Origin of the sequence: Bacillus sp. SRB_331, assembly GCF_003264175.1 — a bacterium.
Lineage (GTDB): Bacteria > Bacillota > Bacilli > Bacillales > Bacillaceae_G > Bacillus_A > Bacillus_A mycoides.
Window position 1 is genome coordinate 360 of sequence record NZ_NADV01000032.1, and the last position, 57671, is coordinate 58030.

The window sequence follows — 57671 nt, forward strand, 5'->3', positions numbered from 1 at the left end:
CCCGTCATCCTCCACCATATATTTTTAAATGTCGGAGGGGTAGCGAAGTGGCTAAACGCGGCGGACTGTAAATCCGCTCCTTTGGGTTCGGCAGTTCGAATCTGCCCCCCTCCACCATTTTCTTTAAAATAACCTGAGAGGGTTTATTTTTTTGAAAAGATAACCATACTAGTAAATATTAATGGGCTATAGCCAAGCGGTAAGGCAACGGACTTTGACTCCGTCATGCGCTGGTTCGAATCCAGCTAGCCCAGCCATTTACGAGCCATTAGCTCAGTTGGTAGAGCATCTGACTTTTAATCAGAGGTTCGAATCCTTCATGGCTCACCATTTTCGCGGAAGTAGTTCAGTGGTAGAATACAACCTTGCCAAGGTTGGGGTCGCGGGTTCGAATCCCGTCTTCCGCTTAATTACTAAGGGGCCTTAGCTCAGCTGGGAGAGCGCCTGCCTTGCACGCAGGAGGTCAGCGGTTCGATCCCGCTAGGCTCCATATAAATAGGGAAAGCTTACATCAAATGATGTAAGCTTTTTTTGTGTTTAAATTCCACTCAAAAAGGAAATTTTTCCGTATATCGTTTAAAATGAAAAAAAAGGGATTGAATAAGGGGGGATAATTATGAAAGTTGTCATTGCATCGGATTCATATAAAGAAAGCCTGAAAGCTATAGAGGTATGTGAAGCTATTGAAAGGGGCTTTGCAGCAGTTTTTCCTAAAGCAGAGTACGTTAAAGTACCAATTGGAGATGGAGGTGAAGGAACGGTCGAATCTCTTGTTGGTGCTACAATGGGGGAAATTATATCACTTAATGTGACAGGGCCGCTTGGAGAGAGCGTGCAAGCCTATTATGGTATGTCTAAGGATAAGAAGACAGCATTTATTGAAATGGCGGCAGCATCAGGATTACAACACGTTCCAATTGAAAAGAGAAACCCACTTATTACAACGACAAAAGGGACAGGCGAACTGATATTACATGCATTAGATCAAGGAGCTAAACACATTATTTTAGGGCTTGGAGGAAGTGCTACAAATGATGGTGGGGCAGGTATGTTGTCTGCTTTAGGCGTAGAGTTTATTAATAGGAAAGGTGAAGTAATTGAGCCCTCTGGAGGAACATTACATTTGATTACTGCTCTTAACCTTTCTCGTATGGATACACGTTTGAAGGATATAAAGCTAGAAGCAGCATGTGATGTCGACAATCCATTAGTTGGACCAAAGGGAGCGTCTTTTGTATTTGGGAGACAAAAGGGTGCGAATGTAGAGATGATGAAAGAGCTAGACGGGAATTTAAAACATTATGCTAATATACTTAAACAGTATGTATCTTTTGATGTGTCCCTAATACCTGGTGCAGGGGCAGCTGGAGGAATGGGAGCGGCTGTCGTTGCAGTACTAAAGGGACAGCTAAGAAAAGGGATTGAAATTGTATTAGATTATACAAATTTTGATAAGTGTATAGAGGGTGCCGATCTTATTGTAACTGGTGAGGGAAGGATAGATGAACAAACAGCTTATGGAAAAGCTCCTGTTGGTGTCGCGAAGCGGGCGAAATGTCGTCATATTCCTGTAATTGCTATTGGTGGATCTGTATCCTCGAATTATACGACTGTTTACGAAAAGGGAATTGATGCAGTGTTTAGTATTACGGCTAGCCCAATGACATCAGAAGAAGCATATAAAGCCGCAGAAGAGAATATCGAAATGACAGCAAAAAATATTGCAGCAGTGTGGAAACTAGCATCAGAAAAACGCTTCTAAGTGTAGAAGTGTTTTTTAAATTCAGTTATTTGAGGATATTTTGTGTAATTCTAGGTATTGATGGAGAAAGGCACGGATAAAAATATTAGCTGATAGAAAAGTTAGTTGGTTCATTAAGTTAACTTTATACATAGAATAGTTTAAAATCGGGAATCCAACGTAAATATAAGTGAATAAAATGTATATCCATGCAGAAAAATGTCGAGTTGAGTCAGACTATATAAAAGATTTAAAATATTTAGTGAAGGCATAAAAGGGGGATACTATCTATGAAAAAAGAAATCTCAGTTATTGGAGTTCCAATGGATTTAGGACAGATGCGTCGCGGGGTTGATATGGGACCAAGCGCGATCCGTTATGCAGGGGTAGTTGAAAGAATTGAACAAATTGGATATGACGTAAAAGATATGGGAGATATATGTATAGAGAGAGAAAAAGAAGTAGATGAAAATACAAAGTTACGAAACCTTACTCAAGTTGCAACTGTATGTAATGAACTAGCGACTAAGGTTGATCATATTATAGAAGAAGGTCGTTTTCCACTTGTATTAGGCGGTGATCATAGTATTGCTATCGGTACGCTAGCTGGTGTGGCGAAACATTATAAAAATTTAGGTGTTATTTGGTATGATGCACACGGTGATTTAAATACAGAAGAAACATCACCATCTGGAAATATTCACGGTATGTCACTTGCTGCAAGTTTAGGTTATGGACATTCTTCACTTGTAGATTTATACGGGGCATACCCGAAAGTAAAAAAAGAGAACGTTGTAATTATAGGTGCACGTGCATTAGATGAAGGGGAAAAAGACTTTATTCGTAATGAAGGCATTAAAGTATTTTCAATGCATGAAATTGATCGTATGGGTATGACGGCTGTTATGGAAGAAACAATTGCTTACTTATCTCATACTGACGGTGTTCATTTATCATTAGATTTAGATGGTCTTGATCCTCATGATGCACCAGGAGTTGGGACGCCTGTAATTGGTGGTTTATCGTATCGTGAAAGCCACCTAGCGATGGAAATGTTAGCAGAAGCTGATATTGTTACATCTGCTGAATTTGTTGAAGTAAATACGATTTTAGATGAGAGAAATAGAACAGCAACAACAGCGGTTGCTTTAATGGGTTCTTTATTCGGTGAAAAACTAAAATAAATGTAAGAAAAGCAACTGAGAAGTTGCTTTTTTTATTTGAAAATAGGCGTATAATAATGACTTATATTATACTGTAGGATAAGAAAGTTTGACATCTTACCAATTTAAGCTAAAGGGGGGCGTTTGTAATTGTCGTTTGGTTCATGTATGGTATAATTAACTAGTTGTTGGAAATACATACAGATAGAGCATAAAATAATATTTCAATATATGGATAGAATTGCTCGTAAGTAGGAGGAAGGGTTAGCATGCCTTTTGAAGATACGACCATTTTGAAATATCTTAGTACGGCATTAGATATTGCTGTTGTATGGTTTATTATATATAAGCTAATTCTTATAATTCGGGGCACGAAAGCGGTGCAACTTTTAAAAGGTATTACAGTTATTATTGTCGTCCGGATGATTAGTATTTTACTTGAATTGCATACGCTATATTGGCTAACGGAACAAGTATTAACGTGGGGATTTTTAGCCGTTATTATTATTTTTCAGCCAGAATTGAGAAGAGCACTTGAGCAGCTAGGACGGGGTAGCTTATTTTCGCGTGTGGGAAATCAGGGGGAAGATGAACCTGAAATTGTTGCAACAGCGATAGCTAAAGCAACGGAATATATGGGAAAACGTAGAATTGGTGCACTAATTACTTTGTCAAAAGAGACTGGGATGGATGATTATGTAGAAACGGGTATTCCGCTAAATGCAAATGTATCATCGGAATTACTCATTAATATTTTTATCCCTAATACCCCTCTTCATGATGGAGCAGTAATTATGCAGGGAAGTACAATTAAAGCAGCAGCATGTTACCTTCCTTTATCAGAAAGCCCATTTATTTCTAAGGAGTTAGGAACTAGGCATCGCGCTGCAATGGGAGTTAGTGAAGTCACCGATAGTATTACAGTAGTTGTGTCGGAAGAAACAGGCCAAATTTCTTTAACGAAAAACGGTGAGTTACATCGTGATTTGAAGACAGAACAGCTAAAGGATATGTTGTTAGCTGAATTTAGTGGGAACGAAAAAACGACTTCTTCGTCTTTATGGAATTGGAGGAGAAAGCGTCATGGATAAGTTAATGGAGAATCATTGGTTTTTAAAAGGAATCTCATTACTATTGGCGTGTATGCTTTTTATGTCAGCAACTTTAACTGAAAAAAATACGACAGCGAATATACTACCTTTCGTAAATGAAGCGAAAGAAACATTAACTAATTATGGTATTAACCTTAAGTATGATGAAGAGAAGTATATTGTAAGTGGTATTCCATCAGAGGGAGTTAAGGTGAAGTTAGAAGGCCCAAAAGCAGCGGTTGCTGCAACAAAAAACAAAAGACAATTTGATATACCAGTTGATTTGGAAGGTCAACCAAAAGGAACGTATGAAGTTTCTTTAAAAGCGAACGGGCTTCCAGATGATGTGAAGGGGACAGTTCAGCCAGCAACAATTAAAGTCACTCTTCATGAAAAAGCGAAAAAGTATGTTCATGTAGATTTAAAATTATCAAATGAGGACCAGATGCCAGCAGGTGCTACCATTGAGAAATCAAGTATTAAGCCTGACACTGTTGAAGTAGTTGGAACAAAAGAAGAAATAGAAAGTATTGCATCTGCTAAGGCATATATAGATTTAAAAGGTGTTAATAAAACAGTTACAAAAACAGCAGACGTTACATTATACAATAAAGAAGGAAAACGTTTAAATGTAAAAACGAGTCCATCTAAAATAAGTGTAACGGTGAATGTAGCGACACAAGCTACAGCAAATAACGTTGAAAAAACAGTTCCTTTAACATATTCGAAAAAAGGGAATCTACCAGAAGGTTTAGCTGTTACAAATATTAGTGTTGAACCAAAAGAAGTAACGATAGCAGGTCCAAAAGACATTTTGGATAATATACAATCTATAGAGGGGGTCGAGGTAGATCTTAGTCAATTGACGGATTCTACAACATTCGATGCCTCTGTTTTATTGCCAAAAGGTGTAACAAATGCAAAACCAAATCAAGTGAAGGTTTCCATAGGGGTACAAAAGGTAAAACAAACGAAAAGTAAAACTATTGATGGTATCCCGATTCAAAAAAGTGGAATTCCGAATGATGTTACTGCGCAGCTACTTTCGCCACAAGATGGAAAGATAAGCGTTGATATTTCAGGAGAAGCAAGTATAGTAGATAAAATAACAGCTGCTCAAATAACAGCGGCGATTAATCTGCAAAATGTATCTCCGGGGACGAAAGATGTTTCTATTCAAGTGAGTGGTCCTGGTAATATTTCGATAGAAGCAAAACAAAAAAGTGCTAAAGTCACAATTGTGAAGAAAGAAAAGCCGGATAAAGAAGTACAGGGTAATATTGAACAACCAGATTCAAAAAACAATCAAGAAAATCAAACTGAAAAACCAAAAAATCCTGAACCAGATCCAGAAAAGGATCAGGAAAAAGATAAAGAAAAAGAAAAAGAAAAAGAAAAAGACAAAGAAAAAGAAAAAGAAAAAGAAAAAGAAAATGGCCAAGAAACGAGCCAAGAACCAACAGTAGATAATCAAAAAGAGCACGAAAAAGGAGCGAATAATAATGGGTAAATATTTTGGTACAGACGGAGTGCGTGGGGTTGCAAATAAGGAATTAACACCTGAATTAGCTTTTAAAATAGGACGTTTTGGCGGCTATGTATTAACAAAAGATACAGATCGTCCAAAAGTAATTATTGGCCGTGATACACGTGTATCTGGACATATGCTAGAAGGAGCTTTAGTAGCAGGCCTATTATCAACTGGAGCGGAAGTAATGCGCCTTGGTGTTATTTCTACACCAGGTGTGGCTTATTTAACAAAAGCTTTAGGGGCGCAAGCAGGTGTTATGATCTCTGCATCTCATAACCCAGTACAAGATAATGGAATTAAGTTCTTCGGTTCAGATGGATTTAAATTAACAGATGAGCAAGAAGCAGAAATTGAAGCGTTATTAGACAAAGAAGTTGATGAGCTACCACGTCCAACAGGTACTAACCTTGGACAAGTGAGTGATTACTTTGAAGGTGGACAAAAATATTTACAATACATTAAACAAACTGTAGAGGAAGATTTCTCTGGTTTACATATTGCTTTAGATTGTGCACATGGTGCTACATCTTCTTTAGCTCCATATTTATTTGCAGATTTAGAAGCTGATATTTCAACAATGGGAACTTCACCGAACGGTATGAATATTAACGCTGGAGTAGGTTCTACGCATCCAGAAGTGTTAGCTGAATTAGTAAAAGAAAAAGGTGCTGACATTGGTCTTGCTTTTGATGGTGACGGAGACCGTTTAATCGCAGTAGACGAAAAAGGAAACATCGTTGATGGCGATCAAATTATGTTTATTTGCGCGAAGTATATGAAAGAAACTGGTCAATTGAAACATAATACAGTTGTTTCAACAGTTATGAGTAACTTAGGTTTCTACAAAGCGCTTGAAGCAAACGGTATTACAAGTGATAAAACAGCAGTTGGTGATCGCTACGTAATGGAAGAGATGAAACGTGGTGGATATAACCTGGGCGGAGAACAATCAGGTCATATTATCTTACTTGATTACATTACAACTGGTGATGGAATGTTAAGTGCACTTCAACTTGTAAACATCATGAAAATGACGAAAAAGCCATTATCTGAGCTTGCAGGTGAGATGACAAAATTCCCACAATTACTAGTAAACGTTCGTGTAACAGATAAAAAACTAGCATTAGAAAATGAGAAAATTAAAGAAATTATTCGTGTTGTAGAGGAAGAAATGAATGGAGACGGTCGTATTCTTGTTCGTCCATCTGGAACAGAACCACTTATTCGTGTAATGGCAGAAGCACCGACACAAGAAATTTGTGATGGGTATGTACATCGTATTGTAGAAGTTGTGAAAGCTGAAGTTGGCGTTGAATAATTAGCTGGTTTTATTTAAAAGGAGCACAAAAAGTGCTCCTTTTTCATATGTTTTATAGACAATGAAAAAAATTTCATTGACGATTTATATTGTTTGTTATACGATGGTCTTGTTCTTTTTCTCAAAGGAAATATTGTAATTTATAAAAGCGCCAGAACTACAAGTAGTGTAGTTGACGAGGTGGAGTTTATCGAGATTTCGGCGGATGACTCCCGGTTGTTCATCACAACCGCAATCTTTTACTTAAAACATTAAGGTGACTTAGTGGACAAAGGTGAAAGTGTGATGAGAGAAAAGGAACGGATGAATACTAGCTGTATAAGTATATACGGACTTTAACCCAATCGAGAGGAAGGTGAAAGCCGTTACAAGCTTACAGGGCTAGCAATATGTAATCCGTTTTTTTAATATAAATAAATGGTATCGGACTATGTCGTTACATGTTCGCAAAGCAGTGTAAGCATTTGTAACGGCGACTAAACATGTGTGGAATCGTAGGATTTATTGGAGAGCAAGATGCAAAGGAAATTTTATTAAAAGGTTTAGAAAAGTTAGAATATCGCGGATATGATTCAGCAGGTATTGCAGTACAAGCAGAGAACGGTGTTATTGTATACAAAGAAAAAGGCCGTATTGCAAAACTTCGCGAAGTCGTAGAAGAGAACGTAGCAGCAAGCGTGGGAATCGGTCACACACGCTGGGCTACACACGGTGTTCCAAGCAAACTAAACGCGCATCCGCATCAAAGTACATCAAAACGCTTTACACTAGTTCATAACGGTGTAATTGAAAACTATGAGTTAGTGAAAAAGGAATATTTACAAGATGTAACGTTCGTAAGTGAAACAGATACAGAAATTATCGTGCAACTTATGGAACAACAAGTAAGTACAGGACTAAGTGTAGAAGACGCGTTCCGTCAAACGTTATCTCTTTTACATGGTTCTTATGCAATCGGACTACTTGATGCTGAAAATCCAAACATGATTTATGTTGCTAAAAACAAAAGCCCGCTATTAGTAGGTGCTGGTGATAACTTTAATGTTATTGCAAGCGACGCTATGGCGATGTTACAAGTTACAGATCAATTTATCGAGTTAATGGATAAAGAAATGGTAATCGTAACAAAAGAAAGCATTACAATTAAAAACTTACAAGGTGAAACGATTGAACGTGCACCGTTTACAGCGGAATTAGACGCAAGTGATATTGAAAAAGGAACGTATCCTCATTTCATGCTAAAAGAAATCGACGAGCAACCACTTGTAATCCGTAATATTATTCAAAAGTACCAAGATGAAAATGGCGAAATTGAATTAGATCAAGATATCCGTAACGCAATTTTAGATAGCGATCGCATTTACATCATTGCATGTGGAACAAGTTATCATGCAGGTCTTGTTGGAAAGCAATTCATTGAGAAATTTGCGAAAGTACCAGTTGAAGTACATGTAGCAAGTGAATTCTCTTACAACATGCCATTATTAACAGAAAGACCATTCTTCATTTACATTTCACAAAGTGGTGAAACAGCTGATAGCCGTGCAGTACTTGTGCAAACAAATGAAATGGGTCATAAAGCATTAACAATTACAAACGTACCTGGTTCTACGCTTTCTCGTGAAGCTGATTATACACTTCCTTTATATGCAGGACCAGAAATCGCAGTTGCATCGACGAAAGCATACACAGCACAGCTTGCAGTACTTTCAATCTTAGCGGCTGACATTGCAAAAGCGAAAGGTGAAGTTCTTGATTTCGATTTAACACACGAATTAGGACTTGTAGCAAATGCAATGGTAGTACTTTGTGATCAAAAAGAAGAGATGGACGCATTAGCAAAACAATTTTTAGCAACAACGCGTAACTGCTTCTTCATCGGACGTAGCGTAGACTTCTTCGTAGGTTTAGAAGGTGCGTTAAAACTAAAAGAAATCTCTTACATCCAAGCAGAAGGATTTGCTGGAGGAGAATTAAAACACGGTACAATTGCCTTAATCGAAAACGGTACACCAGTTATCGCACTTGCTACACAAGAGCACGTAAACCTTGGAATTCGTGGTAACGTGAAAGAAGTAGTAGCGCGCGGAGCTAACCCATGTATCATCTCAATGAAAGGCTTAGAAATGGAAGGTGACAGCTTCGTATTACCAGCTGTACACGAAGCACTAGCACCGCTAGTAGCAGTTATTCCATTCCAACTTATCTCATACTACGCAGCGCTTCACCGCGAGTGTGACGTTGATAAGCCACGTAACTTAGCTAAGTCTGTTACTGTTGAGTAGGAGATTGGTAGGTTAATAAATATAGTTGTGGATTTGAAATAAATTTACGAATTTGTACCCCTTTAGATATGTTATCTAAAGGGGTATTTTTGTATTGAAAAAGAACATCTAAAATTGGTAAGTAGACAGATCCCTTACTAATGAAAGTTTTACTTTATTGGAGTTGGAATAGAACTACTTTCATTTATCTGAATTTTCAGCTATCATTTTAAGTATGCGTGAACAATTTTCTTTATTATGACGAGATGCGACGATAGATTCATGGACATTATAAGGGGGGGCTTATTATATGAAAGTGAAAGCAAAAACATATTTAAGTATAGAAGAGATTATTTCATTACCGATCTTATCAAGTACAAACGTAAGTAATGATGGCAAAAACGTAGCATTTGTAAAGAAGACTGCTAACTGGGAAGACAATACGTATAGAAATCATGTATGGATATATGAGAAAGATAAAGGGAAGAGTTACCCACTAACAAGTGGGGATATAGATAGTACACATCCATTATGGTCTCCAGATTCTAAGACTATTGCATACCTTAGCCCAGGGGGTCACGGAGCTAATAAAAATCAGATCTTTGTTAAGTCAATAGACGGTTGTAATGAGGTTCAAATTACTGATGAGAAAGAAGGGGTCAGTAATTTTAAATGGGAGCCTACTGGCAAGGGTTTTTATTATGTTGCACAGTCAAAAGAATGTGAGGAAATAAAGAAACGTAAGGAACTATATGGAGATTTCCACCATGTAGGTAAGGAACATCAGAATAATTGTTTATATTACATTGAAATAGAAAAAGGGATACAAAATGATAAAGAGGAACGTGAGATTAGCGGTCTTTATCAATTAACGGAGGGTAAGGATTTTTATATACATAACTTTGATATTTCAAATGATGGGACAAAGGTTGTATTTATGGCTACACCAAGCCTAAACGATCATATGTATGGTGATCTATACATATTAGATGTTGAAGCTGAGGAACTACAAAAGATGAATGTAGATAAGTTGTTGGGTGGGAGCGTTTGCTTTTCTCCTGAGGGCAGCAAAATATGTTACTCAGCAAGCATAAGGGAGAAGGAGTACTATAAGACTCATATACAAGACAGTACATTAGAGATATATGATATGAATAATGGAGAGCTAATTCGACCTTTACTAGATTTTGATAGTACGGTTATGCCATTACAGTGGACAGATAAGGGGATTTTAATTAGATGGCAGGATAAAACTAATTATCTCATTGAGTTGCTATGTGAGGATGGCACCGTGGAAATGTTAAGTGAAAAAGTAGATGGCTTTATAATGGATGCTTCTATAACAAGGGATGGAAATCATATATCCTATAGTAAGGCTATAACAAATGAAACCTTTGAAATCTATTTAGACGATAAAAAAATAACGGATGAAAATAGCTTTTTTAAAGGGAAGCTGAAAAGTAACAGGGAAATAATCTCATGGAAAAGTAGTGATGGTCTTGAAATAGAGGGTGTTTTATCAACCCCAGTAGATTTTGATGCCAACAAAAAATATCCCTTATTAGTAGTAATCCATGGTGGTCCGGCTTGGGCATCTTTTCCGATATTCTCAGACTGTTTTAATGAGAAATATCCGATTGAGCAGTTTATCGAAAAAGGCTTTATAGTTTTAGAGCCAAACTATAGAGGAAGTTCTGGCTATGGTAATGAGTTCTTAAAAGCCAACTATAGAAAACAGGGAATTGCTGACTACGATGATGTTATATCTGGAGTGGATAAACTAGTTGAGCAAGGGATTACAGATAAAGATAGAGTAGGGGTTATGGGATGGAGCAACGGGGGATATATATCAGCTTTCTGTTCTACATTTAGTAATAGATTTAAAGCTATTTCAGTTGGAGGTGGAATTACTAACTGGAGTACCCATTATGTGAATACAGATATACCTTACTTTATTAGAATGCATTTAGGAAATACTCCATGGAATGATCCAGAGATATATACGAAAACATCACCAATGACGTATATTAAATCAGCCTGTACGCCTACCTTAATCCAACATGGCGAAAAGGATGCAAGGATTCCAACTTCCAATGCATATGAGCTATATCAAGGGTTAAGGGATATGGAAGTTGATACAGAATTAATTATATTTAAAGGAATGGCATATAGTCCTGACCAGCCAGGAATTAATGTGGCCATTATGAAGCAGAATTTGATGTGGTTTTCACACTATATTCTTGGAGAAAGTATGAAAGGTTTTAGGGTTTTATAATGGCTTGTTTTAGTCTTTAAGCTTTTTAGGTGCTTGAAATAAAGTCGTACACATTTATCCGGTTATATATGATTGAGTTTAACATTTCGGATAAGGCAAACTGTGAAATATTTTGGTGTAAATGAGAAAAGAGCCTGAATGTAGGCTCTTTCCTTATTTATATTTAAAAGATGAACTATTCTTATGCAGTTTTACTTAATTTATATGCTTCACGGTTATTTTTTTTGAAAAGTTTTGGGAAAACATAACCATCTAATCCAATACGTCCAGCATTATGTCCTGCAACTAAAATGAACATAGTTAAAATAAGCAGGTTTGGGTTTACACTAACAGTTCCGCTTAATAAAAATGAAAGGTTCATTATGATGCCGAAAAATGCAGCTGTTTTTGTTAATCCACCTAAAATCAAACCTAGCCCTACTAAAATTTCTCCCCATTGAACTAAAAAGCTAAATAGGTCTGCGTTTGGAAGAACAAAATGTTGAAGAAAATCTGCCCACCAACCTTGTACTGCAGGGTGGTCACCTGATGCTTGAGCGATAGCTCCTTTTAGAAAACCACTTGCATCAAAAGACTGTCCAAAAACTTTTCCTATTCCAGCAGCGAGCCATGCATATCCTATGTAAAGTCGTAAAAATAATAATATGAAAGTAGCGCGTTTATCAGTTCTTAAAAAATTGATAACCATTGAAATCCCTCCAATGTATTGTATTTACATGTTTATTATATATCCATTGTGAATAAATTCACAATGGAGGGAATGTGAACAAAGATAGGTTAGGAGTAATTGTTTTATTTTTTGTAACATTTCATCTATTTTGGTAGACTAATAATGGAGATATATCAAAAGGAGGCAAAGAGTAGATATGTGGATGAACTTGTAATGATTAGAAATTAGATAGATGAATTTTTCTCTCGTAAGTGAGGGTTTATTTACCTATCTGTAAATCATTCAAGGACTGCATATTTAGCTTGTACATCCCCTTTGTAAGGGTAGATGCCTATGTGGGGAAATTTATATCTCTTATATAAAATATGCGTCCTTTAAACTTGGAGGAGTATATGATGAATCAATTGAAAAATAAAGTAGCTGTTGTTACAGGTGTAAGTCGTCTAGACGGTATAGGAGCAGCTATTTGCACGGAGTTAGCAGAGGCTGGATACGATATATTTTTTACGTATTGGACAGAATACGATAAAGAGATGCCTTGGGGCGTTGATAAAAATGAACAAATACAATTAAAAGAAAAGTTGATACAAAACGGTGTCAAAGTATCGAGCATGGAGTTAGATCTAACTCAGAATGATGCATCAAATCAGCTTATAAATAAAGTTACTGAACAATTAGGGTACCCTCATATATTAATTAATAATGCAGCATATTCTACAAATAATGATTTCTCTAATTTGACTGCTGAAGAACTAGATAAGCACTACATGGTAAATGTTCGTGCGACTACATTGTTAAGTAGTCAATTTGCCCAAGGTTTTGATAAGAAATCTGGTGGTAGAATTGTGAATATGACGTCGGGACAATTTAAAGGACCTATGGCAGGAGAATTAGCGTATGCAACAACGAAGGGAGCAATTGACGCTCTTACTAGTACGTTGTCAGCGGAAGTGGCCCATTTAGGGATAACAGTGAATGCAATTAATCCAGGTCCAACTAGTACAGGATGGATGACTGAGGAGATAAAGCAAGGATTAAGACCGATGTTTCCTTTCGGCAGAATTGGTGAGCCAAAGGATGCAGCAAGACTTATTAAGTTTTTAGTGAGCGAAGAAGCCGAATGGATTACAGGGCAAGTTATTCATTCAGAAGGTGGATTTAAGAGATAATTTTATAATTAAAAAGAAGGTATCTCATTTCAATGAGATACCTTCTTTTTAATCTTTCTTCAATCTTCGTGCTATACCATTCCCTAATGACTGTAATCCTTGAACGAGGATAATCAAAATAAAGACTGTTGCATACATTACTTCAGGTTCGTAGCGTAAATGTCCGAATCGATATGCTAAATCACCAAGGCCGCCAGCACCTACAAGTCCAGCCATTGCTGTTGCACCGATTAAGCCGATCGTTGCGATTGTTAATCCAAGTACGAGAGACGGGCGAGCTTCTTTAACCATAACGTGCCAAATGATTTTTAAAGTAGAGACTCCCATTGCTTGATATGCTTCAATGACACCGCGATCCACTTCTAATAAAGCAGTTTCCATTAAACGGGCAATGTAAGGGGCTGTGAAGACAACAAGTGGTACGATAACACCTTGCACGCCAATGGACGTTCCCATTAGAAACTTTGTAAAAGGTAAAATGAAGAATAATAGAATGATAAACGGAAGAGAACGAATGATATTAATAACTGTATTAAGAATAGGATAGATAATTTTATTTTCTCGCTGTCCACCAGGTCTCGTTAAAACAAGTGTGACACCGAGTGGTAATGCAATAAGAATAGAGATAAGTAGTGAAATAGATGTCATTTGAAATGTTTGAATTGTTGCTTCCCATATTACGTTACCCCACTCATCCAAAAAGGACTTGTTTCCCATAATCTGTTCTACCTCCTTCTACGATGATCCCTTGTTCTTGTAAAAATGATAAGGCACGGTGTACTTCACTTTTTTCACCTTGCATATGAACGATCAGTTTTCCATATGCCTCATGTTTTAACTGCGTAATATTGCCTGATAAAATATTCGGATATACGTGGAAACGTTTTGTAGCGATAGCTAACGCTGGTTCTCCTGAAGCGGTTCCTATAAATGAAAGTGTTACGATTTCCCCGGTGCTTTGTAGTTCTTTCTGTACATCTTCTGGAATTTTAGCTGCAAACGCGCTATTTACAAATTTCTTCGTTGTTACATGTTGTGGGTTTGTGAAAATATCTTTTACGGTTCCACTTTCGACTACAGCCCCATGTTCCATTACAGCAACTTGGTCACAAATACGCTGGATGACATTCATTTCGTGTGTAATTAGCAAAATCGTAATTCCGATGTCTTCGTTGATCTTTAATAATAAATCAAGAATAGAATCGGTCGTTTCCGGGTCTAATGCGCTCGTTGCTTCATCACTTAATAAAACTTCAGGCTCATGAGATAGTGCGCGAGCGATCGCTACACGTTGTTTTTGACCACCAGATAATTCACTTGGATAGGCATCTTTTTTATTAAAGAGATCAACAATGCGTAAATACTTTTCTACCCTTTTTTCAATTTCATTTTTGGGAAGACCAGATAGACGTAAGGGTAGTGCGATATTTTCATAAACGGTAACGGTTTTAAGTAAATTGAATCCTTGAAAAATCATGCCGATCTTTTTTCTCGCCTTTGCGAGTTCTTTTGTCGATAAGGTTGTTAACTCTTGTTCATTTACAATGATATCTCCTGTCGTTGGTTTTTCTAATAAATTTACACAACGGATTAATGTACTTTTACCAGCGCCACTATATCCGATAATTCCAAATACTTCGCCCTTTTTTACTTTAAGGGAAGTTGATTTAAGAGCCTCAACATTCCCTTTTTTTGTTGTAAATACTTTGGAGGCGTTTTTTAATTCAATCATTATAGTCAGCTCCTACCAAGACGGTAAAACAGAACCATCGAATTTTTTCTCAATGAAATCTTTTACTTCTTTAGATTGATAAGCTTTCTTTAATTTATTAACAACAGCATCATCTTTATTTTCAGTACGAACAACGACCCAATTCACATATGGTGAATCTTTTCCTTCGCGGAAAATAGAATCTTTCGCTGGGCTTAATTTTGCACCTAATGCAAAGTTTGTATTAATTGCAGCTGCCTTTACTTCACTTAGCTGTGTTGGTAATTGAGATGCCTCTAATTCAACAATCTTTAAATTTTTCGGGTTTTCAATTACATCTTTTGCAGTCGCTTTTTCTGTAGCTTTTGGATCAACCTTTAAAACACCTGCTTTTTCAAATAGCTTTAAAGCACGAAGCTCATTTGTTGGATCATTTGGGACAGCGATTGCATCGCCCTCTTTTAATTCTTTTACATCTTTTAAGCTTTTAGAATATACACCCATAGGGAATGTTACTGTGGAAAATACTTCAGTTAATTTCATGTTGCGTTCAGCTTTAAATACGTCTAAATAAGATTTAGTTTGATAGCTATTTACATCGAGGCTTTTTTCATCTAAAGATACGTTTGGTGCTACATAATCATTAAATACCTTTACATCAATTTCGAGACCATCTTTTGCTGCCACTTCTTTTACCTTTTCAAAAATTTGTTCATGCGGTCCACCCGTTACGCCGACAGTAATCTTTTTCTCATCTAATGCTTTTACCTCTTTATCAGAATTAGCACCACATGCACCTAACAATAATACCGCTCCACTTACAATACTTAATAACACCTTTTTCATCTATAATTCCCCCTTAATATACGTTCCAAAATAAAAAGCACCTCTCAAAAATAAGAGAGGTGCCGAATAGACGAAATAGGTTCCTCTCTTATCTTCCAAAACGAAAATCGTTCTGCAGGAATTAGCACCTTAGCTTATACGTTATAAGCTCGGTTGCCGGGCATCATCGGGCCAGTCCCTCCGCCACTCTTGATAAGAGTATGTGTATGTAGTTTTTTAATATGGTACTAATAGTAAATCTTACAAAAAGAATTGTCAATATTATTTTCTGAATATATTTTATTTTAAGGTAATCGAAACGTTCCCTTTTTTATGTCCCTTTTCCACATACATATGAGCTTCAGCAATTTCTTCTAATCGGTAAGTTCTATCAATAACGGGCTTTAGTTTTTCCGTTTCGACTAGTTTTTTTAATAGAATCATATCCTCTTTACTTACCTTGGCCATCATTCCATTAACAGATACATATTTTCCATTGGGTGTTAATGTATTTGTACAAAGGGATTTTTTATACTTCCCAACTGCATCAAATATAATATCGTAGCATTTGCCTTGCTTAGTAAAATCTTCTTTCGTATAATCAATTACTTTATCAGCCCCTAAAGATTGCACGAGTTCAAAATTTGAATTACTACAAACAGCCGTAACGGTCGCGCCGAAATATTTAGCAAGTTGTACAGCAGCTGTTCCTACTGATCCGGAGGCACCATATATGAGCACTTGTTGCCCTTTTTTTATACGGCCCTTTCTCAGGAAATGTAATGCTGAAGTTCCACCAAAAGGAATAACTGCCGCTTCTTCATACGTCACATTGGTAGGTTTTAATGTTATTAATCCACTTTCATGTACGCATGTGTACTCGGCATAACCACCGAGGTTTAGTTCTGTTAATGCAAAAATTGGATCACCTTTTTTAAATTGAGTTACATCTGTTCCTACTTCTTCGATTTCACCGGATAACTCTACGCCGAGTACAGGTTTTCTCGGTTTTCTGAAACCTAATATGATCCGCATAGGAATCCAAAATAAGAGGGGGCTATTAAAGCCGCGTATTCTACAATCTCCAGTCGTTACACTTGTTGCGTGAATTTTAATTAATACTTCGTTCTTTTTAGGTGTAGGTTTCTCTATATTTTGAAGCTGAAGAACGTTAGGTGGTCCATACTGTGTGCAAATGATCGCCTTCATAATGACCTCCTGAAATGAGTTGTTGTTAGTTACATCATATTTAAAATCTTCATTAAACATGTCGCTATATAGCGAATATAGATTGAAAATTGTATAGATTTCATAGGGAAAGAGGTGATATTATTTTGGGAAAGGGGGCGACGTTATGAAAAAAAATATTTTTATTTCAAGTTTAGTGCTTGCAATCAGTCTAGGGGTAGGGTGTAGCAATGAGAAAACAACAAAGACTGATGAACCGAAAAAAGAAGCCATGCAAAAAGAAAAGGAATTAGAAGCGAAGGATGTTTTCAAGAAAACGAACGAAGCTTTTAAAAATGAAGAAAATGTAACGATGACATATGATGTAGGGTTAAAAGCTGAGGGAACAGAGATGGATATATTAAAGGCAAAGATGTAATTAGAGCCAAAGACAAAGAATTCTCGTTCTGAAATGAATATTTCTGGTACAGATGTTGTAGTGTATACTGTGGATGGTAAAGTTGCTGGTGAGGTGAAAAACCCTAATACAGGAGAAGTTATAACCGTACCAGAGGAGCAATTAAACGCTGGTGGAATGAAAGCGACTCAAGATATTATAGATAATTTAGAAGTACCAGCAGTAGTTTTAGATAAAATGAAGATGGAGAAAAGCGGAGATAAATATAAACTGAAATTTACATTAAAAGGGCAAGAAACAGAAAGTATGTTAACTAGCATGGATGAAACGCAGAAGAAAATGTTACAAGCACAAAATGCGAAGATAGAAGAAGTGGATGCAGAATATATCATTACAAAAGATTTTAAATATGAATCAGCGAAGATAGATATGATTATGAGTAGTAATGGTAAGGATAAGGCACACATTATTACGAATGCAAAATATACGTCGTACGAAAAGTTCGACCCAATACAATTGCCGGCAGCAAAGTAACAGTTTTGATCAGGGGGGACCTAAAATAAGGTGCCCTCTCTTTTTTATACTTTCTTCTTAGGAAAATAGGTACAATATGAAGAGGGAAAACTGTGGAAGAGGAGAGTGTCATTTGAAAAAAAGAAAGATAGCGGTGGTCATTGTAGCTTATACAGTGTTGCTTGCGACATCTATAAATACATATAAAGAGCAACTAGAACATCCTATTATGAGCGATGTAGGAAAGTTGCTTCCAACGAAAATTAAACGTGTTGAAAATGCTGAGGATGAACGTTCATTAAAACAGTTAGTGCAAGATGCAAATGTTTCTGGAGAGAAGATTTCTATTGCAGGTATGCAACATAGCCAAGGCGGACAGACGTATTATCCGAACGGTACGATGCTTGATATGAAAGGATATAATGAAATATTAGAATTCGATCCGGAGAAGAAGAGGATTAGGGTGCAAAGCGGTGTCACATGAAATGACATTCAAAAGAAAATCAATCCATATGGTCTTGCAGTTCAAGTGATGCAATCTCAAAATATTTTTACTGTTGGTGGTTCATTAAGTGTAAATGTACATGGGCGTGATATTCGTCATGAAGCATTGATTGATACAGTAGAGTCGTTCAGATTGTTAATGGCAGATGGTACGGTGCGTAATGTAAATAGAGAAGAAAATGCTGACTTGTTTCCGTATGTAATTGGGGGATATGGATTATTTGGTGTGATTTTAGATGTGACGCTACAGTTAACAAACGATGAATTGTATGAAACGCATACGAAAGTACTAGATTATAAAGAATACTCTTCATACTTTAAGAATAAAGTGCGAAGGGATGAGAATATACGTATGCATTTAGCACGTATTTCTGTTGCCCCAAATTCATTTTTAAAAGAGATGTATGTGACAGATTATGTACTGGCAGAAGATCAACAGAAGTTGAAAGAGTACAGCAAATTAAAAGAAGAAAATATTATAGCTGCGCCGAAATTCTTACTTGGGTTATCACGTTATAGTGACTGGGGAAAGGGCGCATTTTGGGACATACAAAGAAGTTATTTTGAACGTACAGATGGTAAGTACGAAACGCGAAATAACGTAATGAGATCTGATAGTGCTTTTATGGAATACGATAATCCAAACTTGACCGAAGTTTTACAAGAGTACTTTGTACCGATAGATGGTTTTGCAGCGTATATAGATGATTTGCGAAGTGTTTTAAATGAAGAGGAATTAAACCTTCTTAACATTACAATCCGCTATGTAGAAAAGAATGAGAATGCGGTGCTATCTTATGCGAAAGATGATATGTTTGCGCTTGTGCTTCTAATTAATCAAGGGCGTTCTGAAGATGAAATAAAGAAAACAAAAGTGGTCATTCAAAAGATGATTGATGTTACGTTAAAGCATAATGGAAGTTATTATTTACCGTATTATTCTTATCCGGAAAAGGAGCAACTAAAGAAAGCGTATCCTCGCATAGAAGAATTCCTTCAGAAGAAGAAGGAAGTAGACCCAGAGGAAAGGTTTGTGAATTTATTTTATAAGGAGTATAGCAAATGACATATAGAAGATTTGTAGCCTCACAAAGCATTATTATGATGGCAGGTAGTATGGTATTTCCTTTTTATATACTATTGCTTCGAAATGTAGGAAATAGTTTCTCGCAATTTGGCTGGGCGTACGGCTTATTTGCCTTAACTTCAGCTCTAGTATATCCGTTAGTTGGAAGAATCTCTGATAGGGTAGGTGATAGAAAGTTATTAATTATATACGCATGGTCCATGGCTATATTAATGCTTTTTTTTCCTATTGCAACAGAAGTTTGGCATGTATACATTCTCCAAATTTTAATGGGTATTTTAGGTGCTGTGCAGCGTAATACGGAGAAGACATCGTTAGCACGAAAGGTAGCGCATAAGGAAGCTGGTTACGAAATTGGAAAATACCATGTATGGACATCAATTGGGGGCGGAGTAGCTATAATTGCAACTGGTTACCTAGTGGATTTCTTTACGATAGGGACTATTTTTTACATTGCTTCAGTGTTATATGTAGTTAGTGGATTTGTATTAAGCCGCGGTGATAAGTAATTAAAAGTATTTCCATTCCCATTTTTACCTGATTACCCTTTATTTGTTATACTTATAGAGAAGACAAAAGAAAAGGGGACATTGCCTTTGATGAAATTTATAGTTTTAGCTATTCTCACTTTGTTTTTGATTCCATGGACTAGAAGCGGTAATAAAATTCGCGCGGTGGATAAAGGAGGAAATGAGAAAGTTGTAAAGGGTAAGAAATCATCTATTTTAGTTATTCCTGTTTTATTTTGGATAGGTATTGCAATCTATGAATATTTCTGGCTAATTGATGATCGAGCAGATTCTATTCTTACTCATTATTCTGTTGCAGTAGCGATTTTAATTGGGCTTGTTTTATTCTCACAAGAGCAGGTAGGGAAATTAGAAGGTACGTTAAAAGGACTTCTAATGTTTGTTTTACTCGCAAGTTACGGCTATTTTGGTTATTTGCACGATATAGTAATCACGCAAAAAAAATATGATTCTGTTGTGAAGATCGAGAAAGATATTTCAGAGCCGTTTACTGAAAATGATCAACCGTTTACAGTGCCGCCAAAGACAGCGGAGAATAAAATGAAAAAAGTATTTGGGGATATTCCGAAAGTAGCTTATTTTGAGCTAGGGGAATTAACGCCACAAATGGTAAATGGTGAGGCTTTATATGTAGCACCGATAGAAGTTTCAGGATTTTTTAAAGCACGTAAAGCGGAAACAATTCCAGGTTACGTAACAATGTCAGGTACGAATCCTGATGCGGAAGCGAAACTGCACCTTGGTTATAAAATGAAATATGTGCCAAGCATGTTTTTTGGTAATAAATTAGAACGTGTCGTCCGAAAAGCAGAACCGGATTTAATTTTTAAAGGGAAACCTAAATTTGAAGTGGATGATAAAGGGAAACCGTATTATACAATGACGTATGGTGAATTTATTTCAGGAAGATCCGGATTTGAAGTAGAAGGTGTTGTAGTAGTAGACGCACAAACAGGTGAAGTGAAAAGATACGACAAAGGAAAGGCACCTAAATTCGTTGATGGCGTATTAAATCACGAGACTGCATCTACATTAAATACGTATTTCGGTAAATATATTCACGGATTTTGGAATACAAAATTCTCACAAACGGATATGAAGATTCCGACTGAGTGGGGAACGAAAGAAGGAGTTACACCAATCTTCGGTAAGGATGGAACGTTATATTATTTTACTGATTTCACCTCTCCGAAAGAAGGAGTAGATTCTGCACTAGGCTATTCGCTTATTGATGCGCGTACAGGTAAGTTGTATTACTATAACGGAAAAGAAGTAAAGGGAATTATGGATGGTTCGGCTGCTACAGAAGTAGTGGATAATTCCTTTAAGAGAGAGAAATGGCATGGAACAATGCCGGTTATTTATAACGTATATGGTAAACCTTCTTGGATTGTACCGGTTATTGATGATGGCGGATTAGTACGTGCTCATACTGTCATATATGCTTCTAATGCAAAAGTGTTTGCAACAGGTTCAACGCAAAAAGAAGCACTTGAGAATTATAAAAATGCGCTGAGCGGAAGTGGTGATTCATTTAGACCGACTTCAAATGGGAAAGAAGCGCAAAAAGAAGGTACTGTACAACGTGTGTATAAAGAAAAATCAGGTGAAAATACGATTGTGTACGTACTATTAGAAAACGAGCAAAAAGTATTCATGGTACCGGCGAAGAAATTCCCATATGCAATGTTTACAGAAGTAGGAGATCCAATTCAAATCACATATTTAGACACAGGAGAAATGATGGCATCTGTATCTAAATTTACAAATAGTAATTTGAAAAAGTAAAGCGATAGAGATTCTATCGCTTTTTTTACATTATTAAACAGGAAAATACGGTATACTTGACGTATATTCATGTTGTAACTATAATTGTTACGGTTAAGTGTTTATATGAAAGGGTGAATGGAAAAAGTGAATGGAGTTAATCACGAAATATATAAACCTGTAAAGACAAACAGGTTATGGATGATTCTTGTATTAGGGACACTTACGGCAATTGGGCCATTATCTATTGATATGTATTTGCCTTCTTTACCAAAGTTAACGGATGATTTACAAACGGGTGCATCCCTCGCGCAGCTTACATTAACTGCTTGTCTGCTTGGGCTTTCAGTAGGGCAGTTATTTATTGGTTCAATTAGTGACATTTACGGAAGACGCAAACCTCTTATTATCGCTCTTATTATTTATGTTGCTTCTTCTTTACTTTGTGCTGTTGCACCATCGATTTGGAGTTTAGTGCTTTTACGTTTCTTACAAGGTGCTTCAGGATCTGCTGGTATCGTTATATCACGTGCAATGGTACGTGATATGTATTCAGGTTCTGAAATGACGAAGTTTTTCTCACTGCTTATGTTAGTAAACGGAGCAGCGCCTATTTTGGCACCGATTATTGGAGGGCAATTATTACAGTTCACATCATGGCGCGGCGTTTTTATCGTTCTTGGAGCAATTAGTGTATTCATGCTAATATCAGCTACTTTCGTATTACGTGAAACATTACCTCCTGAAGAAAGAGAAACAGGTGGTTTGTCAGGGACATTGGCGACATATGGAAAACTGTTAAAGGATCGTTTGTTTATGGGATATGCATTGTCACAAGGGCTAGTAACGGCGGCAATGTTTGCTTATATTTCTGGTTCACCGTTCGTGTTGCAAAATATATACGGAGCATCACCACAGCAATTTAGCTTATTCTTTGCGATTAACGGTATCGGTATTATTATTGCTAGCCAAGTTACTGGCCGCTTAGCAGGGAAAGTTAATGAGAAAACTTTATTTGTTGCTGGTATTATTATTGCGGCTGTTGGCGGTCTATCGTTACTACTTACAATCGTATTAGGAATAGGGCTAATCGGTGTTTTATGCTCGCTATTTCTTGTTGTATCAAGTGTCGGGGTTGTATCAACAACTGGGTTCTCGTTAGCGATGAGAAATCAGAAACAGGCTGCAGGAACGGCATCGGCTTTATTAGGTTTATTACAGTTCATTTCAGGAGCACTTGTTGCACCATTAGTAGGTATTGGCGGAAGCAATACCGCATTACCGATGGGGGTTGTGATAGCGCTTTGTGAAATTGGTGCTGTGTTATGTTATCTATTTATGGCCAGAAGAAGTGAGAAGCAGTTTGAACTGCAACAAAGACAAAATTTAGAGGCTTAATAAAAAAGAGCTGATTCAAACATTTCTTTGAATCAGCTCTTTTTTTCATTTCTTCGAAATAACTCATACATATTATTCATGATCGCATCATATAAGAAAGCAAGTTTATCCCATACCCAGCGGTTACTATCGACCTCTTTCTCTCCGCAGTCAATAATATCAGTATGATCTGTAATTCTATATGCCCTCTCAACGATAATAGGAGCAATCTTCGGTATACGTGGAATTTCTTTTAAAGCATCTGCAAAGTTTCCGATATAAACATGACCGATAATTTCGATTGTTAATGATTTATCAGAAATATTGAGTACAGTATGAAATTGATTTGTATGTTGTGTTTTTAAATATTGGGCTAACTGAAATGGAGCATGCTTCTTTTTTAATACGCGGCGAAGGCTCTCTGTATTTTCAATATGGAGTGATTTTTCGCGAATAAGGACGCGAATGTCTTCTCCCATAAAATTTATTGTATTGTACATATATAATTCTCCTTTGAAACTTTAAGCACACTTGTTTTATGTATATGTAAGTCTAGCACGGTATGTTCTATAGGTGTGCTTACAGTTTTGTAAGGTAGGGTAGTGAAATAATGGAGAAGTTACTTGCATAAAGTGACGATACTGTGACAAAAATGGTGGTATATATATTAAGATATCGTCTTAAGTGCAAAATTTAGAGCGTTCTCGGTATAATAACAAGTGGAGATAGAAGAAACTATAATTAGTAGTAGCTGTAGATAAAAGGAGAATAAGAGATGAAGAAGGTTTTCGGTATTGCTGTAATGGGAGGTATGCTCCTTCTAGCAGGATGTAATGGGAATAAAGAAGTGAAAGAACCAAAAGAAAAGGTAGAGCAATCTACTGAACAAACAGAAGAGATGAAGGTGTATCGCGAGGTACATGAAAAGTATGATGTGAAGATGAACAAAGAAATTAATAATGCATTACAGTTATGGGAAGTGGCAAAGGAAAAGGGCGGTAAGGAAATAACTAGTGCTAAATATAAAGAAGACGTACAAAAGGTAACAACGGGCATGTTAGAGGATATAGATAATATACGTAAAGAAATTCGTGTGCCGAAGTCGAAAGAACAAGAACATGAAATGTATGTTGGTTTCTTAAATGAAGCAGAACAAGCGGTGAAAAAGTTGCAGAAATTAGCTAAAGAAGAAGATTCATCGTTGATTCGTGATATAGAAATTAATTTTTCAACAGCATCGACATACTATAAACGTTTTCAAACAGAAACGGAAAAATAACCTTGCGCATGCAAGGTTATTTTTTCTTCTTACCATCTCAGTCTTCATCTTCGCATACTAATACTTTTTGCTCTTCGTGAAATTCGGAAATAGTTTGTCCGGTAATATTATCGAAGGGGTTATAAAGTGAAAGACTGTAATTTCGATAACTAACGTCATTAAAAACTTATTTTTCTAAATATATCCAATTTGATTGACTTTTCATTTTTTCAGAATTATAATTCAAAATATACAATTTGAACCAAATAATAATATAGCAATTTACTTATCCAGAGAGGTAGAGGGACTGGCCCTATGACACCTCAGCAGCGGGTTCTGTAATAGAACACCGTGCTAATTCCAGCAAGCAAGTCTTGCAAGATAAGTGATGGGCATAGTTTTATTAAGCCTTGATCTTATTTTTTAAGATCAAGGCTTTTTGTGTTTTAAGAAGTGGCGAAGCAGTAATGGGAACAAATATGTCAATAAAACAAAGTAAATTCATTTGTTTAGGGGGTTATTGAAGTGTATGTTATTAAAAAACTATCGGTTATGGTGTTTACGCTATGGGTCATTACGACAGTAACATTTTTAATTATGCATATTATTCCAGGGGATCCATTTTCGTCAGATGCGAAAATCTTTCCTGAAGAAGTGATACAAAACATGAGAGCTAAGTATCACCTTGATGAACCGTTATGGAATCAGTATGTTGCTTATTTGGATGGGGTAGTTCATTTTGATTTTGGTGAATCTGTTCAATCAACAGGTCAAGGTGTATCGGAAATTATAACAACTGGTTTTGGACCGTCGGCAATTATTGGTTTACAAGCACTTGTTATTTCATTGTTAGTCGGAATTGCCGCAGGTACATTTGCCGCGCTATATCATGGGAAAGTGATTGATTATAGTGTGAGCTTGCTTGCGATTCTCGGTATTTCTATTCCTAGTTTTATTTTAGCACCACTATTTATACAAGTATTCGCCATCCAATTTGAACTCTTGCCAGTGGCGTCTTGGGGAACGTTTGAGCATACTGTATTACCTTCTTTCGCATTAGCGCTCGGGCCAATCGCAGTTATTACAAGATTTATTCGCTCTAATATGATTGAAGTGTTGCAGAGTGATTATATTAAGCTAGCGAGAGCGAAAGGTATACCAATTAAGAAAATCATTATAAGACATGCTCTTCGAAATGCGATTGTTCCGGTACTTACATTTGTTGGCCCATTAATGGCTGGACTTTTAACAGGGACTTTCGTTATTGAAAAAATCTTTTCAATTCCTGGTTTAGGAAAATATTTTGTAGACAGTATTTTCAACCGAGATTATCCGGTGATTATGGGAACAACCATTTTCTATAGTGCGCTATTAATTGTATGTATTTTTATTACAGATATCATTCATCGTATTGTTGATCCGCGCATTCGTTCTATTACGTAAGGAGGGTGATGTTTAAATGGGGGCTTATGAAATTAATGACCAGTTATTAACGAATGAAGAGAAAAAAGAATTAACGATAAATAAAGATCAGCAAACGATTAGCCGGAAAAAGGAAGTGTTTCGCAAGTTTATATCAAACCCTATAGCAGTTTTAGGGGCAGTGACGTTATTACTAATTATTGTTTTCTCGCTTATTGGCGAAAGTTTAACGCCATTTACTGCGAGTGAACAAGTAAAAGAAGCAACTAATTTACCGCCTAGTAGTGAGCATTGGTTCGGAACAGACGATTTAGGGAGAGATATTTGGGCGCGTACTTGGGCTGGTGGGAAAATTTCATTAACAGTTGGATTGGTAGCAGCAGCTCTTGATATAGGGCTTGGTGTACTTATCGGTGGCTTTAGTGGATATGTGAGAGGACGTAATCGTCTTGGAACGTTAATTGATGAGTGGATTATAAGAGGGATTGAAGTGTTATACGGTATCCCATATTTACTGATTGTTATTTTACTATTAATCATTATGAAACCAGGACTTTTTACAATTATTATAGCTCTTGCGTTAACGGGATGGATTGGCATGGCACGTCTCATTCGGGCGCAGGTACTTTCATTGAAACAAAGAGAATTTGTTATTGCAGCAGAGCGATTAGGTACACCTCATATGAAAATTATATACGGACATTTAATTCCAAACTTAACAGGGATTATTATCGTAAATTTATCATTTACAATTCCAGCAGCTATTTTCTCAGAATCATTTTTAAGTTTTATCGGACTTGGAGTACAATCACCAGCAGCGAGCTGGGGCACGATGACAAACGATGCACTCGGGACGTTACTAAGCGGAGAGTGGTGGCAACTTTTCTTCCCGGCAATCATGATTGCACTCATCATGTTCGCATTTAATGCGATTGGTGATGGTTTGCAAGATGCGATTGATCCGAAAATCGTAAAACGTAATCGAAAGGAGAAAAAACATGGCACAAATCTTATCTTTAGAAAACGTAACGTTGGCCGTTGAAAAAGAGAATAGTAAGCAAGCAATTGTGAAGCATGTTTCCTTTTCTATTAACGAAGGTGAAATAGTTGCACTTGTCGGAGAAAGTGGTTCAGGGAAAAGTGTTACAGCACAATCAATTATCGGCTTAAATCAAGAATCGATTCATATTGATGATGGAAATATATCTTTCCAATCAAAGGAATTAACGGATTTACAAGAATCAGAATGGAATCAAATTCGCGGGAAAGATATTTCCTTTATCTTTCAAGACCCGCTTTCATCTTTAAATCCGACGATGAAGGTTGGAAGACAAATTACAGAAGTAATTGTGCAGCATGAAAAGAAATCGAAAAAAGAGGCAAAAGAAATTGCAATTAACTTACTAAATGATTTAGGGATACTTGAAGCAGAGAAACGCTTTGAACAATACCCGTATCAGTTGAGCGGAGGTATGAGGCAGCGTATTTGTTTAGCAATTGCATTTGCTTGTCACCCGAAGCTCGTTATTGCAGATGAACCTACAACAGCATTAGATGTAACGATTCAAAAGCAAATTATGGAGTTGTTAAAAGAAAGAAAGGAAAAACAAAATACGAGTATTTTATTAATTACACATGATTTGGCACTTGTACGTGAAGTAGCTGACCGAGTAGTAGTTATGTACGGGGGACGTGTTGTTGAAAAAGGAACGATTCAAGAAGTAATTGGCTCACCTAAGCACCCTTACACAAAAAGTTTATTGCAAGCAATTCCGAATATGGATGATTCAGAAAAGGTACTTAGAGCAATTGAGGGAACAACACCTTCAATTGAAACGTTAAATAGTTTTGGATGCCCGTTTGTGAATCGTTGTCCTGTAGCGATAAAAGAATGTATTCATCGCTTCCCAGAGAGAACAACATATTCTGAGGAGCATAGTTCACATTGCTGGCAGCATATTCTGGAGCATAATAAAGCGAAATCAAAAGAGAGGGTGAATGCCTCATGACAACAGATTTAATTACTGTAAAGCAAGTAACGAAAACGTATGGAAGTAAAAATAAAGAAATCGCAGCGTTAAAAGGTATATCACTTTCTATCCCAAAAGGAACAACGCTTGGCATTATTGGAGAAAGTGGTTCTGGAAAGACAACACTTGGTAAGCTCATAGCTGGGATCGAGCGTCCAACGTCTGGTGAAATTGATTATAACAGTCAAGTTGTTCACAAGCTGAAGTCAGCTCATAAGCGGGATTTCTTGCAGAAAGTACAGTTCATTTTTCAAGATTCCACAGCTGCATTAAATCCGCGCTGGAAAGTACGCGATATTGTAACAGAAGGCTATATTTCATTCGGTTTAGGCGATAAAGGATTGAAAGATAAAGTCGCAGGTGATGCACTAGAGCGTGTTGGATTAGATAGACGATATATTGATCGCTATCCACACGAATTTAGCGGAGGACAACGTCAACGTATTGCCATTGCAAGAGCGCTATTATGTGAGCCAGAAGTATTAATCCTTGATGAACCAATTTCAGCATTAGATGTTTCACTGCAAATCCAAATTGTACATTTACTGCAAAAAATTCAAAAGGAACAAGGCTATACATATTTATTTATCGCACATGATTTACCGATGGTTCACTATTTATGTGAAAAAGTGGCTGTCTTATACAAAGGAGAACTTGTTGAATTTGGATATACGGACGAAGTATTCCGTAATCCACAACATTCTTATACAAAAACATTATTAGCATCAACACCAAAAATTTCAGGTTAAAGGAGAATGTAGGATGAAGAAGTTTTTACTGTTTGTCATTATGACTGTTTTAGCGATCACTTCTGTTGCTTGCGGTAAGAAAGAGACGCAAAAGGCGAGTGCTGGTAAGGGAGAAGGGGATCGATTAGTAACGAATATTAGCAGTGATCCGTATACGCTTGATTCTGCCATTGCGACAGATAGCACGTCAGGTTACATAATTGGACAGTTGTTTTCAAGTTTATATACGCAAGATAGTGATGGGAAATATCAAAATGAATTGGCAGAGAAAGAAGAAGTAAATGCGGATGGAACTGAATATACAATTCATTTAAAGAAAGATATTAAATGGTCAGATGGCTCTTCAATTACAGCAAATGATTTTGAGTTCGCATGGAAGCGATTATTAAACCCGAAAACAGGTTCTATGAATGCGACAGAAATGTATTTTATTAAAGGAGCAGAGGCATATAATACTGGAAAAGGTGAAGAAGGACAAGTTGGTATTCAAGTCGTTGATCCTCAAACATTAAAGGTAACACTTGAGCACCCAGTTGCTTCTATTAAACAAAAATTAGCAAGTTCATTATTTATTCCATTATCTAAAAAATCAATTGATGATAATAATAAATTAAAAACAGATCCAAAAGAGTTAATTACGAACGGACCATTCACGTTAAAAGAATGGAAGCATAACCAAGCTATTACAGTACAAAAAAATAAAGAATACTATGATAAAAAGGTAACATTAAAAGAAATTGAGTTTCGTATTATTCCAGATTCTAAAACAGCGTACCAATTGTACAAGTCAAAAGAATTAGATTTGCTAAGTAGCTTACCACAAGAGATGATTGAAAAAGAAAAAGGAAACAAAGAATATAAGCGTGTTGCAGGATTCTCATCTTATATTTATTCGTTTAACGTAGAAAAAGAGCCGTTTACAAATGCAAAAGTACGTAAAGCATTTTCATTAGCGGTTGATCGTAAGTTTATCGTTGAAAAACTGTATAAAAATAATGCACAAGAAGCATATGCTTTTGTTCCAGAAGGGGCAAAAACACAAGGTGGTCGTGATTTCCGTAAAGAAAAAGGCGATTACGTAAAATTCGATTCAGCAGAAGCGAAAAAATTATTAGAAGAGGGCATGAAAGAGCAAGGTTGGTCTACATTACCTGAAGTAACATTAAAATTCACTACAGATACACAACATAAAAAAGTAGCAGAAGCAATGCAAGAAATGTTTAAGAAAAATCTTGGTGTAGATATTAAATTAGAAAATAAAGAGTGGAAGAGTTACATCGACACATATAAGCAAAGTGATTTCCAATTAGCTTATATGGGATGGGGCGGCTCTCTATTGGATCCGATTACTAAGCTAGATTTATATGCAGGTGATGGTCCAAACAACTATGCAAAATGGCATAATAAAGAATTTGATGCTTTAGTAAAAGAGGCAAAAGTTGAACAAAACGAAGATAAGCGTTTTGACTTATTGCATAAAGCAGAAGATATTATGTTTGATGATACACCATTAATCCCAATTATTTTCCCAAGCTCTTCATATTTACAAAAATCATCAGTATCTGGCGTCCAATTCATTATCGGTTCTAGTCCAGAACTAAGATACGTAAAAATTAAAAAATAAAGAAGTAGGCAACCGCCTACTTCTTTATTTTATTTCTCTTTTATATTCTTTTTTCGTTCCATCAGAGAAGACAACTTCTAAATCGAATTTTTGGTAGTCTTTATCAAGTTTGAATACATTTACTACTTGATCAATTACTTCTTGATCTGGTGTGTTTTTATCGAATTTTAATTCTTGTAGAAGAGGGCTTAATTTTGTAATAGCTTCGTCGCCTGTGAACTTTACATCTGTTTTATGATCTTCAATTTTTGCTTCCATTTTCTTATCCGCTGCTACATTTTTATAATCAGCTTCGTAGTCTTTCTTCGTATCTTGATAGTCTGCCTTTAAATCAAATTCATTAAAGTTTAGTTTTAAATCTGCAGGGGCCTCATTTTTTGCTTCTTCAGTCGTTTTCTTATTAGAAGTTGTATCTTCTTTTGCAGGAGCTTTACATCCTGTTAATGCAGGTACTAGCATAAGAGCTAATAAAATTGATAGTAAAATTCTCATTATAAATTCCTCCTTATGTAAATTTGTTCTATACAAGTTTTTCCCAATTTCATGTAATTATGTATGTGTTGAAAATAAATTATTTACTTATAGCTTTAAGAATTAATCCGCAATTTAAATCAAAAATGATTTGTATGTATATGGTAAATTGAAGTTGTAAGGAGGTACTGAAATGCATGAAGAATATAAAGAGATGATAAAAAAAGCAATCGAATATATAGAGAATCATTTACATGAAGAGCTTACAACAGAAAGAGTGGCATTTCACGGGGCAGTATCGATGTACCATTTTCATCGTATTTTTCAAAGTTATATTGGGATGAGTGTAACGGATTATGTTCGTAAGAGAAGATTAACTCATGCTGCACAGGCTTTAGTATCGACTGAAAGAGCAGTCATTGATATTGCAGTGCAAAATGGCTTTTCCTCACAAGAGGCATTTACTAGAGCTTTTAAAAGAATGTTTCAATTACCACCAAAAAAATATCGGAAATATTTCCAGTCATTTTATATAGAAAGAGAGGGCGTTTTAATGGAAAAGGTATACCGAAAGGATGGGTATTAAGTGGAAGTCATCCTGCTGAATATGAGATGGGTTTAGATTACGAAGTTGTTCATCAAGGAAAAGTATCTGCATATATAAAAGGAAAAGAGAACGTTACACACGGAGGGTTTTCAACACTAATGCAAATGTTCCGAGCGGATAAATATGTAGGTAAGAGGTTGCGTTTAACAGCATTTATTAAGAGTGAAAATGTAAAAGACTGGGCAGGATTGTGGATGCGAGTAGACGGAAAAGATACAGAGCCTATTGCTATGGATAACATGCAAAATCGTCCAATTAAAAATACGAATAACTGGCAATCATACTCGGTTGTACTAGATATAAAAGAAGAAGCACTTGGTATTGCATTTGGTGTTTTATTATCAGGAGAAGGCTGTGTCTGGCTAGATAGTATTCGTTTTGATGAAGTGGATGAAAAAATTCCTTCAACAGATTTGGCAGAAAACTTTTATGAAACACTCCTAGAAGAGCCGGTGAATCTGCAATTTGAAGAAATAGAAAAGTAAAAAGTAAGGAGAAAAGGTATGCTCAAATATGTAAAACTAATAAGTATTAGTTTAGTAGTATCGTCTTGTATTATGGGAATTAACTATTTAATTAGCTATCTTTGGTCAGGGCATATACCTTCTTTGACGTGGAAAACATATTTGATGTTTATGATTATATTTATGATGAGTTTTGGTTCAATACAAAAAGATGGGAAAGAGGATTATTGACAATTATTAGAAAAAGTATATAATCTAAATGTAAGTGATCACTTGCATGAGGAAGAGAGGATTTTATGGCGCGCTCAAGGACAGCAGAAAAAATTATTCAAGCAGCGATTGAATTAGTGAAAGAAAAGGGATATACGGCAGCAACAACGAAAGAAATTGCAATGCGTGCTGGTGTTAATGAAGTAACGATATTCCGCAATTTTAAAAGTAAGAAGGGTGTTATTGAAGCGGCGGTTGCCGAATTTTCATATATACCGTATTTAAAACAATTTTTGCAAACAGAAATTGTGTGGGAATTAGAAACGGATTTAAAGAACTTAGCAAGGCATTATCATAAATTTTTGAATGAAGTAAAAGATATTATCTCTATTGGTATACGTGAGGCTGGGGAATTCCCTGAATTAGACGAGGAAATTGCAAAAATACCACAAGGATTAAAAACGGAATTAATGATTTATTTTACAAAGATGCAGGAACAGGGCAAGATTATTAATACGAATATTGAAGCACAAGTAATGAATTTTATATGGATCAATTTTGGTTATTTCTTATCTAAATTACGATTTGCAAATCGACTGACAGAAATTGATAATGAGAATTTTATTGAGAATAATATCATCTTATATGCTAGGGCATTGAGGCCCTAGTATTTATTTGAAATGAAATGCAAGTGTGTACTTGCTTGCTAATTAGGAGATTGAGAAGATGAATATATTAAAGCAATTTTTAAAATTACCAGGTACGTATGTAGGAATGGTAGTTGCGTTATCATTCCAACTTATTTTCTTTTGTGTGTGGTTAACAGCATACGATGGAGTGAATGAACGGGCCAATCAAATGCGTATTGCGATTGTAAATGGGGATGCAAATATAGGTAGTAAAATGGCGGAAGGTTTACAGAAAAATTTACCGTTTCAAGCAGAAAAAGAAACGTCTATGGAAAAAGCCAAAGAGGAAATGAACAATCATGCATACGATATGATTATTGAAATTCCCGCTTCTTTCTCAAAAGATATAAATGAAGCGGGAAAAACAAATTTAAACTTCCACATTAATCAAGCGAATGCCATGATGGCGAAACAAATGATGGAAGGAGCAGCAAAACAAATTCGAGATAATGTAAATAAGGAGATAGCAAGTTATAAAAAACAAGAGATTGTTGGAAAATTACAAGCTGTAGGATATGAAAATGTAGAAGTGATGAAAGGCTTAACAGCAGATTCAATTGGCTTTACAGTTCATAAAGTAAATGATGCAAAAGGGTTTTCCGTTAATATGGTACCACTTATGATTGTATTAGCTTCATTTGTAGGAGCAATGATTATGAGTATGGAATTATCGAAAGTGGCAAAAGAAGTGGAGGGTGGTTGGAGTAATTTCTTATCCCGACAAATAATTAACGGTACAGTATCAATTTTAATTGCATGTATTACAATGGGCCTGATGAAAGGGTTCCACATTGAAGTACAAGAAACGGTATGGAATATATGGATGTTTCAAGCAATCGTCTTCTTTGCATTCCTTTCATTAACGCAAATGTTTATTACCGTCTTTGGAAATGCAGGTATGCTTTTCAACATTATCTCTCTTTCTTTACAACTTGTAAGTTCGGGCGTCATGGTACCACATGCAATGCTTTCTAAAACATATCAAACGATCGGTGAATTATTTCCCGCAACATATGCAGCGAATGGTTATTACACAATAATATTTGGTGGAGTTAATTTAGCGGAAAATATTATTTCATTATTACTTATTATACTAGTTACACAATTGGTAGCGGGAATCACTATAGGTATAAAAGTGATAGTAAAGAGGGGAAGTTCTGTAGTTAAAGAAGCATAAAGTAAAAAAGGTATCCTTCGTGGGATACCTTTTTTACTAGTGTTTATTATTTTGCAACTTCTGTCCACTTGTAGTTAAATTCACCGCCGAAGTCTGTTGTTACAAGTCCTTTAATAAATCCGCGTTGTAGGTAAGAACGACCTTGTTGGTATAAAGGAGCAACAGCACCATCTTGTAATAAGATTTTTTCAGCTTGCTTCATTGCTTCCCAGCGACCTTTTTCATCACCAGCTAAATCAGTTTTTACTTTACGAATAAGCTCGTCGTACTCTTTGTTAGAGTATTTATCGAAGTTATAAGCACTATCTGTTGTGAATAGATCTAAGAATGTAATAGGGTCTGCGAAGTCAGGGCCCCAGCCATCGATTCCGATTTCGTAATCACCACTTAATAGTAGTTTTAACTGCTGTTTACGTGGTTGAGGTTTTAAAGTCACTGTTAATCCATCTAGATTCTTTTCTAGTTCACCTTTTAAATATTCGCCAGTTTTCTTAGCTAAAGCATTATCGCTTGTTAATAGTTCAATTGTTACTTTGTCAGTACCAAGTTCTTGTTTCGCTTTTTTCCAGTTTTCTTTTGCAGATTTCACATCATCTTTGACTAGATTTCCATTCTCTTTACGGAAGTCATTACCGTCTGGACTTTTTGCGAATTTCGCAGGAACCATTCCTTCTGCTGGGATTGCACCGTTATTTAAAATTGTTTCTACGTACGCTTTTTTATTCATTGCTTCGTTAATAGCGAGGCGTGTATGTTGATTTTTTAATACTGCATTTTTCTGATTTAGTCGTAAGAATTGGATACCGACTTCAGCGCGTTCCTTGAAGTTGGAATCGTTCTTATACTTATCAACAAACTCCGCAGTTAAAGCAACACGATCAATTTGTCCTGAATCATATAAGTTAACTTCTGTAGATTTATCTTTAACGACATTGAAGTTGATTTCTTCTAGTTTTACAGTTTTAGCATCCCAATAGTTAGGGTTCTTCTTCAATTGGAAGCTTTGTTCATGTTTCCAGTTATCTAATGTGAAAGCACCATTGTAAATTAAATGATTTGTTTCTAAACCGTATTTATCGCCTTGAGATTTTAAATACTCTTCATTGATTGGTAAGAATGTTGCAAATGTCGTTAAGCTTAAGAAGTAGGGAACAGGGCGGTCCAGTTGTACTTCTAAAGTTTTATCGTCAAGAGCTTTAACGCCTAATTGATCGATTGCTACTTCTTTTTGGTTTATTTGTTTCGCATTTTTTATATCAAAGAATAAGAATGCATATTCAGCAGCTGTTTCAGGGTTAACGGCACGTTGCCAAGCGAAAATAAAATCTTTTGCTGTAACAGGAGTACCGTTTGACCATTTCGAATCACGAAGATGGAATGTATATTTTGTTTTGTCTGGACTAATGTCAACTGAATCAGCGACACCAGGGATTGGTTTATTATCTTCTCCCATTGCATACAAGCCTTCAAAAACATTTCTCATTACGTTCATGGATTCCCCATCCGTCGCTTTTGCAACATCCATTGTTGGAATTTCTGAAGCAAATGATAAGTTAATCGCTTGTTTATCAGGTGCTTTATCGTTCGCTTTCGCTCCGCCTGCATTATCTTTATTTCCCCCGCAAGCAGTTAGTAGTAGACTTGCCCCTAAAACAGATGCAACAACAGGTACAACTTTTTTCTTCATTGTTCTTTCCTCCCTAAATGTGTTGTTCGTAACGTCATAATGTCCATGTCTTGAAGTGTAGCTATAGAAGGAGAGAAAACCTATTATAAATATGTGCATATAGGTAATCAGGTATTCTATATGTATATACATGTTGAACTATAATCTATCGTTATATGTTTCAACTTAGTAGACATTACATTTTGATGGTGAAATATTTCGTTTATTTGATTATTTAGAATATTAACACTGGAAAGAACTATATGTCAATAATAAAAAGTGGAGTGTTAATTTCTTGGAATAATATATTGAAAAAGCAGATTTCCTCATATTAGGGAATCTGCTTTTAATATATTTTGCTAAAAAAACAATGGGTGTGGGTGGGAACACAATGATCTGAGTTGCATTTTATCCCGCATTAACGGGCAGTAAGATCCTCACCTCAAAATTCAGTGAAGCAAAGAAGTTAGGGGGGATCAACTGCCCGTAAAAGCCCGATTGGTGAGGGCTGATTAAAGTTTCACTTTATTTTTCAATTTTTGCCCATTTGAAGTTTAATTGACCTGCAAAGTCTACTTGCACAATGCCTTTCACATAAGAACGCTCTAAATAAGATTCTCCTTTTTGGTAAAGAGGAGCGATAACAGAGTCCTTAAATAAGATTTTTTCTGATGCTAGTAACGCTTCCCAGCGAGCTTTTTCATCACCAGCCAAAGTAGTTTTAACTTTTTCAATTGTGTCATCAAACTCTTTATTAGAGTAATGATCTAAATTGTAAGGGTTATTCGTCGTAAATAGTTCAAGGAATGTAATTGGATCAGCAAAGTCAGGGCTCCAACCGTCAATTCCAATCTCGTAGTCACCTTTTAATAAGAGTGAAACTTGTTGTTTACGTGGTTGCGGTTTTATATTTACCGTTAAGCCATCTAAATTCTTTTCTAGTTGTCCTTTTAGGAACTCACCAGTTTTCTTATCAAGGTCACCATCACTTGTTAATAATTCTAATGTTATCTTTTCAGAACCAAGTTCTTTTTTTGCTTTCTTCCATAATTCTTGTGCAGATGTTGTATCAACTTTTGTTAAATCGCCGTTTGCAGTACGGAAGTCTTTTCCATCAGGCCCTTTTGCGAAGTTTTTCGGCACGAGACTAAAGGTTGGTGTAGAGCCATCATTTAATAACGTATTTACAAAAGATTTTCGATCAATTGTTTGATCGATTGCTTGGCGTGCAGAAACGTTTTGAAGTACTTTGTTTTGCTGATTCATACGTAAAAACTGTACCCCTACGTTCGGACGTTCTTTAAAGTTAGCATCCTTTTTATATTTATCAACGAAGTCAGATGTTAGTTTTATACGGTCTAATTGTTTGGATTCGAATAAATTTACTTCTGTTGATTTCTCTTTCACAACGTTGAAATTGATTTCTTCGAGTTTGACATTATCTTTATCCCAATAGGTAGGGTTTTTCTTAAATTTAAAGCTTTGTTCATGCTTCCAATCGCTTAGTGTAAAAGCTCCGTTGTACAAGATTTTGTTATCTTCTAAAGCGTACTTATCACCTTGTGCTTTAAAGAATTCCTCGTTGATTGGTAGAAATGTTGGGAACGCCGTTAAGCTAATAAAATACGGAACAGGGCGCTCTAATTCTACTTCAAACGTATGGTCATCAACTGCTTTTATACCAAGTTGATCGGATGGGAGTTCTTTGCTATTAATTTTTTTAGCGTTTTTAATATCCAGGAATAAAAAAGCATATTCAGAAGCTGTTGCTGGATCGACAGCTCTTTGCCAAGCGAAGACAAAATCTTTCGCTGTTACAGGTGTGCCGTTCGACCATTTTGAATCTCGTAAATGGAATGTGTATTTCGTTTTATCAGCACTTACTTCATGAGATTTCGCAACGCCAGGAACAGGTTTATTACCTTCACCAAGATTGTATAAACCTTCAAATACGTTTCTCATTACTTGACCAGAATCAGTATCTGTAGCACGAGCCGTATCCATTGTTCGAATCTCAGTAGGTGAAGATAAGTTTAAAACTTGCTTACTAGGTGCCTCATCTTTTGCATTTGCTCCGCTCGCTTCGTTTTTATAACTACCGCAACCAGATAATAAAATACTTACTCCTACAACTGATGCAATACCGGGTACAAACTTCTTTTTCATTTGATTTTCCTCCTAAATAGTTAATAAGATTGGATGATGATGAGGGAAATGAAAAACAAAAAATCCCTCTTTTCGTATTGAAAAAGAGGGATTTTTACGTACAAGTTATGCACCCGTATATAAACGAAGTCCCTCATTCTATCTTTCAAGCACAAAGCTTGCAGGAAGTGGCACAGTATTCAAAATGAACCTGCTGCCGAGGTTTCAAAGGGCCAGTCCCTCCACCTCTCTTGATACAATGAGTAAACAAATAAATTTTATTAATTTTTGTGTTTCTTTGATAATTCAAAATCTTACACCTTAGATAATGAAGTGTCAATCAAATGGAATATAGTTTAAATTTTCAGTTTTATTAAAAATAAAAAAACCACTGCATATGGCAGTGGTTTCCCTACTAGAAGTTAAAGTTATCTGGATCTGGACCAACGCGATGATTTTCATTTAAAGCTTGAATTGCTTTCATATCATCCGAGCTTAATTCAAAGTCAAAGATGTTTGCATTTTCAATAATGCGGTGTTCTTTAATAGACTTAGGGATTGTTACAACTTCATTTTGTAGATCCCAACGTAAAATAACTTGTGCAGTCGATTTATTATATTTCGTAGCGATTTCTTGTAATGTTGGGTGATTAAGTAGCTGCCCCTGCATTAATGGTGACCAAGCTTCAAGCTGGATGTTATGTTCTTTACAGAAGGCATGTAATTCTTCTTGTGCTAAACGTGGGTGGTATTCCACTTGGTTAACCATTGGTTTAATTTCTGCAATTTCAAATACGTCTTGCAAATGGTGAATATGGAAATTACTCACACCGATAGCACGAACACGACCATCTTTATAAAGCTGCTCTAAAGCTTTCCATGATTCAGTGTATTTTCCTTTTACAGGCCAATGTACTAAATATAGATCTAAATATTCTAGACCTAATTTTTCTAATGTAGTTTCAAATGCTTGTAGTGTTGACTCGTAACCTTGATCACTATTCCACACTTTTGAAGTGATGAATAACTCTTCACGAGGAATACCAGATTCTTGAATTGCCTGTCCAACGCCTTCTTCGTTTTTATATATCGCAGCAGTATCGATACTACGGTATCCATTTTTTATAGCTGCTTTTACAGAATCAATTACTTCTGTACCATCTTCAACTTTAAAAACACCCAAGCCAAACCAAGGCATTTTCACGCCGTTATGTAATGTTGTATAGTCGTTTAAACTTGTTAAAGTCATATTAATTCCCCCTAGCTTTTTTATTGGTCGCTTCAACTGCTTGTTGAATGACTTCTGAAAAATTATTTTCATATAGAACTTTTAAGCCTTCAGCCGTTGAACCTCCTGGTGTTGTTACTTGTTCACGGAGCATAGCTGGATCCTGATTTTGCTGGAGCATAGCGGCAGAGCCAGCAATCATTTGAATGACAAGGTGTTTTGCTGTTTCCTCATCAATACCATAGCTTTTCGTTGCTTCAATTAAACCTTCAGCAAAGTGATAGAGAAAAGCGGGTGCACTACCAGTAACTGCGGTAAGTTGGTGAACTTCCTCTTCGGTACAAAACTGTGAGGTACCGATACCTTTTAAAAGAAGTTGTAACGTTTCTTGATGTGTTTCATCTACAGAATGTCCCGTCGTATATAAGGAGATAGACTTTCCAATCCCAGCAGCTGTATTTGGCATAATCCAAGCAACAGGTGTCCCTTGGGGAAGTCTTTCTTCTAGATAAGATGGTCCGATTCCGGCAGCAACTGTCACGACAAATTGATTAGTTAGAAGAGGGGATAGATCCGCTAATAGCTGTTCATGTGCGACAGGCGGCATTGCTAAAACGATTGTATCTACAGATTTAATATGCTGTTTCCAATCTGTTGTAATCGATAGATCATATTGAGTTTGTAATTGCGTTAGTTTTTCTATGTTACTTCGGTTGGAAACAATAATTTCTTCGATGTATTCTTTACTTGTTGTAAGTAGTCCAGCAAATATAGCTTCTGCCATACGACCGGCACCAATAAATAAAATTCGATGTTTATTAGGCATATCCTTTATTCCTTTCTGATGAGAATATGTTATAAAAAACGATACCATTTTTAAGAGAATTTTGTAAAAAGAAACGGCTTATCGTAAGTGGAATAGATGAGTGGGGAGTTTTACAGGAGAAAATTTATAGTAAGTATAAGAGTTATTTCTTATACTGTTGATAGGGAGTTTATTACATATCTAGGGAGAGATAAATATGGTTAGAAGTCCACTTTTTTTACTCATTTCTAGTATTATTTGCATATTAGTTGGGTTCTATATCCGATCAAGTTATATTGAAATTTTCGCATCGGTTATGGGGATTATTAATGTTTGGTTACTTGCAAGGGAAAAGGTATCAAACTTTTTATTTGGGATGATTACAGTTGCGGTATTTCTGTATATTTTCACTACACAAGGCTTATACGCAATGGCAGTATTAGCAGCCTTCCAATTTATATTTAATGTGTACGGTTGGTATTACTGGGTTGCGCGTAGTGGGGAGGAGAAGGTAAAACCGACAGTTCGCTTAGATTTGAAAGGATGGATTATTTATATACTCTTTATTTTAGTTGCTTGGATTGGTTGGGGATATTATCAAGTCCGTTATTTAGAATCGACAAGTCCATATTTAGATGCTTTAAACGCTGTATTAGGATTAGTAGCTCAATTTATGCTGAGCCGAAAAATCTTAGAAAATTGGCATTTATGGATTTTGTATAACATAGTTAGCATTGTGATTTATATTTCAACGGGCTTATACGTCATGTTAGTATTAGCTATTATTAATCTATTTTTATGTATCGATGGCCTGCTAGAATGGAAGAAAAACCATAAAGAGCGAGAACGTGTAAATAATTATATTTAGAAAATAATTGTAATCAAAAAACCCCCTGAAGCATATACGTTTCAGGGGGTTTAAATATAGTGTGAATTTATGCTTTTGTCATACCAAGCAATACAGCGCCGCCGATAATTAAAACACTACCTAGAGCAATAAAGATCAATTGACGTTTTGTTTTCTTTTCACCTAAGAAGACAATCGCACCGAATGTTGAGATAACGATTCCAGTTTGAGATAATGGGAAGCTTGTCGCTACTCCGACACGTGGTAATGAAAGAAGTAAGAATAAGTTTCCTGTTCCCCAAAGTAAACCAGATACAGCATTACGAATTGCATATTTGTTAAATGGTTTATGTTTAGACGTCAGTACAACCGCACCAACGAACATACCAACTGCCTGTGGTAAAATAGCAGACCAACCATCGATATTATACCAACGAATAATAATTACATATACAAGATAGCCGAAAGTAGAAACAATTAAAGTAAGAAGTCCCTTTTTCAATTGTCCTGGTGGCTGTGCATTTTCTTTATCATCTAGTGATGTGAATACTACACCAATTACGATTAATAGGATTGCAATCGTTCCCAGAACAATCGTTGTAGTAGTAGTCCACTCACGAAAAGCGATAACCCCAAAGATAGAAGTTGCAACAAGTTGCATACCAGTAGAAATAGTTACAGTAGTTGAAACACCTAGTTTTTCAACTGTTTTTAATTGGTTTACTTGTCCTAAAGCCCAGAATAAACCTGAAATAAAGCCAACAATCAAGACTGTCATTGTTAAAGTTGGTTGAGTAAATACATACATAGTTGTTGCGAAGAATAGAGCACCGATTGTCATACCTACCGTTTGGCTATATGCACCACCGCCCATTTTTACGCTTACTAATAAGATGTTTCCCCATGCGATTGCAGGAAGAAGCGCTAATAAAATGTCCATTACAAGACTCCCTTCGGTTTTCTATACCAATATAATTACATATCGTTCTAACGATCGGTAATGCCCCACTAATAGAGTAGAAGATTACCGATCGCTAAAACAGGATGAAGAATTTACGATATAAATGCGTTTTCATTTCTTCATTTTTTGAAACACTTTCATATAATAACAGGAAATTACCTATTTTAGAAAGTGAATTCAAATAAAATGTATATTTAAATAAGGGGAAAAATTCAGTTATTAATCAGATCATTTTATTTTCCGGGAAATAAAAAGCAACTTTTGTCGAAAGTTGCTTTAAGAAGTAGTAATTCTTCTATTAATGAGTTGAATGCATAGTAAGAATAGAAGGGACATACTAATCGTTATGATTACAAGTGTCCAAGCTAGTTGCATATTACTCGCATCAATAGCCATATAAATCGCCGTTGGAATTGTCTGAGTTTTGCCAGGTATATTTCCTGCAAACATTAAAGTTGCACCAAATTCACCGAGTGCGCGAACAAAGCTTAAAATCATACCGCTAAGTAGTGCGGGGAATGCAAGCGGGAGTGTAACATGTAGAAAAACTTGATATTCACTTGCACCAAGATCGCGCGCGCCATCTTCAATTTGTACATTTGCGATAGAAAATCCTGTTTTTGCTGATTGGTACATGAGCGGAAATGCAACGACTGTAGAAGCAATGATAGCAGCAGTAGATGTAAACATAATGGACTGCTGAAATAATGATTCAATCCACTTTCCAATGGGACTGTTATTTCCAAAAATGATAATTAGAAAAAAGCCGATAACAGTTGGTGGAAGCACCATTGGTAATAAGAAAATAGTTTCTAGTAGTACTTTATATCGCCACGAGGAGCGCGCTAATGCTCGTCCAATAATCGTTCCTAAGATCGTAACGATTATTGTGGCGCACGCAGCTACTCGCAAGGATAGAAAGACAGGTGACAAAATTGCATCAAAGCTCATAGCGATTATGGCAGGATTGTAAATCCATATTTCTTAAAGATAGATTGTGCATCTTTTGATTGTAAATACTCATAGAATGAAGTCGCCTCTTTCTTATGCTTAGATTCCTTTATAACACCTAAAGGATAGTGGATTGGCTCATGAGAATTAGCTGCTACCGCTTCTACAATTTTTACCTTGTCTGAAACGAGAGCGTCTGTTTTATATACAATACCAGCATCAACATTACCTGTTTCTACATATGTTAACACTTGGCGAACATCTTTTGTAAATACGATTTTATTTTGAACGTCATTCCAAAGATTTTCATATGTGAGAGAAGCTTTTGCATATTTTCCTGCAGGTACAGATTCGGGTGTACCAAGTGCGATTTTCTTGATTTTCTCATCCTTTAAATCTTGAAATTTTGTAAGAGCACTATCTTTTGGAACGACTAGAACTAGTTCATTTCCAAGAAGGTTTTTCCCTTCTTTTTCATTAATAAATCCTTTTTTAACAAGAGTTTGGAATTTATCCTCTGCTGCAGAGAAGAATAAATCAGCAGGTGCACCTTGCTCAATTTGTTGTTGAAGTGCACCAGAAGCACCGAAGTTAAAAGAAAGTTGAATAGTTGGTTCTTTCTCTTTATATTGCTTTTCAATTTCTTTTAATGCATCTTGTAAACTTGCGGCCGCTGATATAGTCAGCTCCACTGATTCTCCCTCTTTAGCAGCTGACTTTTCTTCACTTGAACAAGCTACACTGAATATAAGAAGAAAAGAAAGTATAAGTACCCCAATGGATCGTAAAGTAAATTTGTTCATAAAAAATCTCCCTTCGTTTACTAAGTTAATTATAACTAAATATAACTAAATATAACTAGTTATAATTGAATGTAATTTGAACGATATAGTTGTTTTTAAAAACTAGGAGAAATATTCTTTTCTTTGTTACAATGAAGGAAGAAAGTGAGGAATCGTCTATGGATCATCATTCCTACACAACGGAAGAAGTAGCAAAGCAATTAAAAGTATCAAAATTAACTGTATACGACCTAATTAAAAAAGGAGAACTTCCTTCTTATAGGGTTGGTAGACAAATGCGCATTGATGCAGCTGATTTAGAACAATATATAAAGCAAATGAAAACAGGGAAGGTACAATTTACTCCTGTAAAGAAGGACGAAATTAGTAGTTCGAATACACGCATCATTAGTGGTCAAGAACTAACGTTAGATATGTTGGCAAAGCATATAGAAAATCGATTGCCAAATTCTAATATATTGAGAGCGTATCAAGGTAGTTTAACGAGTTTAGTGAAGATGTACCAGGGAGAAGGAAGCGTCGTTAGTTTACACTTATTTGATGGTGAAACGGGTACATATAATGTTCCTTACGTAAAACGTATTTTAGTTGGACAACCATATATTATGATGAATTTATTAGCAAGAAATGTTGGGTTTTATGTGCAAAAAGGAAACCCACAAAATATAAAAACATGGGCTGATTTAGCTCAGTCATCTATACGATTTGTAAATCGAGAAAAAGGTTCTGGTATTAGGGTGTTAGTGGATGAGCAATTGCGAATTCAAAAATTAAGTAAAGAAGATATTAACGGGTATGAATGGGAAGAATCGAATCACCTTGGCGTTGCCTCGCAAGTCGCGAATGGAAAAGCTGATGTTGGGGTAGGATCAGAAAAGTTTTCCCAAATTGTGAACGTAGACTTTATTCCAATAATGAAAGAACAGTATGATTTAGTACTTCTGAAGAATAAAGAAAATGAGGAACTTATTGAGGTTATAAAAGAGGTTTTGCAATCTGAAGAGTTTCACAATGAATTAAAAGCAATTGGTGGATATGATATAAGCAAAACCGGCCAAATTATATATGAAACAAACTAAAAGGCTGCTTGTCTATAAGACGAGCAGCCTTTTCTATATATAAAGGGGTTGGGGGAAACAAAGTGTTAAATAAGACTTTGAGCAAGTGCATAAATGAATGCAGTAAGAAGAGTCGCTCCACTTGCAAGTCCGATAAAGTCTGATTTTTTGAAGGTAATGTTGTTCATCATAATCTCTCCTTATTTGTTTAATGTAGTTGCAACTGCTTTAGCATCGACAAGTGCGGATAGCACCATGCCCATTGTATTGAAAAATTTGTTTGATTTCATTTTGTTCATCATGCGTATCCGCTCCTTTTCGAATTGTTGTTGCCCTGCTTTCTGTCTTAATTATATGAAATATGGCCGCCTGCAACTATCGAATTAGCTTACGGGAGGATTACACTTTTGTAAGAAAAAAAGACATTCATGTAAGAATGTCTTTTAAAGCATATTGATATGATGGTGCTCTTTAATTGTTTTTAAAAAGCTGCGCATCGAATTGGTCATGTAACTATCTTTACGGCGTATGAAAACAGTTGAAATACTGCCGTATTTCTCCGGAATTGGATGGCAGTGGACTTTACCTGCTGTAGAAAGGTGCTGCACCGCAGACTGGGGGACGAGTGTAATCCCAAGACCGAGCGCTACGCTATTTAATATAGTTTCTAATATGTTAAATTCCATAATTCTTTTTGGTAGCAAACCTTCATCTTTAAGCCATCGTTCAAGCTTGGAACGGTATCCACATCCTTGATTAAAAACGAGTAGGGGCGTCGTAGTAAATTCTTCTATATGAAAAGCTTTATTTTGTGTAACAAGCATTAATTTCTCAGTACTAACATCGTATTGTTCAATTAGTGGATGTTTAATAGGACCTGATATAAAGGCGCCATCTAATTGATGATCAAGTACTTCTCTAATAAGTTCTTCCGTTAGACCGGCTTGTAATGATAAATCGACATTTGGATAGCTTTTATAGTAAGAAGACAAGATGGTAGGTAATGTACTGACTGTTTCGACTGTACCAATTTTTAATATGCCAGATGGTGTTTCACTATCTAAAAACACTTGTTTTAGCTCTTCAACATCTTGCAAAATTTTATGAACGTAAACGAGCATTTTTCTTCCTTCAGCTGTTAAAGTCATGCCTCGCTTATGACGGTAAAAGAGAGGTGTTTTCAGCTCGTTTTCTAATTGTTTAATACGTGCGGTTACATTTGATTGTACATAATTTAATTCCTTTGCTGCGCCGCTTACACTACCGCGGTCGGCAACGCTCTGGAAGATTTGTAAGTCTCGTAATTCCATTTTATGCTCCTCCTTGATGTTAACTATCATTATAAATGATAGTTAACATCATTTTGAATCATTTTACGTGATATATTTTTTCTTTTACAATTCTCTTTGTGCAAATAGAAAGAAGCGGGGGATTGTGGTGAGAAAAGGTCAAATGATAATAGGTGCTTTGGCATGTTTAATTGCAAGTATGTCATGGGGAGCGATGTTTCCGGTTGCTGATCATGCGTTAGAATACATAGATCCGTTTTATTTTTCGCTTATTCGCTATGGAGCGGTGGCGATCGTATTGATTGTATTATTGCTAATGAAAGAAGGAAAGAAAGCATTTCGCTTAGAAGGAAGAGGAAAGTTACTCGTCTTTTTTGGAACAATGGCGTTTACCGTATATAATGTATTAATTTTTCTAGGACAAATGTTAATGGGAAAATCAGGTGTAATGGTAGCTTCTATTATGGAGGCACTGATGCCGATGATTTCAATTTGTATTTTATGGGGATATAAAAATATAAAGCCGAAGAAGTATATGATAACGAGCATGATTATCGCGTTTGTAGGGGCTATATTTGTTATTACGAAAGGTGATATGAGTTTCTTTTTAACATTGAAAGATAACATGTTTTCGCTAGCATTTATATTTGTTGGTGTTGTAGGATGGGTGATTTATACGATGGGTGGTCAAACGTGTAGCGATTGGTCAACATTACGCTATTCTACTTTGACATGTGTATTGGGTACAACTGTCACAGGGATTATAACTGTGGTCATTACAGTGCTTGGATATGTATCTGTTCCAAGTATGGAAACGATTTCTATTGTGAAGTATGATTTGTTATTTATGATGACATTACCAGGTATCGTAGCACTACTTGCTTGGAACTACGGTGTGAAAATCTTATCATCAATTAATGGTATTTTATTTATTAACTTTGTGCCAATTACTACGTTAGTTATTATGATGATACAAGGGTATAAAATAACGACATTTGATATTGTAGGAACATTATTTGTTATTGCAGCGCTTATTCGTAATAATGTTTGTCAGAGAAAAGAAGAAAATATAAATAAACAAATTTTGCAAGAAAAGCAATTGCGTCAAGCTGTTTAATAGGCAACTGGAGGATTTTATATGTTAGAAAGTTTATTGTTTTTCTTTGCTGCTGGAGTTGCCTGCGAGCTTGCAGCAATTAATCGAAACGGTCGTAAAAATATAAAACAACAAGCTGAACTGATACAGCTTTTAAAAGACTTGAAGGAAAGAAAAAATTAAAAAGACGACCGGACATAGACGGTCGTCTTTTCTATTATTATTTATATAAAGGGGAAAGGGGACACTAAGTTATATAAGCGTAGCAGCGTAAATGAAAGCAGTAAGAAGAATCGAGCCGCTAGCTAGTCCTAAAAAATCTAATTTATTAAAAGTCATGTTATTCATTATAAATTCTCCTTACTTGTTTAATGTAGAAGCAACAGCTTTTGCATCGATAAGAGCGGAGAATACCATGCACATTGTATTTAAGAAATTGTTCTTTTTCATTTTGTTCATCATATAGATCCGCTCCTTTTCAAATGGTTGTTGTTACTTTCTGACTTAATTGTATAAGATAGTGGAGGGAGCCACTATCGAATTAGCTTACAAGAAAATTACACTTTTGTAAGAATTGAAATTTAACAATAAATACTTATTTTTATTACCAACTCCTAAAACTTAGTGTTATAATCGTTGTAAGAAAATGATTATACTTCGGATATTCAGAAAGGAACGAAACAAATGTATAAACCAATTACATTTTCGTTGAAATATATATTTAAAATGGCTGGGAAGGTAGAAGTACAAGGGAGAGAGAAATTACCGGAAGATGGCCCTTACGTTGTTGCGTGTACACATACAAGTTTTATGGATGTTTTAATGTTAGCGGCAGGAATGTACCCAACCCAAATTCATTACATGGCAAAAAAAGAATTGTTTGAAGGGAAATTTAAAAATTGGTTTTTTAAAAATGTAAATGCATTCCCTGTAGACCGTGCGAATCCAGGGCCAAGCACATTAAAAATTCCATCACGTTTATTAAAAGAAGGAAAAGTAGTAGGGATTTTCCCGAGTGGGACGAGGTCATCAGAAGACGTTTCACTAAAAGCTGGGGCTGTTACGATTGCAATGCGTTCTAACGTTCCGTTAATACCGGCAGCTTATGTTGGTCCATCAAGTATAAAAGAATTGATAAAAGGAAAAAAAGCGCGATTAGTTTTTGGAGACCCAATTCAAATCGATGCTGAAGAACAAATAGATCGAAAAACGGCTATGAAAATGATGACAGATGAATTAAATGCAAAGTTTGAAGAACTAAAAGAAGTTTTGCAGCCAAATCAAAAATAAGAAAAGACGATCGTGCATAGACGGTCGTCTTTTCTATTATTATTTATATAAAGGGGAAAGGGGACACGAAGTTATAGTGTAGCAGCGTAAATGAGAGCAGTAAGAAGAACCGTGCCGTTAGCTAGTCCTAAAAAATCTAATTTATTAAAAGTGATGTTGTTCATAATGCATTCTCCTTACTTGTTTAATGTAGAAGCAGCAGCTTTTGCATCGATAAGAGCGGAAAATACCAAGCTCATTGTATTTAAGAAATTGTTCGTTTTCATTTTGTTCATCATATAGATCCGCTCCTTTTCAAATGGTTGTTGCCCTGTTTCTGACTTAATTATATGAAATGTTGCGGAGAGTCACTATCGAATTAGCTTACAGGAAAATTACACTTTTGTAAGAAAAACGAATGAAAGTGTCATGATGAGAAGATTTGACATATGTTCATGTGATTCATTAAGTTAAAAGTAGAGGTGAGTGTATGGCTAATATTAAAGATATTGCAAAGATGGCTGGGGTTTCAGTTACGACTGTTTCGAGGGTGTTAAATGATCATCCATATGTAAGTGAAGAAAAAAGGAAAGTTGTTTTAGAAATAGTTGAGAAATTGAATTACTCGCAAAATGCAAATGCTGTTCATTTATCAAAAGGGAAGACGAATATTGTTGGCGTGATTTTACCTTATATTAATCATCCGTCTTTTGATGCGATGGTGGGTGGAATGATGGAAGTTGCGTTAGCTCACAACTATCGAGTGCTTCTTTGTCAAACGAACTACAATAAAAAAGAAGAAATGAAAAGTTTACATATGTTGAAAACAAAGCAACTAGACGGTCTTATCATTTGTTCTCGTGCCAATGAGTGGGAAACTATAGAGCCTTATGCAGCGTATGGGGCGGTTATTGCTTGTGAGGATAATGATATTGAAAGCATATCGAGTGTATATACAGATCATTTTAATGCCTTTCAATTAGGGATGAGTTACCTTATTGAAAAAGGTTATAAGAAGATTGGATATTGTACGGGAAGAAAGTTAGGGCCAAGTAGTAAGAAACGTTTTGATGCTTATAAACAACAGCTACAATTAATAGATGAAGAAGTGATGGAAGATCGGATTTTCACAGAATGCTTTACGTTAGAAGATGGTGTAAGAGTTGCACATCAATTCAAGGAGATGGAGAATCCTCCTGAAGCATTAATAGTGGCAGGAGATGAAGTTGCTATTGGGATTATGACAGAAGTTGAAAAATTAGGTATTGAAGTTCCTGAGGATTTAGCGATTATTGGTTTTGATAATCAACCGATTTCTCAAGTTTTACAACTGACAACCATTGACCAAAATTTAAAGGGAATAGGTAAGACTGCTTTTGAAATGTTTTATAGGCAAGTAAGTGATGAGAGTTCTAAACAAGAAAAGATGGAAATTCCGTATAAACTTGTGGAACGCTCTACGGTTTAGTGTTAATCCGTTATGTGTATAATCACATAACGGATTATTTTTTGAAATGTCTTTGACAGGAAACGCGTTTCATAATTTATAAAAGAGTTACACCGGTCTGTAATAATCCATGGATTCTTTTCAAGTGTTAAAACAATGAATAGAATTTGGAGGGATATGCATGAATGAACTTTTATTAAGTATGAAAAAATATGTAGAGGATGACGAAAAGATTTTAGCGTTTGTCGTAGGGATATTTGAAAAGGATGACTTTACTTTATGTTATCAACATGGGATTTTTGTTGCCACTACTAGACGTCTTCTGTTTTACGGGAAATTTTCGTACTATCCTGCGATATTTGAAGAGTATTCATATTTGCATATAGATGACATAGATTTCCGTCCATATTTCGAATGTACTTGTAATCGTGAAACCATTAGAGCTAAGTATATTCAGAGTGGGAATGTGGAGCGCTTTGTCCGTACAGTTAGAGCGAATATGAATAATTAATCACCCCTTTGTTTAAACATAATATCTTGGTCTTTGTGAGGAAAAATGCGGAATAAAAACAACTTCTAAACCTCTAGGAGATAGTGATACAATGTCAAATGGGGGGAGGTATGAACTATGGTTAATCAACGTATAAAGGAAATAACACTAATTACAATTGGTTCATTATTATTCGCAATTGGTATTAATTACTTTGCAATTCCAAACCGTTTATCAGAGGGTGGAATTATTGGTTTAACGGTTGTTACGTACTATTTATTTGATTGGTCACCAGGAATTGTGAATTTTGGTTTGAATGCAATTTTATTAGCTGTAGGTTATAAATTTTTTGATAAGAAAACGATGGTTTACACAATTATAGGTATTGTGGAAACCTCTTTGTTTTTATATGTTACAGAACATATCGAATATCAAGTAAATAGTGATACGTTACTAGCAGCTTTATTTGCTGGTGTATTTGTAGGTATCGGATTAGGCTGTATGTTCAAAGCTGGAGGTACATCAGGAGGATCGGCAATTTTAGCTCGACTAGCAAATCAATATTTAGGTTGGAGCGTTGGTAAAGGCGTACTTATTATTGATATCGTTGTAATTGCGGGTTCTGTATTTATAATAGGACAAGAAAAGGCAATGTATACACTTGTAGCTGTATTTGTCGGAGCGAAAGTAATTGATTTCATCGTGGAAGGTATGGATACAAAAACAGCTGTTACAATCATTTCAAATCAACCGGATTTAATACGTGAAACTATTACAAAAAACATGACACGCGGTGTCACTGTATTAGAAGGACGCGGCGGATATACTGGTAAAAATAAAGAAGTTTTATATATCGTTATTAATAAACAAGAGCTTGTTAAGTTAAAGCAAGTTATTAGTAGAGTTGATGAAGATGCCTTCGTTGTCATTCACGATGTGCGTGATGTACTTGGCGGTGGCTTTAAAGCAAGCTAAAAGGTGAACGAGAAAATTCGTTCATCTTTTTTTATTCCGCATTAACGGGCAGTAGAACTCCCACCTCAAAATTCATCTGGAGCAAAGAAGTTAGGTGGGAGATCAACTGCCCGTAAACGCCCGATTGGTGAGGGCTGATTAAAGTTTCACTTTATTCTTACAAAAATGTAAGGGTAATGTAATGGGATTGAATGGTAGATTAAATTCCTGCTCTTTAGAATGGATGTATAGGTATCCTGCAGAGGAGGAAGATCAGTATTATGAAGAAAAAAATAATTACTACTGTAATAGCTATGGTAGTGATAGTAGTAGTATTACTACCTACGAAACTTGGACCAGTTATTGATAAATATAATCCGCTTTATACGACGAAAGAATACTATACAATTGTGGATGCGATTGGTCAGCATGTCGGTGATGAATGGTATGAATATGAATTTATTGCATTTGATGAACGTGGAAGAGAACAAAAAATAAAGAAGACTGTTAAGCATATGTTAAAGAGAGATGAAGCATTAAAGGTGTACGCAAAAGGACGCTACGGCGAGGCAATTGAAGAAATTGAAGCTGTAAATATTCCTATTAATGCGAAGAGTAAACTTTTAACGATGAGATAGCGAATTATACCCCCGCCTATTTTTTGTCGAAAATAAAAATACTAGGTAGGGGTATTTTAGGTTCGTGAAAAAGCCTTAGTCCATATGGACTAAGGCTTTTCTTATTATATAAAGGGGAAGGGGGTACATTGTAGTAGCATGAGTGAAAGGTATAAGAAGAGTCGGCTACTAGCAATGTAATTTGGTTATGTGAGTGTTCTTCTTATTTGGCTTACTTTCTAACTTTATTGTACGAAATATAGGTAAGGGAAACTATCGAATTACATTACACATAGCTTACAAACATGTAAGCCTTCTGTAATGTAATTCGATGGTTAAAATATAGTAAATTTCATATAGTGTAACTAGAAAGTCTCACTGTATCACTTTCTGTTTGTAATGTTAATGAAGAATGAAAAACCAACTAATTTTTAATAGCCCTCATCTCTATTTAGATGAGGCTCTTTTTCAAACCTTACAACATTGTAAGGTTTACGTAAGTTAATTCGATAGTAATTTTGTCATATTTTTTGCATAATAGATACAAATAGATAAAAAATAATTAGGGATATATTAAGAAGGGAGAAAACGGGGATGCGTAAAGAAGAAGTAGTGAAGTTTCCAATTAAAGATTTTTGTAGCTACTTTACTGTTGCCATAGTATGTATTGGATTATTTGATATAATAACAAATTTAATTGTTAACTAATATAGATGATAAAACAAGAAGGGAGACCCTTTCTTGTTTTTTTTATGGGGGCATAAAGATGAAATGGATTGATAGCCATATACATGTTGATCAATATCAGGATGAAGAGAAAAGTAGATTAATTACAGATGTGGAAAGCAGTAAAGAGATACAAGGGCTTATTGCAGTATCTATGAATTATCAATCATGTCTAGAAACTTTATCTTTAGCAAAGCGATATCCTTTTGTACATCCAGCAATAGGTTTTCATCCGGAGCAGCCCATTTATAAAGAGGAATGTGAGCAAATTTATAAATTAATTGAAGATCATGTAGAGGAAATCGTTGCGATTGGTGAAGTGGGCTTGCCATATTATTTAAGGAAAGAAGATGAAAATATTGCTATTGATCCATACATAGCGGTGTTAAAAAAGTTTGTGGAACTAGCTAGTAAATACGATTTGCCAATTATATTGCATGCGGTTTATGAAGATACTGACACTGTATGTGGTTTACTTGAAGAATATAAAGTTTCGCGTGCACACTTTCATTGGTTTAAAGGAAGTGAAGAGACAATGAAACGGATGATGAGGAACGGTTATTATATTTCTATCACACCGGATGTTTTACATAAGGAGAAAATTAGAAAAATAGTTTCGTATTATCCGCTTGAATATATGATGGTAGAAACAGATGGGCCGTGGGAATTTCAGAAGGATACGATGACACATCCTTATATGATAAAAGATGTATTACAAGAAATTAGTATAATAAAAAAAATATCAGTAGAGAAAGTTACTGAGCAAATATATGCGAATACGGTGCGATTTTATAAAGTTAGTGAGTCATAAAAAAACACCAAGCATCTCGCTTGGTGTTTTTTTATGACTCTAATTTTTTCGCACGTCTTAATAATAAAAGAAAGACAATTATAATGAACCCAATTATAAGGAAGAACCCATATTGTTTTATATAATCAATTATGTCATTCGCACTTGTTGGTTTTTCAACGTGAATGCCTTCTTTATTAGTAGTAATATGAATATCTTTCATTTTTACTTCATTCATGTCTTTTTGTAAATCAATCCACTCTATGTTTGGAATACTTTCTAGTTCTTTTAATACTTCTTTTAATGGTTCAACGCCCAAGTAAGGATGATAAAATGCACCGATAATTCCATTAGATAGTTTAGTGATAGATAAAGCACGTTCTTTCATTTTTGCTATAGCTTGTGGCTTCCCTTCTTCAATAAAGCCAACAGTTTCAGGAATTAATTTCATCCCATGTAAAAATGACGGTGTACTTATATAAGCCGGTGAGTGCATTGATTTCCAAGTTGTATCGTTTAGTTGTATTTGTCCTACATAAGTTGAAAAATATTGTGATAGTATTTCATATCCTTTTTGAGACATTGTATAGTGCGGAGCTTCAAAGGCAACTGGATATAATTTAGCTTCTACAAGCTCTGTAATCCCTTTTTCAATATGATCTTTAATATATTTTTCTTCGAAGGCTTGCCCGTTTTTTACGTATTTATTATAGTCTTCTGTAGACTGAAAATCTTTTTTTGTTTTTGATTTTTCATGGTTTGGTTGGCGAATTGGTTGATCTGTTTTTACATCCCAAAATTCAAAACCTTCGCCAGTTTCACTATCATAAAACTGATGTGTGTAACCATGCATAACGATAGAGCCACCATTATCTTGCATAAAGTGTAAAACATCGATTAATTCAGAGTTATCCTTTAAATGTACTGTTTTTCCTGTGTCTGGATCTTTGTAAACAGGGATAACGGTAATCATATAAGGGAGCTTTTTCTCTTTTAGTAATTCAGCGATTTCTTTTAATTGCTTTACATCTACAGCTGGATGAACGTCTTCAAGACGTAAATAAGCTGAAGTTTTATTTGTTTCAGGTTTTTGTCCGAAATAAGAAAATAACATTTCACCGACGTAATGAGACATCCAATCGAAAAGGTTTGGAGTTGCAACATAATATGATGTTCCTTGCTGAATGATTAACGGATGAGTTCCATCAGCACTCAAGGCGTAAGCAAGAGTTGTTCCTGTTGTTTCAATTTTCTTCATTAAGCGTTCTTCATGTAATTCATTTTTTAACTGGTTAGTCGGATATTCTATAGTGTGAATTCGTATATCGGTTTCTTTCGAGGTAATGAAAGAAAAACGGTTAGATAATTGTTCAACATTTTGTCCTAAAACTAATATGGGACCTGAGAAGTTTTCTAGAAATTGTTTTGCTGCAATAGAAAAATCTTCTTTTTTCTCTCCGATATAAACGATATGTGTATAAGAAGATGAGTTAGTAATTTCATTTATCTCTTTTAAACTTTTCACTGTTATATCTTTTGTAAAGTGCCCTAACTGAGTATTAAGGATTTGTACATTGTTTGTAACTGTATTATTTTCTGTACTATATAAAATAAGTACCTTTGGTTTTGATGATGTTTGTGCGGATGTGTGTACAGGTATGAGTAGTAAAATACTGAACAAGAGTATTAGGCATTTTTTCATTTTGTGTGCTCCTATTCTATATGTAGAATTCAATTTACAATTATATACAAGAAATAAGTTATAGTCCATGTAAGTTACATTTTTGCACGTATTTACCATATGTTTTTTCGCGAAATCGGTCTAAAGCATGATGATAATATGTATAGTACTTTGCTATGATTGAAAGGTAAGAGAATGATAGAGTGTTGGTAATTGTAAAAGAAAGGCTGAAAGGGGACAAATTTCAGCGGAGAAAGAGGTAGAGGTAGTGAAGAAATTCTTTGTAGGATTTTTAGTTGTTCTTGGAGTGTATTTATATTTCCAAGGAAAGTCTGAAGGAATGGGTAAGCTAATGAATGAGACAAGCTATGTTGATTCAGAAGAAGCAAAACAGATGAAACAAATCATTATAGAGGAAGCAAAGAAAGTAAACCTTCCGGAATGGATACCTCTTACAATTGCCGAACATGAAAGTAGGTTAAATCCAAGAAGTGTTGGAGATAACGGAACTTCATTCGGATTGTTTCAATTACACCGCGGTGGTGGGCTTGCGCCAGATCATTTAACTGATGAAGAGCTGAAAGATCCACGTACAAATGCGCAAATTGCAATGCCGCATTTAATGAAAGGTTATAAGCGCGGGGTGCAAAAAGGTTTGACTGATTTTGCATTACTGAAATATATAGCGAATACATCTGGATGGCCAGGGAATTTAGGACCAGAGTGGACGGATAACAATATGAAGTATAACATCGGATTAGAGGATGTATACTATCGAAATAAAGGTGTAATCAAAGAGTAGGTTTTCTATACCTACTCTGTTTTTTTATGAATAATTTCATCCTTTTCTTTCATGAAATACTGCGCTAGTTGTATTTTCACATCTTCTAGTTTTGTAGAAACTTGAGGTATTTTATATCCTACATACAACGGTGAAACGACAAACCTAGGAACAACTTTACAAATGATTTTCCTGTTTAAGTGATAGAAGAATAAGTTATAACTACTACATCCTTTATGGAAATCTGTCAGTATGTAACGTACAGTTTGCTGAATATAATTGGCCATTTCATCTATAAATGCAATATCTTCAATGATGATATTAAATTCAGTAAAGCCGATAATAGGACGCTCTGAAATGTTGAGTTCAATGCGTTCATTTTTTTGAACAATTACCCCTTGGAAATTTGCTTCCTCAATATTTTCAAGATAGTCTACATGTTTCATTCCGATAATTTGCATATGTGCATGATGCAAACTTCCGCCTGAAAATGGACCATGATTTTTGTATAAAATCACAGAAGTGAATTCTTCATTTTCCTGTAAGTTTAACCAATGGAGAATAGAGAAGCGAATTAGTTTTCTCATATGTTCTTCTGTATATGTTGCGATATGGTCTTCGCAATTATCTGTTTCGATTAGCACGGTTTGAAAGGTATCCTTTAATGTAGGGAATTTATTTTTTAACCAAATAATAGAGCCCTCAGTTGCTAAAATATCCGTTAAATTTTCTCTGTCACAAAAAGGACATGCAGTGTTTCTGTTCCGAATACTTTCTGGTTTTTGTTTACCGATATCGTTTAAAAAATATAGTTGTTGTGTATCCATTTGTATATATGCCCCTTTAAAATATATGTAAAAATCCCGCTTAATATATTCGGGAAAAGGAGAAGGAAATCCTTTAAAGGGAATAGGGAAAAATAAAAGACAAGATATCCTCATTGCAATAGGGTACCTTGTCTTTTATTTTTTCTTTAATAGTGTGTATGGATAATATAGAGCATTTTCATTTTGTTTCTTTTTTCTATTTTTTATTGTGTATAAGGCAATTGCTGTACTTGCGATTACAATAATGGCTTTCTTCATATTCATATACCCCTTTTTATTGTTGGTTTAATTCTTGGCTAACTGCTTTCGCATCAACTAAAGCATGTAAGATCATTTTTACCATGTTCATCATAGTTCTTTCCTCCCTTTTATAGTTCGTTTAGTTCTTTTACAACTGCTTGTCCGTTCACTAATACCTCAAAGATTGCTTTTACGATTTCTTTCATCATGATTGTTTCCTCCTTGTTTTTGTCTCTCTTGTTTACATCTTTATTGTATAGGGAGGTATCTTTTCGTACTATCGCTTTCCATTACGTGAACATAACAGTTTTGTAAGATTTGATGTCACTTATTGAAATGTTTAGTCTATCTTCATTATTTTCAGAAAAATGACTATTCAAACATAAATCGGGGAAGTATAATAAAGAAGTAAGTATTAAATTCCGTACGAAAGGAGTGAATGAGATGAAATGTTCTTTAGCTACGCGCGCAAAATTTTTAGATTATATCTATATTTGTCGTGCGATTTTTCATGATGTAGTTGTTAACGGGATACGTATGCCCTTTTTTAACAATTGCATAGTAGCTATTGAACGATAGAAGTCTCTTCACCCATTTTTGATAAACGTGTGAAAAGGGAGCTATTTGGCTTCCTTTTTCTATGACAAAAACCATGGGGAATGTTTCTTTCCCATGGTTTTTTATATTGAAAGGAGTACGGAAAATGACAATTTGTAGTGTAAATAATGTAAAGAAATCTTTTGGTGGAAACATCATATTTGAAAATATATCGCTTGAAATAAAGAATGGAGAACGTATTGGATTAGTTGGTCGTAACGGTAGTGGGAAGACAACTATCTTTCAGCTTTTAACAGGAATTGAGGGTTTGGATGCGGGAGCTATCCATGTGAAGAAAGGTACGCGCATTGGTCATGTAGCACAAATTCCAAAATTTAATAATGAAATGAATGTATATGATGTATTAAGCTCCGCTTTTAAAAAGGAAAAAGAGTTGGAGATAGAAATGCATGCTTTAGAAAAAAATATGGCGGAAGAACAGGAATCATCTGCTTTACAAAAATTGATGGAGAGATACGGAGTAATTCAAGAAAGGTACGCGTTTCTCGGTGGTTATGAAATAGAAGCGAATATTATGAAGGTAGCAAATGGTCTACAGGTGACGGAACTATTTCCAAGAT

General features: G+C 35.5%; 54 protein-coding genes, 5 tRNA genes, 5 pseudogenes and 3 riboswitches (1 of these 67 only partly in view). Of the genes and pseudogenes, 42 read left to right on the forward strand and 22 right to left on the reverse strand.

Annotated features, from left to right (window positions below; genetic code table 11):
- Positions 1 to 33: 33 nt before the first annotated feature.
- The 13 genes and pseudogenes from B5P42_RS22195 (at position 34) to B5P42_RS22250 (ending at position 11383) form a co-directional block, all read left to right on the forward strand.
- Positions 34 to 117, forward strand: a tRNA-Tyr gene (locus tag B5P42_RS22195).
- 65 nt (positions 118 to 182) lie between these two features.
- A tRNA-Gln gene (locus B5P42_RS22200) sits at positions 183 to 257 on the forward strand.
- A 5-nt stretch (positions 258 to 262) separates the two neighbouring features.
- Positions 263 to 330, forward strand: a tRNA-Lys gene (locus B5P42_RS22205).
- A gap of 5 nt (positions 331 to 335) precedes the next feature.
- Positions 336 to 407 (forward strand) — tRNA-Gly (locus B5P42_RS22210).
- 10 nt (positions 408 to 417) lie between these two features.
- Positions 418 to 490, forward strand: a tRNA-Ala gene (locus B5P42_RS22215).
- Between the two features lie 126 nt (positions 491 to 616).
- Positions 617 to 1762: a glycerate kinase gene (locus B5P42_RS22220; RefSeq protein ID WP_113735246.1), complete on the forward strand. Its 1146-nt coding sequence runs from the start codon at positions 617 to 619 to the stop codon at positions 1760 to 1762.
- Between the two features lie 269 nt (positions 1763 to 2031).
- A complete protein-coding gene (gene rocF, locus B5P42_RS22225) occupies positions 2032 to 2925 on the forward strand; it encodes an arginase (protein ID WP_002009861.1) in 894 nt (297 codons plus the stop codon).
- Positions 2926 to 3173: 248 nt separating this feature from the next.
- Entirely contained in the window at positions 3174 to 3995 is an 822-nt protein-coding gene (cdaA, locus tag B5P42_RS22230; RefSeq protein ID WP_002091475.1) for a diadenylate cyclase CdaA, read from the forward strand.
- Positions 3988 to 5505, forward strand: coding sequence for a CdaR family protein (locus B5P42_RS22235; protein WP_113735247.1), 1518 nt, complete (start codon positions 3988 to 3990; stop codon positions 5503 to 5505). Before cdaA ends, B5P42_RS22235 begins: the two co-directional genes overlap by 8 nt.
- Entirely contained in the window at positions 5498 to 6844 is a 1347-nt protein-coding gene (gene glmM, locus B5P42_RS22240) for a phosphoglucosamine mutase (protein ID WP_002091472.1), read from the forward strand. Before B5P42_RS22235 ends, glmM begins: the two co-directional genes overlap by 8 nt.
- 285 nt (positions 6845 to 7129) lie before the next feature.
- Positions 7130 to 7314: pseudogene (locus tag B5P42_RS33425) on the forward strand (hypothetical protein).
- Positions 7315 to 7326: 12 nt separating this feature from the next.
- Complete coding sequence (glmS, locus tag B5P42_RS22245) at positions 7327 to 9129, forward strand: glutamine--fructose-6-phosphate transaminase (isomerizing) (RefSeq protein ID WP_002009853.1); 1803 nt, start codon at positions 7327 to 7329, stop codon at positions 9127 to 9129.
- A gap of 289 nt (positions 9130 to 9418) precedes the next feature.
- On the forward strand, positions 9419 to 11383 hold the full coding sequence (locus B5P42_RS22250) for a S9 family peptidase (protein WP_113735248.1): 1965 nt from the start codon (positions 9419 to 9421) through the stop codon (positions 11381 to 11383).
- A gap of 181 nt (positions 11384 to 11564) precedes the next feature.
- Here the strand turns inward: B5P42_RS22250 and B5P42_RS22255 are convergent, their stop codons facing one another.
- Positions 11565 to 12071, reverse strand: coding sequence for a DoxX family membrane protein (locus B5P42_RS22255; RefSeq protein ID WP_002029373.1), 507 nt, complete (start codon positions 12069 to 12071; stop codon positions 11565 to 11567).
- A gap of 374 nt (positions 12072 to 12445) precedes the next feature.
- On the opposite strand from B5P42_RS22255, the gene B5P42_RS22260 reads away from it, so the two are divergent.
- On the forward strand, positions 12446 to 13222 hold the full coding sequence (locus tag B5P42_RS22260; RefSeq protein WP_002124715.1) for an SDR family oxidoreductase: 777 nt from the start codon (positions 12446 to 12448) through the stop codon (positions 13220 to 13222).
- A 48-nt stretch (positions 13223 to 13270) separates the two neighbouring features.
- On the opposite strand, the gene B5P42_RS22265 is transcribed toward B5P42_RS22260, so the two are convergent.
- From B5P42_RS22265 to B5P42_RS22280, 4 genes are all read right to left on the reverse strand, one after another.
- Entirely contained in the window at positions 13271 to 13939 is a 669-nt protein-coding gene (locus B5P42_RS22265; protein WP_002140120.1) for a methionine ABC transporter permease, read from the reverse strand.
- A complete protein-coding gene (locus B5P42_RS22270) occupies positions 13914 to 14954 on the reverse strand; it encodes a methionine ABC transporter ATP-binding protein (protein ID WP_113735249.1) in 1041 nt (346 codons plus the stop codon). The genes B5P42_RS22265 and B5P42_RS22270 overlap by 26 nt, the downstream gene beginning before the upstream one ends.
- A 12-nt stretch (positions 14955 to 14966) precedes the next feature.
- Complete coding sequence (locus tag B5P42_RS22275) at positions 14967 to 15779, reverse strand: MetQ/NlpA family ABC transporter substrate-binding protein (RefSeq protein ID WP_000756967.1); 813 nt, start codon at positions 15777 to 15779, stop codon at positions 14967 to 14969.
- 85 nt (positions 15780 to 15864) lie between these two features.
- A riboswitch (SAM riboswitch) is annotated at positions 15865 to 15978 on the reverse strand.
- Positions 15979 to 16058: 80 nt separating this feature from the next.
- Positions 16059 to 16967, reverse strand: coding sequence for an NAD(P)-dependent alcohol dehydrogenase (locus B5P42_RS22280; protein ID WP_002167148.1), 909 nt, complete (start codon positions 16965 to 16967; stop codon positions 16059 to 16061).
- A gap of 145 nt (positions 16968 to 17112) precedes the next feature.
- Between B5P42_RS22280 and B5P42_RS22285 the strand changes: the two are divergent.
- The 5 genes and pseudogenes from B5P42_RS22285 to B5P42_RS22305 all read left to right on the forward strand — a co-directional run bounded on the left by B5P42_RS22285 (position 17113) and on the right by B5P42_RS22305 (position 23142).
- Positions 17113 to 17877, forward strand: a pseudogene (locus tag B5P42_RS22285) (hypothetical protein).
- A gap of 112 nt (positions 17878 to 17989) precedes the next feature.
- Positions 17990 to 19426 (forward strand): annotated as a pseudogene (locus B5P42_RS22290) (FAD-binding protein).
- Positions 19423 to 19956, forward strand: coding sequence for an MFS transporter (locus B5P42_RS22295; protein WP_002091456.1), 534 nt, complete (start codon positions 19423 to 19425; stop codon positions 19954 to 19956). The pseudogene B5P42_RS22290 and the gene B5P42_RS22295 overlap by 4 nt, the downstream one beginning before the upstream one ends.
- 90 nt (positions 19957 to 20046) lie before the next feature.
- Entirely contained in the window at positions 20047 to 21765 is a 1719-nt protein-coding gene (locus B5P42_RS22300; protein WP_113735250.1) for a DUF3981 domain-containing protein, read from the forward strand.
- Positions 21766 to 21882: 117 nt separating this feature from the next.
- Positions 21883 to 23142 carry a multidrug effflux MFS transporter gene (locus B5P42_RS22305; RefSeq protein WP_003186924.1) on the forward strand — a complete coding sequence of 420 codons (1260 nt, stop codon included), beginning with the start codon at positions 21883 to 21885 and terminating at the stop codon, positions 23140 to 23142.
- A gap of 32 nt (positions 23143 to 23174) precedes the next feature.
- Here the strand turns inward: B5P42_RS22305 and B5P42_RS22310 are convergent, their stop codons facing one another.
- The gene (locus B5P42_RS22310; protein WP_113735251.1) at positions 23175 to 23621 is read right to left on the reverse strand and encodes a hypothetical protein; all 447 of its coding nucleotides are present in this window, start codon (positions 23619 to 23621) and stop codon (positions 23175 to 23177) included.
- Between the two features lie 275 nt (positions 23622 to 23896).
- On the opposite strand from B5P42_RS22310, the gene B5P42_RS22315 reads away from it, so the two are divergent.
- Positions 23897 to 24400 (forward strand): hypothetical protein, encoded by a 504-nt coding sequence (locus B5P42_RS22315; RefSeq protein ID WP_113735252.1) that lies wholly within the window; start codon positions 23897 to 23899, stop codon positions 24398 to 24400.
- A 37-nt stretch (positions 24401 to 24437) separates the two neighbouring features.
- On the opposite strand, the pseudogene B5P42_RS31785 reads toward B5P42_RS22315, so the two are convergent.
- Positions 24438 to 24530: pseudogene (locus B5P42_RS31785) on the reverse strand (DUF3951 domain-containing protein); the annotation flags it as partial.
- Positions 24531 to 24662: 132 nt separating this feature from the next.
- Positions 24663 to 24767, forward strand: a riboswitch (SAM riboswitch).
- Positions 24768 to 24904: 137 nt separating this feature from the next.
- Here B5P42_RS31785 and B5P42_RS22320 point away from each other — a divergent pair.
- From B5P42_RS22320 to B5P42_RS22340, 5 genes are read left to right on the forward strand one after another with little or no spacing between them, the layout of a single operon-like run.
- Positions 24905 to 25822: an ABC transporter permease gene (locus B5P42_RS22320; protein ID WP_113735253.1), complete on the forward strand. Its 918-nt coding sequence runs from the start codon at positions 24905 to 24907 to the stop codon at positions 25820 to 25822.
- Positions 25823 to 25838: 16 nt separating this feature from the next.
- Positions 25839 to 26843 carry an ABC transporter permease gene (locus tag B5P42_RS22325; protein ID WP_002139910.1) on the forward strand — a complete coding sequence of 335 codons (1005 nt, stop codon included), beginning with the start codon at positions 25839 to 25841 and terminating at the stop codon, positions 26841 to 26843.
- Positions 26800 to 27810 carry an ABC transporter ATP-binding protein gene (locus B5P42_RS22330; RefSeq protein WP_113735254.1) on the forward strand — a complete coding sequence of 337 codons (1011 nt, stop codon included), beginning with the start codon at positions 26800 to 26802 and terminating at the stop codon, positions 27808 to 27810. Before B5P42_RS22325 ends, B5P42_RS22330 begins: the two co-directional genes overlap by 44 nt.
- A complete protein-coding gene (locus tag B5P42_RS22335; protein WP_107888037.1) occupies positions 27807 to 28580 on the forward strand; it encodes an ABC transporter ATP-binding protein in 774 nt (257 codons plus the stop codon). Before B5P42_RS22330 ends, B5P42_RS22335 begins: the two co-directional genes overlap by 4 nt.
- Before the next feature lie 13 nt (positions 28581 to 28593).
- Positions 28594 to 30204 (forward strand): peptide ABC transporter substrate-binding protein, encoded by a 1611-nt coding sequence (locus B5P42_RS22340; protein ID WP_113735255.1) that lies wholly within the window; start codon positions 28594 to 28596, stop codon positions 30202 to 30204.
- Between the two features lie 24 nt (positions 30205 to 30228).
- Here B5P42_RS22340 and B5P42_RS22345 read toward each other — a convergent pair whose 3' ends face one another.
- Complete coding sequence (locus B5P42_RS22345; protein WP_001221531.1) at positions 30229 to 30696, reverse strand: YusW family protein; 468 nt, start codon at positions 30694 to 30696, stop codon at positions 30229 to 30231.
- A gap of 172 nt (positions 30697 to 30868) precedes the next feature.
- Here B5P42_RS22345 and B5P42_RS22350 point away from each other — a divergent pair.
- From B5P42_RS22350 to B5P42_RS22365, 4 genes and pseudogenes are all read left to right on the forward strand, one after another.
- Positions 30869 to 31767 (forward strand): annotated as a pseudogene (locus B5P42_RS22350) (helix-turn-helix domain-containing protein).
- An 18-nt stretch (positions 31768 to 31785) separates the two neighbouring features.
- Positions 31786 to 31977 carry a hypothetical protein gene (locus B5P42_RS22355; RefSeq protein ID WP_113735256.1) on the forward strand — a complete coding sequence of 64 codons (192 nt, stop codon included), beginning with the start codon at positions 31786 to 31788 and terminating at the stop codon, positions 31975 to 31977.
- 65 nt (positions 31978 to 32042) lie between these two features.
- Positions 32043 to 32624 (forward strand): TetR/AcrR family transcriptional regulator, encoded by a 582-nt coding sequence (locus B5P42_RS22360; protein WP_113735257.1) that lies wholly within the window; start codon positions 32043 to 32045, stop codon positions 32622 to 32624.
- Between the two features lie 58 nt (positions 32625 to 32682).
- Positions 32683 to 33822 (forward strand): YhgE/Pip domain-containing protein, encoded by a 1140-nt coding sequence (locus B5P42_RS22365; RefSeq protein WP_113735258.1) that lies wholly within the window; start codon positions 32683 to 32685, stop codon positions 33820 to 33822.
- A 46-nt stretch (positions 33823 to 33868) separates the two neighbouring features.
- On the opposite strand, the gene B5P42_RS22370 is transcribed toward B5P42_RS22365, so the two are convergent.
- The 4 genes from B5P42_RS22370 to proC all read right to left on the reverse strand — a co-directional run bounded on the left by B5P42_RS22370 (position 33869) and on the right by proC (position 39687).
- Complete coding sequence (locus B5P42_RS22370) at positions 33869 to 35509, reverse strand: peptide ABC transporter substrate-binding protein (RefSeq protein ID WP_113735259.1); 1641 nt, start codon at positions 35507 to 35509, stop codon at positions 33869 to 33871.
- A 504-nt stretch (positions 35510 to 36013) separates the two neighbouring features.
- Positions 36014 to 37654 (reverse strand): peptide ABC transporter substrate-binding protein, encoded by a 1641-nt coding sequence (locus B5P42_RS22375; RefSeq protein ID WP_113735260.1) that lies wholly within the window; start codon positions 37652 to 37654, stop codon positions 36014 to 36016.
- 135 nt (positions 37655 to 37789) lie between these two features.
- A riboswitch (SAM riboswitch) is annotated at positions 37790 to 37894 on the reverse strand.
- A 154-nt stretch (positions 37895 to 38048) separates the two neighbouring features.
- Positions 38049 to 38882, reverse strand: coding sequence for an aldo/keto reductase (locus B5P42_RS22380; protein WP_002063472.1), 834 nt, complete (start codon positions 38880 to 38882; stop codon positions 38049 to 38051).
- A gap of 1 nt (position 38883) precedes the next feature.
- Entirely contained in the window at positions 38884 to 39687 is an 804-nt protein-coding gene (proC, locus tag B5P42_RS22385) for a pyrroline-5-carboxylate reductase (RefSeq protein WP_002091431.1), read from the reverse strand.
- Positions 39688 to 39883: 196 nt separating this feature from the next.
- Here proC and pnuC point away from each other — a divergent pair, with 196 nt between their 5' ends.
- Positions 39884 to 40534 carry a nicotinamide riboside transporter PnuC gene (gene pnuC / locus B5P42_RS22390; RefSeq protein ID WP_113735261.1) on the forward strand — a complete coding sequence of 217 codons (651 nt, stop codon included), beginning with the start codon at positions 39884 to 39886 and terminating at the stop codon, positions 40532 to 40534.
- 67 nt (positions 40535 to 40601) lie between these two features.
- Here the strand turns inward: pnuC and B5P42_RS22395 are convergent, their stop codons facing one another.
- The 3 genes from B5P42_RS22395 to modA all read right to left on the reverse strand — a co-directional run bounded on the left by B5P42_RS22395 (position 40602) and on the right by modA (position 43228).
- Positions 40602 to 41453, reverse strand: a complete 852-nt coding sequence (locus tag B5P42_RS22395; protein ID WP_002140141.1) for a GRP family sugar transporter — start codon at positions 41451 to 41453, stop codon at positions 40602 to 40604.
- Between the two features lie 297 nt (positions 41454 to 41750).
- Positions 41751 to 42425, reverse strand: a complete 675-nt coding sequence (gene modB, locus B5P42_RS22400; protein WP_002029397.1) for a molybdate ABC transporter permease subunit — start codon at positions 42423 to 42425, stop codon at positions 41751 to 41753.
- A gap of 5 nt (positions 42426 to 42430) precedes the next feature.
- The gene (gene modA / locus B5P42_RS22405; protein WP_113735262.1) at positions 42431 to 43228 is read right to left on the reverse strand and encodes a molybdate ABC transporter substrate-binding protein; all 798 of its coding nucleotides are present in this window, start codon (positions 43226 to 43228) and stop codon (positions 42431 to 42433) included.
- Between the two features lie 131 nt (positions 43229 to 43359).
- Between modA and B5P42_RS22410 the strand changes: the two genes are divergently transcribed.
- Positions 43360 to 44307 (forward strand): substrate-binding domain-containing protein, encoded by a 948-nt coding sequence (locus B5P42_RS22410; RefSeq protein ID WP_002009921.1) that lies wholly within the window; start codon positions 43360 to 43362, stop codon positions 44305 to 44307.
- A gap of 65 nt (positions 44308 to 44372) precedes the next feature.
- On the opposite strand, the gene B5P42_RS22415 is transcribed toward B5P42_RS22410, so the two are convergent.
- Both B5P42_RS22415 and B5P42_RS22420 read right to left on the reverse strand, forming a co-directional pair.
- Entirely contained in the window at positions 44373 to 44474 is a 102-nt protein-coding gene (locus B5P42_RS22415) for a DUF3948 family protein (protein WP_113735263.1), read from the reverse strand.
- 255 nt (positions 44475 to 44729) lie between these two features.
- Positions 44730 to 45596: a LysR family transcriptional regulator gene (locus B5P42_RS22420; protein WP_002063480.1), complete on the reverse strand. Its 867-nt coding sequence runs from the start codon at positions 45594 to 45596 to the stop codon at positions 44730 to 44732.
- A gap of 127 nt (positions 45597 to 45723) precedes the next feature.
- On the opposite strand from B5P42_RS22420, the gene B5P42_RS22425 reads away from it, so the two are divergent.
- Positions 45724 to 46692 (forward strand): DMT family transporter, encoded by a 969-nt coding sequence (locus B5P42_RS22425; protein WP_113735264.1) that lies wholly within the window; start codon positions 45724 to 45726, stop codon positions 46690 to 46692.
- Between the two features lie 21 nt (positions 46693 to 46713).
- Positions 46714 to 46854: a YrzO family protein gene (locus B5P42_RS22430; RefSeq protein ID WP_002063481.1), complete on the forward strand. Its 141-nt coding sequence runs from the start codon at positions 46714 to 46716 to the stop codon at positions 46852 to 46854.
- Between the two features lie 69 nt (positions 46855 to 46923).
- Here the strand turns inward: B5P42_RS22430 and B5P42_RS22435 are convergent, their stop codons facing one another.
- On the reverse strand, positions 46924 to 47019 hold the full coding sequence (locus tag B5P42_RS22435; RefSeq protein WP_002124767.1) for a DUF3948 family protein: 96 nt from the start codon (positions 47017 to 47019) through the stop codon (positions 46924 to 46926).
- Between the two features lie 336 nt (positions 47020 to 47355).
- On the opposite strand from B5P42_RS22435, the gene B5P42_RS22440 reads away from it, so the two are divergent.
- Positions 47356 to 47961: a lysophospholipid acyltransferase family protein gene (locus tag B5P42_RS22440; RefSeq protein ID WP_002091412.1), complete on the forward strand. Its 606-nt coding sequence runs from the start codon at positions 47356 to 47358 to the stop codon at positions 47959 to 47961.
- A gap of 71 nt (positions 47962 to 48032) precedes the next feature.
- Here the strand turns inward: B5P42_RS22440 and B5P42_RS22445 are convergent, their stop codons facing one another.
- On the reverse strand, positions 48033 to 48125 hold the full coding sequence (locus tag B5P42_RS22445; protein WP_113735265.1) for a DUF3948 family protein: 93 nt from the start codon (positions 48123 to 48125) through the stop codon (positions 48033 to 48035).
- A gap of 305 nt (positions 48126 to 48430) precedes the next feature.
- Here B5P42_RS22445 and B5P42_RS22450 point away from each other — a divergent pair, with 305 nt between their 5' ends.
- The 5 genes from B5P42_RS22450 to B5P42_RS22470 all read left to right on the forward strand — a co-directional run bounded on the left by B5P42_RS22450 (position 48431) and on the right by B5P42_RS22470 (position 52985).
- Positions 48431 to 49408: a LacI family DNA-binding transcriptional regulator gene (locus tag B5P42_RS22450; protein WP_002009913.1), complete on the forward strand. Its 978-nt coding sequence runs from the start codon at positions 48431 to 48433 to the stop codon at positions 49406 to 49408.
- A gap of 160 nt (positions 49409 to 49568) precedes the next feature.
- Positions 49569 to 49898, forward strand: coding sequence for a PH domain-containing protein (locus tag B5P42_RS22455; protein WP_113735266.1), 330 nt, complete (start codon positions 49569 to 49571; stop codon positions 49896 to 49898).
- Between the two features lie 117 nt (positions 49899 to 50015).
- The gene (locus B5P42_RS22460; protein ID WP_002009911.1) at positions 50016 to 50852 is read left to right on the forward strand and encodes a YitT family protein; all 837 of its coding nucleotides are present in this window, start codon (positions 50016 to 50018) and stop codon (positions 50850 to 50852) included.
- A gap of 260 nt (positions 50853 to 51112) precedes the next feature.
- Complete coding sequence (locus tag B5P42_RS22465) at positions 51113 to 51469, forward strand: YxeA family protein (RefSeq protein ID WP_002029403.1); 357 nt, start codon at positions 51113 to 51115, stop codon at positions 51467 to 51469.
- A 745-nt stretch (positions 51470 to 52214) separates the two neighbouring features.
- On the forward strand, positions 52215 to 52985 hold the full coding sequence (locus B5P42_RS22470; RefSeq protein ID WP_113735267.1) for a TatD family hydrolase: 771 nt from the start codon (positions 52215 to 52217) through the stop codon (positions 52983 to 52985).
- Between the two features lie 31 nt (positions 52986 to 53016).
- Here the strand turns inward: B5P42_RS22470 and B5P42_RS22475 are convergent, their stop codons facing one another.
- Positions 53017 to 54666 carry a DUF2334 domain-containing protein gene (locus B5P42_RS22475; protein WP_113735268.1) on the reverse strand — a complete coding sequence of 550 codons (1650 nt, stop codon included), beginning with the start codon at positions 54664 to 54666 and terminating at the stop codon, positions 53017 to 53019.
- 247 nt (positions 54667 to 54913) lie between these two features.
- Between B5P42_RS22475 and B5P42_RS22480 the strand changes: the two genes are divergently transcribed.
- Positions 54914 to 55447, forward strand: coding sequence for a transglycosylase SLT domain-containing protein (locus tag B5P42_RS22480; RefSeq protein WP_000713256.1), 534 nt, complete (start codon positions 54914 to 54916; stop codon positions 55445 to 55447).
- Between the two features lie 11 nt (positions 55448 to 55458).
- Here B5P42_RS22480 and B5P42_RS22485 read toward each other — a convergent pair whose 3' ends face one another.
- Both B5P42_RS22485 and B5P42_RS22490 read right to left on the reverse strand, forming a co-directional pair.
- Positions 55459 to 56253: a DUF4931 domain-containing protein gene (locus B5P42_RS22485; protein ID WP_440582327.1), complete on the reverse strand. Its 795-nt coding sequence runs from the start codon at positions 56251 to 56253 to the stop codon at positions 55459 to 55461.
- A 135-nt stretch (positions 56254 to 56388) separates the two neighbouring features.
- Entirely contained in the window at positions 56389 to 56517 is a 129-nt protein-coding gene (locus B5P42_RS22490; protein ID WP_002029408.1) for a hypothetical protein, read from the reverse strand.
- 420 nt (positions 56518 to 56937) lie between these two features.
- Here B5P42_RS22490 and B5P42_RS33175 point away from each other — a divergent pair, with 420 nt between their 5' ends.
- Positions 56938 to 57072, forward strand: a complete 135-nt coding sequence (locus B5P42_RS33175; RefSeq protein ID WP_002139888.1) for an RAxF-45 family protein — start codon at positions 56938 to 56940, stop codon at positions 57070 to 57072.
- A gap of 124 nt (positions 57073 to 57196) precedes the next feature.
- Positions 57197 to 57671, forward strand: the beginning of a protein-coding gene (gene abc-f / locus B5P42_RS22495) for a ribosomal protection-like ABC-F family protein (RefSeq protein ID WP_113735270.1). 1412 nt of this gene lie beyond the right edge of the window; only the first 475 of its 1887 coding nucleotides appear in the window; it begins with the start codon at positions 57197 to 57199; the stop codon falls past the right edge of the window.

Excerpts from the sequence above, each read along its gene's own strand:
- pnuC (WP_113735261.1), top strand. The coding sequence starts at position 39,884 with ATGGTTAGAAGTCCACTTTTTTTACTCATTTCTAGTATTATTTGCATA.
- B5P42_RS22475 (WP_113735268.1), bottom strand. The coding sequence starts at position 54,666 with ATGAAAAAATGCCTAATACTCTTGTTCAGTATTTTACTACTCATACCT.
- B5P42_RS22250 (WP_113735248.1), top strand. The coding sequence starts at position 9,419 with ATGAAAGTGAAAGCAAAAACATATTTAAGTATAGAAGAGATTATTTCA.
- B5P42_RS22335 (WP_107888037.1), top strand. The coding sequence starts at position 27,807 with ATGACAACAGATTTAATTACTGTAAAGCAAGTAACGAAAACGTATGGA.
- B5P42_RS22295 (WP_002091456.1), top strand. The coding sequence starts at position 19,423 with ATGACATATAGAAGATTTGTAGCCTCACAAAGCATTATTATGATGGCA.
- B5P42_RS22365 (WP_113735258.1), top strand. The coding sequence starts at position 32,683 with ATGAATATATTAAAGCAATTTTTAAAATTACCAGGTACGTATGTAGGA.
- B5P42_RS22440 (WP_002091412.1), top strand. The coding sequence starts at position 47,356 with ATGTATAAACCAATTACATTTTCGTTGAAATATATATTTAAAATGGCT.
- B5P42_RS22370 (WP_113735259.1), bottom strand. The coding sequence starts at position 35,509 with ATGAAGAAAAAAGTTGTACCTGTTGTTGCATCTGTTTTAGGGGCAAGT.
- glmS (WP_002009853.1), top strand. The coding sequence starts at position 7,327 with ATGTGTGGAATCGTAGGATTTATTGGAGAGCAAGATGCAAAGGAAATT.
- glmM (WP_002091472.1), top strand. The coding sequence starts at position 5,498 with ATGGGTAAATATTTTGGTACAGACGGAGTGCGTGGGGTTGCAAATAAG.
- proC (WP_002091431.1), bottom strand. The coding sequence starts at position 39,687 with ATGCCTAATAAACATCGAATTTTATTTATTGGTGCCGGTCGTATGGCA.
- B5P42_RS22345 (WP_001221531.1), bottom strand. The coding sequence starts at position 30,696 with ATGAGAATTTTACTATCAATTTTATTAGCTCTTATGCTAGTACCTGCA.
- B5P42_RS22265 (WP_002140120.1), bottom strand. The coding sequence starts at position 13,939 with ATGGGAAACAAGTCCTTTTTGGATGAGTGGGGTAACGTAATATGGGAA.
- B5P42_RS22415 (WP_113735263.1), bottom strand. The coding sequence starts at position 44,474 with ATGAACAACATTACCTTCAAAAAATCAGACTTTATCGGACTTGCAAGT.
- B5P42_RS22330 (WP_113735254.1), top strand. The coding sequence starts at position 26,800 with ATGGCACAAATCTTATCTTTAGAAAACGTAACGTTGGCCGTTGAAAAA.
- B5P42_RS22300 (WP_113735250.1), top strand. The coding sequence starts at position 20,047 with ATGAAATTTATAGTTTTAGCTATTCTCACTTTGTTTTTGATTCCATGG.
- B5P42_RS22305 (WP_003186924.1), top strand. The coding sequence starts at position 21,883 with ATGGAAAAAGTGAATGGAGTTAATCACGAAATATATAAACCTGTAAAG.
- B5P42_RS22325 (WP_002139910.1), top strand. The coding sequence starts at position 25,839 with ATGGGGGCTTATGAAATTAATGACCAGTTATTAACGAATGAAGAGAAA.
- B5P42_RS22310 (WP_113735251.1), bottom strand. The coding sequence starts at position 23,621 with ATGTACAATACAATAAATTTTATGGGAGAAGACATTCGCGTCCTTATT.
- B5P42_RS22430 (WP_002063481.1), top strand. The coding sequence starts at position 46,714 with ATGTTAGAAAGTTTATTGTTTTTCTTTGCTGCTGGAGTTGCCTGCGAG.
- B5P42_RS22260 (WP_002124715.1), top strand. The coding sequence starts at position 12,446 with ATGATGAATCAATTGAAAAATAAAGTAGCTGTTGTTACAGGTGTAAGT.
- B5P42_RS22445 (WP_113735265.1), bottom strand. The coding sequence starts at position 48,125 with ATGAACAACATCACTTTTAATAAATTAGATTTTTTAGGACTAGCTAAC.
- B5P42_RS22315 (WP_113735252.1), top strand. The coding sequence starts at position 23,897 with ATGAAGAAGGTTTTCGGTATTGCTGTAATGGGAGGTATGCTCCTTCTA.
- cdaA (WP_002091475.1), top strand. The coding sequence starts at position 3,174 with ATGCCTTTTGAAGATACGACCATTTTGAAATATCTTAGTACGGCATTA.
- B5P42_RS22375 (WP_113735260.1), bottom strand. The coding sequence starts at position 37,654 with ATGAAAAAGAAGTTTGTACCCGGTATTGCATCAGTTGTAGGAGTAAGT.
- B5P42_RS22450 (WP_002009913.1), top strand. The coding sequence starts at position 48,431 with ATGGCTAATATTAAAGATATTGCAAAGATGGCTGGGGTTTCAGTTACG.
- B5P42_RS22465 (WP_002029403.1), top strand. The coding sequence starts at position 51,113 with ATGAAGAAAAAAATAATTACTACTGTAATAGCTATGGTAGTGATAGTA.
- modA (WP_113735262.1), bottom strand. The coding sequence starts at position 43,228 with ATGAACAAATTTACTTTACGATCCATTGGGGTACTTATACTTTCTTTT.
- B5P42_RS22355 (WP_113735256.1), top strand. The coding sequence starts at position 31,786 with ATGCTCAAATATGTAAAACTAATAAGTATTAGTTTAGTAGTATCGTCT.
- B5P42_RS22280 (WP_002167148.1), bottom strand. The coding sequence starts at position 16,967 with ATGAAGGCGATCATTTGCACACAGTATGGACCACCTAACGTTCTTCAG.
- B5P42_RS22455 (WP_113735266.1), top strand. The coding sequence starts at position 49,569 with ATGAATGAACTTTTATTAAGTATGAAAAAATATGTAGAGGATGACGAA.
- B5P42_RS22235 (WP_113735247.1), top strand. The coding sequence starts at position 3,988 with ATGGATAAGTTAATGGAGAATCATTGGTTTTTAAAAGGAATCTCATTA.
- B5P42_RS22420 (WP_002063480.1), bottom strand. The coding sequence starts at position 45,596 with ATGGAATTACGAGACTTACAAATCTTCCAGAGCGTTGCCGACCGCGGT.
- B5P42_RS22275 (WP_000756967.1), bottom strand. The coding sequence starts at position 15,779 with ATGAAAAAGGTGTTATTAAGTATTGTAAGTGGAGCGGTATTATTGTTA.
- B5P42_RS22410 (WP_002009921.1), top strand. The coding sequence starts at position 43,360 with ATGAAGGAAGAAAGTGAGGAATCGTCTATGGATCATCATTCCTACACA.
- B5P42_RS22220 (WP_113735246.1), top strand. The coding sequence starts at position 617 with ATGAAAGTTGTCATTGCATCGGATTCATATAAAGAAAGCCTGAAAGCT.
- B5P42_RS22485 (WP_440582327.1), bottom strand. The coding sequence starts at position 56,253 with ATGGATACACAACAACTATATTTTTTAAACGATATCGGTAAACAAAAA.
- B5P42_RS22460 (WP_002009911.1), top strand. The coding sequence starts at position 50,016 with ATGGTTAATCAACGTATAAAGGAAATAACACTAATTACAATTGGTTCA.
- B5P42_RS22380 (WP_002063472.1), bottom strand. The coding sequence starts at position 38,882 with ATGACTTTAACAAGTTTAAACGACTATACAACATTACATAACGGCGTG.
- B5P42_RS22395 (WP_002140141.1), bottom strand. The coding sequence starts at position 41,453 with ATGGACATTTTATTAGCGCTTCTTCCTGCAATCGCATGGGGAAACATC.
- B5P42_RS22270 (WP_113735249.1), bottom strand. The coding sequence starts at position 14,954 with ATGATTGAATTAAAAAACGCCTCCAAAGTATTTACAACAAAAAAAGGG.
- B5P42_RS22435 (WP_002124767.1), bottom strand. The coding sequence starts at position 47,019 with ATGAATAACATGACTTTTAATAAATTAGATTTTTTAGGACTAGCTAGC.
- modB (WP_002029397.1), bottom strand. The coding sequence starts at position 42,425 with ATGAGCTTTGATGCAATTTTGTCACCTGTCTTTCTATCCTTGCGAGTA.
- B5P42_RS22470 (WP_113735267.1), top strand. The coding sequence starts at position 52,215 with ATGAAATGGATTGATAGCCATATACATGTTGATCAATATCAGGATGAA.
- B5P42_RS33175 (WP_002139888.1), top strand. The coding sequence starts at position 56,938 with ATGAAATGTTCTTTAGCTACGCGCGCAAAATTTTTAGATTATATCTAT.
- B5P42_RS22340 (WP_113735255.1), top strand. The coding sequence starts at position 28,594 with ATGAAGAAGTTTTTACTGTTTGTCATTATGACTGTTTTAGCGATCACT.
- rocF (WP_002009861.1), top strand. The coding sequence starts at position 2,032 with ATGAAAAAAGAAATCTCAGTTATTGGAGTTCCAATGGATTTAGGACAG.
- B5P42_RS22360 (WP_113735257.1), top strand. The coding sequence starts at position 32,043 with ATGGCGCGCTCAAGGACAGCAGAAAAAATTATTCAAGCAGCGATTGAA.
- B5P42_RS22490 (WP_002029408.1), bottom strand. The coding sequence starts at position 56,517 with ATGAATATGAAGAAAGCCATTATTGTAATCGCAAGTACAGCAATTGCC.
- B5P42_RS22255 (WP_002029373.1), bottom strand. The coding sequence starts at position 12,071 with ATGGTTATCAATTTTTTAAGAACTGATAAACGCGCTACTTTCATATTA.